Annotated in this window: 44 protein-coding genes (1 of these 44 cut by a window edge); 36 read left to right on the top strand and 8 right to left on the bottom strand. The window is 71.2% G+C overall.

Features of this window, described 5'->3' with window-relative positions; all coding sequences use genetic code 11:
* From KSO97_RS03150 to KSO97_RS03220, 15 genes are all read left to right on the top strand, one after another.
* On the top strand, positions 1-126 hold the end of the coding sequence (locus KSO97_RS03150; protein ID WP_232676436.1) for a pyridoxamine 5'-phosphate oxidase family protein. The gene continues 567 nt to the left of window position 1, outside the view; 126 of the gene's 693 nt are visible here — the last part of the coding sequence; its start codon lies beyond the left edge, outside the window; its stop codon occupies positions 124-126.
* Complete coding sequence (ndk, locus tag KSO97_RS03155; RefSeq protein WP_232676438.1) at positions 123-533, top strand: nucleoside-diphosphate kinase; 411 nt, start codon at positions 123-125, stop codon at positions 531-533. The genes KSO97_RS03150 and ndk overlap by 4 nt, the downstream gene beginning before the upstream one ends.
* A 107-nt stretch (positions 534-640) precedes the next feature.
* Positions 641-1,207: a hypothetical protein gene (locus tag KSO97_RS03160; protein ID WP_232676439.1), complete on the top strand. Its 567-nt coding sequence runs from the start codon at positions 641-643 to the stop codon at positions 1,205-1,207.
* A gap of 6 nt (positions 1,208-1,213) precedes the next feature.
* Positions 1,214-1,540: a hypothetical protein gene (locus KSO97_RS03165; protein ID WP_232676440.1), complete on the top strand. Its 327-nt coding sequence runs from the start codon at positions 1,214-1,216 to the stop codon at positions 1,538-1,540.
* Positions 1,541-1,545: 5 nt separating this feature from the next.
* Complete coding sequence (locus tag KSO97_RS18160; RefSeq protein ID WP_232676441.1) at positions 1,546-3,270, top strand: alpha/beta hydrolase; 1,725 nt, start codon at positions 1,546-1,548, stop codon at positions 3,268-3,270.
* Between the two features lie 146 nt (positions 3,271-3,416).
* Positions 3,417-3,875, top strand: a complete 459-nt coding sequence (locus tag KSO97_RS03175) for a hypothetical protein (protein WP_232676442.1) — start codon at positions 3,417-3,419, stop codon at positions 3,873-3,875.
* Positions 3,876-4,097: 222 nt separating this feature from the next.
* The gene (locus tag KSO97_RS03180) at positions 4,098-5,129 is read left to right on the top strand and encodes a rod shape-determining protein (RefSeq protein ID WP_232676443.1); all 1,032 of its coding nucleotides are present in this window, start codon (positions 4,098-4,100) and stop codon (positions 5,127-5,129) included.
* Positions 5,130-5,207: 78 nt separating this feature from the next.
* On the top strand, positions 5,208-6,056 hold the full coding sequence (gene mreC, locus KSO97_RS03185; protein WP_232676444.1) for a rod shape-determining protein MreC: 849 nt from the start codon (positions 5,208-5,210) through the stop codon (positions 6,054-6,056).
* Positions 6,053-6,598 carry a rod shape-determining protein MreD gene (gene mreD, locus KSO97_RS03190; RefSeq protein WP_232676445.1) on the top strand — a complete coding sequence of 182 codons (546 nt, stop codon included), beginning with the start codon at positions 6,053-6,055 and terminating at the stop codon, positions 6,596-6,598. Before mreC ends, mreD begins: the two co-directional genes overlap by 4 nt.
* On the top strand, positions 6,585-8,699 hold the full coding sequence (gene mrdA, locus KSO97_RS03195; RefSeq protein WP_232676447.1) for a penicillin-binding protein 2: 2,115 nt from the start codon (positions 6,585-6,587) through the stop codon (positions 8,697-8,699). Before mreD ends, mrdA begins: the two co-directional genes overlap by 14 nt.
* Entirely contained in the window at positions 8,696-9,937 is a 1,242-nt protein-coding gene (gene rodA, locus KSO97_RS03200) for a rod shape-determining protein RodA (protein ID WP_232676448.1), read from the top strand. Before mrdA ends, rodA begins: the two co-directional genes overlap by 4 nt.
* A gap of 110 nt (positions 9,938-10,047) precedes the next feature.
* Positions 10,048-10,614 (top strand): hypothetical protein, encoded by a 567-nt coding sequence (locus KSO97_RS03205; protein WP_232676449.1) that lies wholly within the window; start codon positions 10,048-10,050, stop codon positions 10,612-10,614.
* 112 nt (positions 10,615-10,726) lie between these two features.
* Positions 10,727-11,482 carry a YcnI family protein gene (locus tag KSO97_RS03210; protein ID WP_232676450.1) on the top strand — a complete coding sequence of 252 codons (756 nt, stop codon included), beginning with the start codon at positions 10,727-10,729 and terminating at the stop codon, positions 11,480-11,482.
* 47 nt (positions 11,483-11,529) lie between these two features.
* Positions 11,530-13,155, top strand: coding sequence for a copper resistance protein CopC (locus KSO97_RS03215; protein WP_232676451.1), 1,626 nt, complete (start codon positions 11,530-11,532; stop codon positions 13,153-13,155).
* Entirely contained in the window at positions 13,152-14,015 is an 864-nt protein-coding gene (locus tag KSO97_RS03220) for a hypothetical protein (RefSeq protein WP_232676452.1), read from the top strand. Before KSO97_RS03215 ends, KSO97_RS03220 begins: the two co-directional genes overlap by 4 nt.
* Before the next feature lie 98 nt (positions 14,016-14,113).
* Here the strand turns inward: KSO97_RS03220 and KSO97_RS03225 are convergent, their stop codons facing one another.
* Positions 14,114-15,238, bottom strand: coding sequence for a calcium:proton antiporter (locus KSO97_RS03225; RefSeq protein WP_232676453.1), 1,125 nt, complete (start codon positions 15,236-15,238; stop codon positions 14,114-14,116).
* Between the two features lie 55 nt (positions 15,239-15,293).
* On the opposite strand from KSO97_RS03225, the gene KSO97_RS03230 reads away from it, so the two are divergent.
* Together KSO97_RS03230 and KSO97_RS03235 are read left to right on the top strand one after the other, a co-directional pair.
* Positions 15,294-17,045: an MDR family MFS transporter gene (locus KSO97_RS03230; protein ID WP_232676454.1), complete on the top strand. Its 1,752-nt coding sequence runs from the start codon at positions 15,294-15,296 to the stop codon at positions 17,043-17,045.
* Between the two features lie 47 nt (positions 17,046-17,092).
* The gene (locus KSO97_RS03235) at positions 17,093-19,087 is read left to right on the top strand and encodes a TIGR03960 family B12-binding radical SAM protein (RefSeq protein WP_232676455.1); all 1,995 of its coding nucleotides are present in this window, start codon (positions 17,093-17,095) and stop codon (positions 19,085-19,087) included.
* A gap of 124 nt (positions 19,088-19,211) precedes the next feature.
* Here the strand turns inward: KSO97_RS03235 and KSO97_RS03240 are convergent, their stop codons facing one another.
* The gene (locus KSO97_RS03240; RefSeq protein ID WP_232676456.1) at positions 19,212-19,979 is read right to left on the bottom strand and encodes a DUF4190 domain-containing protein; all 768 of its coding nucleotides are present in this window, start codon (positions 19,977-19,979) and stop codon (positions 19,212-19,214) included.
* 100 nt (positions 19,980-20,079) lie between these two features.
* Between KSO97_RS03240 and KSO97_RS03245 the strand changes: the two genes are divergently transcribed.
* From KSO97_RS03245 to KSO97_RS03300, 12 genes are all read left to right on the top strand, one after another.
* Positions 20,080-21,249, top strand: a complete 1,170-nt coding sequence (locus KSO97_RS03245) for a winged helix DNA-binding domain-containing protein (protein WP_232676458.1) — start codon at positions 20,080-20,082, stop codon at positions 21,247-21,249.
* A complete protein-coding gene (locus tag KSO97_RS03250) occupies positions 21,239-21,976 on the top strand; it encodes a TIGR03936 family radical SAM-associated protein (protein ID WP_232676460.1) in 738 nt (245 codons plus the stop codon). Before KSO97_RS03245 ends, KSO97_RS03250 begins: the two co-directional genes overlap by 11 nt.
* A 334-nt stretch (positions 21,977-22,310) precedes the next feature.
* Complete coding sequence (locus KSO97_RS03255; protein ID WP_232676461.1) at positions 22,311-25,643, top strand: Rne/Rng family ribonuclease; 3,333 nt, start codon at positions 22,311-22,313, stop codon at positions 25,641-25,643.
* A 217-nt stretch (positions 25,644-25,860) separates the two neighbouring features.
* On the top strand, positions 25,861-26,163 hold the full coding sequence (gene rplU, locus KSO97_RS03260) for a 50S ribosomal protein L21 (RefSeq protein ID WP_232676500.1): 303 nt from the start codon (positions 25,861-25,863) through the stop codon (positions 26,161-26,163).
* Between the two features lie 60 nt (positions 26,164-26,223).
* Complete coding sequence (rpmA, locus tag KSO97_RS03265; RefSeq protein ID WP_232676462.1) at positions 26,224-26,478, top strand: 50S ribosomal protein L27; 255 nt, start codon at positions 26,224-26,226, stop codon at positions 26,476-26,478.
* Positions 26,479-26,564: 86 nt separating this feature from the next.
* Complete coding sequence (obgE, locus tag KSO97_RS03270; protein WP_232676463.1) at positions 26,565-28,124, top strand: GTPase ObgE; 1,560 nt, start codon at positions 26,565-26,567, stop codon at positions 28,122-28,124.
* Positions 28,111-29,238 carry a glutamate 5-kinase gene (proB, locus tag KSO97_RS03275; protein ID WP_232676464.1) on the top strand — a complete coding sequence of 376 codons (1,128 nt, stop codon included), beginning with the start codon at positions 28,111-28,113 and terminating at the stop codon, positions 29,236-29,238. The genes obgE and proB overlap by 14 nt, the downstream gene beginning before the upstream one ends.
* A gap of 202 nt (positions 29,239-29,440) precedes the next feature.
* The gene (locus KSO97_RS03280; RefSeq protein WP_232676465.1) at positions 29,441-30,070 is read left to right on the top strand and encodes a DUF6801 domain-containing protein; all 630 of its coding nucleotides are present in this window, start codon (positions 29,441-29,443) and stop codon (positions 30,068-30,070) included.
* Between the two features lie 244 nt (positions 30,071-30,314).
* Positions 30,315-30,887 carry a DUF6801 domain-containing protein gene (locus KSO97_RS03285; RefSeq protein ID WP_232676466.1) on the top strand — a complete coding sequence of 191 codons (573 nt, stop codon included), beginning with the start codon at positions 30,315-30,317 and terminating at the stop codon, positions 30,885-30,887.
* Positions 30,888-30,993: 106 nt separating this feature from the next.
* A complete protein-coding gene (locus KSO97_RS03290) occupies positions 30,994-32,178 on the top strand; it encodes a cysteine desulfurase family protein (protein WP_232676467.1) in 1,185 nt (394 codons plus the stop codon).
* A gap of 22 nt (positions 32,179-32,200) precedes the next feature.
* A complete protein-coding gene (mnmA, locus tag KSO97_RS03295; RefSeq protein ID WP_232676502.1) occupies positions 32,201-33,316 on the top strand; it encodes a tRNA 2-thiouridine(34) synthase MnmA in 1,116 nt (371 codons plus the stop codon).
* A complete protein-coding gene (locus tag KSO97_RS03300) occupies positions 33,313-34,314 on the top strand; it encodes a methionine synthase (RefSeq protein ID WP_232676468.1) in 1,002 nt (333 codons plus the stop codon). The genes mnmA and KSO97_RS03300 overlap by 4 nt, the downstream gene beginning before the upstream one ends.
* Positions 34,315-34,409: 95 nt before the next feature.
* On the opposite strand, the gene KSO97_RS03305 is transcribed toward KSO97_RS03300, so the two are convergent.
* The 3 genes from KSO97_RS03305 to KSO97_RS03315 form a co-directional block, all read right to left on the bottom strand.
* On the bottom strand, positions 34,410-36,065 hold the full coding sequence (locus tag KSO97_RS03305; RefSeq protein WP_232676469.1) for an MFS transporter: 1,656 nt from the start codon (positions 36,063-36,065) through the stop codon (positions 34,410-34,412).
* A gap of 45 nt (positions 36,066-36,110) precedes the next feature.
* Positions 36,111-36,716, bottom strand: a complete 606-nt coding sequence (locus tag KSO97_RS03310; RefSeq protein ID WP_232676471.1) for a TetR/AcrR family transcriptional regulator — start codon at positions 36,714-36,716, stop codon at positions 36,111-36,113.
* Between the two features lie 135 nt (positions 36,717-36,851).
* Positions 36,852-37,493: an alpha/beta hydrolase gene (locus KSO97_RS03315; protein ID WP_232676473.1), complete on the bottom strand. Its 642-nt coding sequence runs from the start codon at positions 37,491-37,493 to the stop codon at positions 36,852-36,854.
* Between the two features lie 100 nt (positions 37,494-37,593).
* Here KSO97_RS03315 and ligA point away from each other — a divergent pair, with 100 nt between their 5' ends.
* On the top strand, positions 37,594-39,792 hold the full coding sequence (gene ligA / locus KSO97_RS03320) for an NAD-dependent DNA ligase LigA (protein WP_232676474.1): 2,199 nt from the start codon (positions 37,594-37,596) through the stop codon (positions 39,790-39,792).
* Here ligA and KSO97_RS03325 read toward each other — a convergent pair.
* Positions 39,780-40,895 (bottom strand): hypothetical protein, encoded by a 1,116-nt coding sequence (locus tag KSO97_RS03325; RefSeq protein ID WP_232676475.1) that lies wholly within the window; start codon positions 40,893-40,895, stop codon positions 39,780-39,782. The two genes, ligA and KSO97_RS03325, sit on opposite strands and share 13 nt — an antisense overlap.
* Positions 40,888-41,433: a SigE family RNA polymerase sigma factor gene (locus tag KSO97_RS03330; RefSeq protein WP_232676476.1), complete on the bottom strand. Its 546-nt coding sequence runs from the start codon at positions 41,431-41,433 to the stop codon at positions 40,888-40,890. Before KSO97_RS03330 ends, KSO97_RS03325 begins: the two co-directional genes overlap by 8 nt.
* A gap of 94 nt (positions 41,434-41,527) precedes the next feature.
* On the opposite strand from KSO97_RS03330, the gene KSO97_RS18425 reads away from it, so the two are divergent.
* The 3 genes from KSO97_RS18425 to KSO97_RS03340 are packed head-to-tail and all read left to right on the top strand — an operon-like array spanning position 41,528 to position 43,884.
* Positions 41,528-42,469: a methyltransferase domain-containing protein gene (locus KSO97_RS18425; RefSeq protein ID WP_374198438.1), complete on the top strand. Its 942-nt coding sequence runs from the start codon at positions 41,528-41,530 to the stop codon at positions 42,467-42,469.
* A gap of 40 nt (positions 42,470-42,509) precedes the next feature.
* The gene (locus tag KSO97_RS17755; protein ID WP_269781944.1) at positions 42,510-42,686 is read left to right on the top strand and encodes a hypothetical protein; all 177 of its coding nucleotides are present in this window, start codon (positions 42,510-42,512) and stop codon (positions 42,684-42,686) included.
* A gap of 46 nt (positions 42,687-42,732) precedes the next feature.
* Positions 42,733-43,884 carry an alpha/beta hydrolase family protein gene (locus KSO97_RS03340; protein ID WP_232676477.1) on the top strand — a complete coding sequence of 384 codons (1,152 nt, stop codon included), beginning with the start codon at positions 42,733-42,735 and terminating at the stop codon, positions 43,882-43,884.
* Positions 43,885-43,986: 102 nt separating this feature from the next.
* Here the strand turns inward: KSO97_RS03340 and KSO97_RS18170 are convergent, their stop codons facing one another.
* Positions 43,987-45,462 (bottom strand): DUF563 domain-containing protein, encoded by a 1,476-nt coding sequence (locus KSO97_RS18170; protein WP_232676478.1) that lies wholly within the window; start codon positions 45,460-45,462, stop codon positions 43,987-43,989.
* 75 nt (positions 45,463-45,537) lie between these two features.
* On the opposite strand from KSO97_RS18170, the gene gatC reads away from it, so the two are divergent.
* From gatC to gatB, 3 genes are read left to right on the top strand one after another with little or no spacing between them, the layout of a single operon-like run.
* Positions 45,538-45,837, top strand: a complete 300-nt coding sequence (gene gatC, locus KSO97_RS03350; protein WP_232676479.1) for an Asp-tRNA(Asn)/Glu-tRNA(Gln) amidotransferase subunit GatC — start codon at positions 45,538-45,540, stop codon at positions 45,835-45,837.
* Positions 45,834-47,351 carry an Asp-tRNA(Asn)/Glu-tRNA(Gln) amidotransferase subunit GatA gene (gatA, locus tag KSO97_RS03355; RefSeq protein WP_232676480.1) on the top strand — a complete coding sequence of 506 codons (1,518 nt, stop codon included), beginning with the start codon at positions 45,834-45,836 and terminating at the stop codon, positions 47,349-47,351. The genes gatC and gatA overlap by 4 nt, the downstream gene beginning before the upstream one ends.
* Positions 47,348-48,853, top strand: a complete 1,506-nt coding sequence (gatB, locus tag KSO97_RS03360; protein WP_232676481.1) for an Asp-tRNA(Asn)/Glu-tRNA(Gln) amidotransferase subunit GatB — start codon at positions 47,348-47,350, stop codon at positions 48,851-48,853. The genes gatA and gatB overlap by 4 nt, the downstream gene beginning before the upstream one ends.
* The last annotated feature ends 52 nt before the right edge of the window (positions 48,854-48,905 follow it).

The following is a 48,905-nucleotide window of genomic DNA, read 5'->3' on the forward strand; positions in this document are numbered from 1 at the left end:
GGCGTCTGGGGTGGGGTGATCCCGATCCGTCGGGTCGCCGGAGAGCCCGTCTCCGGGGCGGACTCCCACGACCGGGTGCCCGACGACGTGCTGGCGCGGGCGGCCGCACTAGGGTCACAGGCATGACGCAGCGCACTCTGGTGCTTCTCAAGCCCGACACCGTCCGACGCGGCCTCGTGGGCGAGGTGCTCGCCCGCTTCGAGGCCAAGGGCCTGCAGATCGTGGCGATGGAGCACCGCCAGATCGACGCGAGTCAGGCCGACGCGCACTACGCCGAGCACGTCGAGCGCGACTTCTACCCGCCGTTGCGGACGTTCGTGACCAGCGGCCCGCTCGTCGCACTCGTGCTCGAGGGCGACGAGGCGATCGAGGTGGTGCGCGCGCTCAACGGCGCGACCGACGGCCGCGCGGCAGCACCGGGCACGATCCGTGGCGATCTCTCCCTGTCCAACCGGGAGAACCTGGTGCACGGCTCGGACTCGCCGGACTCCGCGGCGCGTGAGATCGCGCTGTGGTTCCCCGGTCTGGACTGACCCACCAGGACGGCCCTCGTGCGCGCACAACCGTGTCGGGCCCGTCTCGTCCACAGGCACGTCGACGGGAGCGTTTCTGGGTCGGAGCGCCCGGGCAGCCTCGTCCCATGACGTTCTCGGGCCCATTCCACGACCTGTTCCTCGGTGAGGTGCATCGACGTCACCCCGACGTCGATCTCGTCTCCCTTCCCGACGAGGATCCACCGCTCCCGGGGGGAGCGGTGGATCCTGAGCTCCTCGAGAGCCGGATGACGGCCGTCACGGGGGCGGCGGCAGCGGTGGCGGCGTCGATCGAGGAGGCCCTAGGCATCCGGCGTCCCGTCACCTCCGGCACGCCCGCCGACGGCGGGAGCCCGTCGCTGCAGGGCTCGTGGCGGTCCGCGGGGCGTCCCGGCGAGGTCTGCGCGACGGATCGACGGTCATGGCATCAGGTCGACGGCGAGCGTGTGCTGGAGGCTGCGGCGCTTCATCTCGACAGGGCGGACTGGCGCCTCGACGTTCCGGTCGGCGGGTTGAAACGTCTGGCTGCGGCGCGAGGGGGGATCCGGGTCCAGTGCGTGGTCGCGGAGCGGACCGGCCTGGTGACCCTGGTGGTGACCTCCGAGCCGCTCGTCGTGGGTGTCGAGACGGCACGCGAGCTGGTCCGCGGCCATCTGCGCGTCGTCGAGGAGTGAGGGGCGATGGAGGTCGTCCCCACGTCGGTCGGCTTCGCCGCCCGTCACTGGGATGAGCAGAATCTCGACGTCGCCGCTGCCGCGAGACAGATCGGCGAGTCCACCTCTCACGGGTTCACCGATGCCGTCGCACCGGTCGTCGACCGCTTCGCGCGGCTGTGGCGCGAACACGGCGACCGCCTGGCGCGCCGTTGTGAGGAGCAGGCGGACGGGCTACGCGCCGCTCTCGCGGACTACGTCGCGACCGATGCTGCGTCGGCGCTGGGCTTCCAGCGCCTCATCAGTGATCCCGGCCTGCTCCTGAGCCGCGGTCTCGTCGAAGAGGTCCGGTGAGCGCCGTGGCCCCACCGACGGAGGTGCCATCGTTCGACGTCGCGCCCGAACTGGTGCGCGATACCTCGACGGCCTGGCTCGCCGCGTCCGCCCAGATCGACGACCTCGGCACCTTCGCCTCCGGTGCCGCACGTGTCGGCGACTGGACCGACAGTGTCGCCTCACGTGCCTACCACCGCCGGGTGGGTGCCATCGGCGATCGTTCCGAGGCGATGTCGTTGGCGTTGCGTCGCGTCGCCCAGCGCACGGGAACGCACGCGGACGAGCTCATCGCACTGGGGTGTCGGCGAGACGACCTTCTCGCTCGCCGTCGGCGTCTCGTCGTCGACCTGGCCGCCTGGCAGATCGCGAGCGCGGAGGCGGCGACTCCCCAGCAGCGGACCGACGCCGATGCCACGGCGAACTCGCTGAGTGCAGCGATCGCCGACTTCGACTCGGAGGTCGTGCGCTGGACGCACGATCTCCGGGTCGAGGAGCAGGCGATGGTCCGGGAGCTGGAGCGGGTACTGGAGTTGGCGGCCGTCGAGCGCTTGTACGGGGGAGTGCCAGATCCGGCGGATCCGGCGCTGCACACCTTCCCGGGCGCGGGCGCGACCCCGTCGGAGATCCGCAGCTGGTGGGACGCGCTGGGCGAGGCGGAGCAGGGTGCGCTGATCGCGGCGTCGCCGGGCTCGATCGGCAACCTCGACGGGATCCCGGCGGCCGTGCGAGACGAGGCGAACCACGTCCGCCTCGTGCGGGACCTCGCCGATCTGAGGCACACGGTGGAGGCGGGTGTCGCGAGCGACGGCGAACGTCGTCGGCTGGAGAACGCCGAGGCGGCCCACGACGCCCTGATGGAGATCGAGGGTCGCGACGACCTCGTCACGGCCGAGCCGGTGCGGTCGTCGCTCTACCTCTACGACCCCGATGCCTTCGGGAGCGACGGTCGCATCGCCATCGCGGCGGGGGACCCCGACGCGGCCGACAATCTCGCCGTGCTCGTCCCCGGTCTCGGTACGGACGCGACGTCGGCGCCCGAGCAGGCAGCGCGGGCTCTCGACCTCTACGAGGCCGCCCGGATGGTCGCGCCGGACGAGTCGTCCGCGGCGATGGCCTGGATCGGTTACGACGCGCCGAGCGGCGCGGACAGCGCGGCGGTCGTCCGTGAGGACATGGCTGCCGACGGCGGACGCAGGCTCGCCGACGCCATCGATGGCCTGCGCGCCAGCCGTTCCGGCGATCCGGCTCACCTCACGGTGATCGCGCACAGCTACGGCTCGACGACGGCCGGGCACGCAGCACACGACGGCGGCCTGGCGGTCGACGATCTGGCCTTCGTCGGCAGTCCGGGTGTCGGTGGGCACAACGACGACGTCGGTGACCTGGGCCTGGAGCGCGGCCAGGTGTGGGCCGCGGCCAACAGTCGCGACCCCGTCGCCCTTCTCGGTGATCACGGCTGGATCAACCTCTCCACGCTGAACGGCGCCGGTATGGGCGACGATCCGACGGAGGACTCATTCGGTGCCCAACGCTTCCGCGCAGAGGACGCAGGGCGTGGCGATCGGCCCTCCCTGGAGCAGCACTCGCGCTACTTCGACCCCGGTTCGGAGTCGCTGCACAACCTCGCGCGCATCGTCGTCGGTGACGACGGGGACGTCCTGCGGGCGGAGCCGAAGCACGATCCGTTGTTCGGCGGGCCCCACGACCCGGAGTGGGATCGTCGGCCGACACCGGTGCCGACGCGGTGACAGGCAGAGGGAAGCCGAGTGGCCATCCGCCTGCTTCCTGGGTCTGGTCGCCCCGTGTCCTCCGCGTCCTGGTGCTGGGTGCACTGGTGGGCGTGGCAGCCTGCACGGGCGGAACCACTGGAGACCACGACGCGAGGGGAGGACCCGTGGACGACGCGACGTCGACGGCGAAGCTCGTACGGCAGCGCCACCAGGTGCAGGACGTAGCGGCCACCCTGGAGGCTGCCGTGCAACGCCGCTGGCCGGGTGAGGTGATGGCTGGAGCCGGTCGCTACCGGCCGTGCCGCTCAAGCGGGCCGAACACCTTCGAGAGCTTCCAGTTCGAGTACACCGGTCGCTTCGAGCCTGCTCCGGGCACGACGGTCTCGCTCACCGCACTCACCGGCGATGACGTTCCGGTCTTCGGTGAGGTCGTGGCGATCCCCGGAGCGCAGAGAGTGACGGGGGTGGCGCCGCCGGTCGAGGGCGGCGACGAGCAGATCGACGTCACGGTCGACCACCGCATCGACGGCCCGACGCAGTGGCTGGTGCTCGCTGTCCGGGGCGCCTGCGTCGAGGTCCCGCCCGAGCGCAGCGACTATTGGCTCACCGAGGCCGACGGCTGAGCCTGACGCCACGGACCCTCGCGCAGCAGGCGTCACCGGTGGATCCAGGCGGCTGAGCGGTGCACGGTCCTCGTCGGACGGGCGCACGACCCGGACGCGACACGCGCGGCGCGCCTCCTGCGTCACACCAGTCCCACTACTTACGCTCGCTACCGGGTGCGACGCCTCGTGCGCACGTTGTGCCTCCTTCCCCGGTTTGCGCACGAGCAGTGAGGCGCGCTCATGGCGAACAGCATCATCGGCCGTGACATGGCGGTCGATCTCGGCACCGCCAACACCCTGGTCTACGTCCGCGGACGCGGCGTCGTGCTCGACGAGCCGAGCGTCGTCGCGCGCAACGAACGCACGGGCGAGGTGCTCGCCGTGGGGCACGAGGCCAAGAGCATGGTCGGCCGGACGCCGGACAACATCACCGCACTCCGGCCGCTCAAGGACGGCGTCATCGCCGACTTCGAGGCGACCGAACAGATGCTGCGCCGCTTCATCCAGCAGGTCCACCGTCGGCGCTACATGGCCAAGCCCCGGATGGTGATCTGCGTGCCCAGCGGCATCACCGCCGTCGAACAGCGCGCGGTCAAGGAGGCCGGATACCAGGCCGGCGCCCGCCGCGTCTACATCATCGAGGAGCCGATGGCCGCCGCGATCGGCGCGGGCCTGCCCGTGCACCAGCCGACCGGCAACATGGTCGTCGACATCGGAGGCGGCACCACTGAGGTCGCGGTGATCTCCCTCGGCGGTGTCGTCACCTCCCTGAGCATCCGCACCGCTGGCGACGACCTCGACCAGGCGATCGTCGCCTGGATGAAGAAGACCTACTCGCTGCTGCTGGGCGACCGCACGGCGGAGGAGCTGAAGACGTCGATCGGCTCGGCCTTCCCCTACCGCGAGGAGCCCGTCGCCGACGTGCGTGGGCGAGACCTCGTGAGCGGGTTGCCGCGTACCGTCTCGATCTCCGCCTCCGAGATCCGTCAGGCACTGGACGAACCGATCCAGGCGATCGTCGACGCGGTGCGCGTCACCCTCGACCAGACGCCGCCCGAGCTCGCCGGAGACCTGATGGACCGGGGCATCGTGCTGACCGGCGGCGGCGCCTTGCTGCGGGGGCTCGACGACCGCATCCGTCACGAGACGGGGATGCCCGTACACATCGCGACCGACCCGTTGCAGTCGGTGGCGATGGGTGCCGGGAAGTGCGTGGAGGAGTTCGAGGCGCTGCAGGCCGTCCTCGTCGGCGACACCCGGCGGGCGAGCTGAGCGGTGATGTTCGAACGGCGCGCGTGGGGACGATCCCCGGGGGAGACGCAGCTACCCGGTACACCGTCGCGATCGCTCGTGGCTGCCCTGGTGCTGGCGTCGGTCTCGCTGATGCTGCTCGATCGCGGCGCGTCCGGGCTCGTGGATCCTGCTCGTGACGCGGTCGCGGAGGTCGTCGGTCCGGCCCAGTCGAGTGTCTCGGCCGCGGTGCGACCGGTGGTCGAGCTGCCCGAGTCGTTCCGCACCCGCGGCGACCTGCGCGCGGAACTGAGTGCCCTGCAGGAGGAGAACGCAGATCTGCGCACCCGGGTACGCACCGACGACGCCGACCGGCACCGCCTCGCCGAGTACGACCGGCTCACCACCGCGGCGGCAGACCTCGGGCGCGCCATGGTGCCGGCCCGCGTGATCGGTGTCGGACCGTCGCAGTCCTTCTCCGGCACCGTCACCATCGACGCCGGCACCGAGTCGGGGATCCGGCCCGACCTGACGGTCGTGAACGCCGACGGCCTGGTCGGACGCGTCATCCGAGCCGGTGCCACGACCGCGACCGTGCTCCTGGTCGTCGATCCCGACTCGACCGTCGGCGGCAGGATCGGTCAGTCGATGGATCTCGGCTTCCTGCGCGGCCGCGGCAGTCTCGGCTCGGACGCCCGACTGGACCTGGAACTGGTCGACCAGACGGTCGTGCCGCATCGCGAGGACACCGTGGTGACGTGGGGTAGCCGAGGCGGCAACGGCCCCTACGTCTCCGGCGTGCCCATCGGGCGCGTGATCGAGGTCTATGCCAGCCCGCGCGAGACCACGCAGCGTGCCGTGATCGAGCCGTTCGTCGACTTCGCACGGCTGGACGTCGTCGGCGTCGTGGTGCCCTCGGGCACCGCCAGCGACCGCTCCATCGTCGAGGCCGACGGGAGCCTGCGATGACGCGCGCTGCCGGGATGCGGCCGCTGGTCCTGGGGTTGCTCGTCGTCGCGGCCCTCGTGCTGCAGACCTCGCTCGTTCCCCACCTGACCTGGCGCGGCGTCGGCCCCGACCTCGTGCTGCTCGTGGTCGTCGCGTGCGGCCTGGCCTACGGCTCACGCGAGGGCATGCTCATCGGTTTCGCAGCCGGGCTCCTCGTCGATCTCGCCCCGCCCTCCGATCACGTCGCCGGGCGCTGGGCACTGGCCCTGCTCGCGGTGGGCTACGTCGCCGGGCGTGTGCGGCCCGATGGCTCGCCGAGCTGGGGCACCACGGTGGTCGCCGCAGCCGCCTGCTCCTTCTTCGGGGCATCGCTCTTCGCGCTGTCCGGCCTCATCCTTGCCGACCACGTGGGTGCTGTGCCGGCCCTCCTCGACGTCGTCCTGGCGGGGGTCGTCGCCGACGTCGTCCTGGCGGCGCTGCTCCTCGGGCGCATCACGCGCGGTCTGCGGCGGATCTCCCATCGTGATCGTCTCGAGGCGGTCCGGGTCCATGGGTACGCGTAGCCGCCTGCGCCTGGTCGTCATCCAGGTGCTGGTCTTCTCCTTGTTCGCCACGCTCGTCGCGCGGCTGTACTACCTCCAGGTCGTCAGCGGGGAGGAGTACCAGGGTCGTGCGACCTCGCAGTCGATCCGCGAGGTCGTCGTGCAGCCGACGCGCGGCCTGATCGTCGACGACCAGGGTCGACCGCTGGTCACCAACCGACTGACCTGGGTGGTCTCGGTCGACCGCACGGTGCTCGGCAAGCTGCCCGAGGCTCATCAGCGCAAGCTGCTCAAGCGTGTCGCGCGGGTCGTGGGACAGCGGCCGAACCGGCTGGCCCGCAAGCTGGTCAGCTGCGGGCAGGACGACTCGATGCCCGGCGTCTGCTGGAACGGTTCGCCCTACCAGCCCGTGCCGGTGGCGCTCGACGTCAGCCAGCCGCAGGCCCAGCGCATCCTGGAGCAGCCGGAGGACTTCCCCGGCGTCGTCGTCCGCCAACAGTCCGTTCGGGCCTACCCCCAGCCCTTCGGCATCAACGCCGCGCATCTGCTCGGCTATCTGAGCCCGATCACCGAGGACGAGCTCGACAACGCCGAGAACAGCGGTGATCGCTCGGTCAACGGCGCGTCGGTGGTGGGTCGAGCGGGCATCGAGCAGCAGTACGACCGGTGGCTGCGCGGCATGCCCGGATACGAGCGCGTCGCCGTCGACTCGATGGGCCGCACCATCGGCGACGGCGGCGTGGTGGAGGCCCAGCCCGGCGACACCCTGGTGACCTCGCTGGACGCCAAGGTCCAGTCGGTCGTGGAGCAGCAGCTCGCCACGATGATCGCGACCGCGCGGGCCACCCGCGACACGGTGACCGGGCGCAACTACGTCGCCGACTCCGGTGCCGCCATCGTGATGGAGGCCGACACCGGCCGGATCGTGGCGATGGCCAGCCAGCCGACCTACGACCCCGAGGTGTGGGTCGGTGGGATCTCGAAGAAGCAGCTGGCGCGGCTCTACTCCGAGCGCGCCGGTACTCCGCTGCTCGGTCGTGCCACGCAGGGGCAGTTCGCTCCCGGTTCGACCTGGAAGCCGTTCATGACGGCCGCCGCCCTCACCCACGGCTACAGCACCGACACCCAGTTGAACTGCTCTTCGGCCTTCCGTGTCGGCAATCGCGACTTCAAGAACTACGAGTCCGGCGCCTACGGCTACATCAGCTTCGCCAAGGCTCTCGAGGTCTCCTGCAACACCTTCTTCTACCGGATCGGCTACGACTACTGGAGTCGCTTCGGCAGCGACGTCGCCGACGTCGACGCCCAGGACCCGCTGGTCAGCGAGGCCAAGACATTCGGCTTCGGGCGCAAGACCGGGATCGACATGCCGGGCGAGGCGTCCGGTCGGATCGCCGACCGTCGCTGGAAGCAGGCCTACTACGAGTCGCAGAAGGACTATTACTGCGGCTTGGCCGACAAGCCGCAGACGGCCGACACCTCCGACTTCGTCTACAAGTTCGCCCGCGAGTTCTGCGTGGAGGGCTTCGCCTACCGCGCTGGTGACGCCGCGAACTTCGCGATCGGGCAGGGCGACACGATCGTCACGCCGCTGCAGCTCACCCGTGCCTACGCCGCGCTGGTCAACGGGGGAAAGCTCTATGCGCCGCGTATCGCGAAGGCGATCGTCGCCGCCGACGGCACGGTGCTGCGCGAGATCGCCCCGAAGGTCACCGGACGGGTCGGCGTCCCGAAGCGACTGCTGGACTACATCGACGGTGCGCTGGAGGGCGTGACCCGTCAGGGCACCATGGCCTGGAGGATGGGCGGGTTCCCGATCGACCAGGTCAACGTGCGCGCCAAGACCGGCTCGGCCGAGGTCTACGGCAAGCAGTCGACGTCGTGGGTGGCCTCCTACTCCGACGACTACGTCGTGGTGATGATGGTCAGCCAGGGCGGCACCGGGTCGGGGACGTCGGGGCCGGGCATCCGCGCGATCTGGGAGGCGCTCTACGGCGTCCAGGGTGAGCGCGTGCGCCCGAGCACCGCGGCGATCCCCGGCACCACGCCGCCCGCCGATCTCCCGGTCTTCGCCGGCAACGGTGCGATCCTCCCCCCGAAGCGGAAGGCTGCGAGCCGATGACGACGTCGATCGGAGTGGCGGGCACGGCCACGACGGCCTACTCCACCTCGTCCCAGGTGCGGGTCGACGAGGTTCGGCGCACGCCGACCGCCGGTCTGGACTGGCTGCTGCTCGGCTCGGTCCTCGTGCTGAGCCTGATCGGGTGCCTGCTGGTGTGGTCGGCGACGAGCGCGGAGGCCGAGCTCAGTGGTGGTGATCCACGGGCGTTCGTGCAGCGTCAGGTGGTCAACCTCGGCATCGGCCTGGGTCTCCTGGTCGCCGTCGTGTTGGTCGACCACCGGTGGGTGCGCATCCTGGCGCCGGTCGTCTACGTCGGTTCGATCATCGGCCTGGTGCTCGTCCTGGTGATGGGCTCGGTCGTCAACGGCTCGAAGTCCTGGCTGATGCTCGGCGGCATGTCGATCCAGCCCTCGGAGTTCGCCAAGCTCGCCGTCGTCGTCGGCATGGCGCTCGTCGTGGCCGAGCGATCGGAGGGACGCTGGCTGACCCGACTCGGCCTCGTGGACGTCGTCGCGATGCTGCTCATCGCGGGTCTGCCGGCCTCGCTGATCCTGCTGCAGCCCGACCTGGGCACGATGCTCGTGCTGACCGCGACCGTCTTCGGAGTGCTGGCCGCCGCCGGCACACCGCGGCGCTGGCTCGTCGCCCTCGGTGGAGGAGGCGTGCTCGCCGCCACCGGTGCCGTGATGGCGGGGGTGCTGGAGGATTACCAGATCGACCGCTTCATGGCCTTCACCAACCCCGAGCTGGACCCCCGAGGCGCCGGGTACAACGTCGAGCAGGCACGGATCGCGGTCGGCAACGGCGGGCTGTTCGGCCAGGGCCTCTTCGGGGGATCGCAGACTCGCTCGGGGTTCGTTCCCGAACAGCACACCGACTTCGTCTTCACCGTCGCCGGCGAGGAGCTGGGCCTGGTCGGCGCGACGGTGATCGTCGCTCTCCTCGGAGTCCTGATCTGGCGCGCCCTGCTCATCGCGGTCCGCACCGACGACGTGTTCGGTCGCGTCGCGGCTGCAGGCATTGCGTGCTGGTTCGCGTTCCAGGCCTTCCAGAACATCGGTATGTGCCTGGGCATCATGCCCGTCACGGGCGTGCCGTTGCCGTTCGTCTCCTACGGCGGCAGTTCGATGTTCGCCTCGATGCTCGCGATCGGCCTGCTGCTGAACATCGCCAGCCGAACCGCGACGGCACCGGCCGCCCGGATGCGCCCGCGGCGCTTCGCTCTCAGCCGCCCGTGAGCCGTCCCGGGGCGCTGGACAGCACCGCCGTGCCGGGTCCGACGTGACGCGAGCCCCGCTACGCCGGGGTCGATGAGGGGCGTCTACGGACGGGCGGGCAAAATGGAGGAATGCTCTCCGTCCGGGTGATCCGACGCCGCGGCGCCCTGCCGCGTGCGGCGGTCTCCGCTGTGGAGATCACGCTCGTCCTCGTCCTGGCCCATGCCTGGGCCGGGGGTCACCTGCCCGGGGCCGGCTGGATCGCCGTGATGGCGGCGTCGGTGTTCGCCGCAGGCATGGTCGTGCACCGTGGCCGGATGCCGATTCGGGTGATGGCGCCGGTGCTGGTCGGTGTGCAGGTCCTGCTGCACGCCTGGATGGCGTTGCTGACCGCCGGACCCTCCCTGGCCGACGACGCGGGCATGCACGGCACCGCGTTCTCCGGGTGGCATCAGCACGAGGTGCTGGAGCCGCGCATGCTCGCCGTCCACGCGGCCGGAGGTGTCGTCACGGCGCTGGTCTGGTCGCTGCGCGACCGCGCGATGGATGTCGTCGTCACCTGGTCCCGCCCGATCCTGCTCGAGGTGCCCCGGTGGGGCGCCGAGCTCACTGCGACGACGGACGCGGGTCCGCGCCCCGCCGTCCCGGAGACGGCGTTCGCGCGGCGTGGTCCCCCGCTCCTGTCTGCCTCTCGTTAGGCGCCGCCGCCGGGCGGCGCTCCCTCCTGGCCGTCCTCACGGGAGGCCGGTCGGAACCGCATCCGCGACGCGTGGTGCGGCCACGAACAATTTCGCAGACAGGAATCACCTCATGAAGCACACCCTCGCGCGCCTCGGCGCCGTCACCGTCACCGCCGGCATCGTGGGTCTCGCCGCGATCGCCCCCGCCTCGGCGCACGTCACCGCGACGCCGACGACCACCGCGGCGGGCGCCTACACCGTCATCACGTTCAGCAACGGCCACGGGTGCGACGGTTCTCCGACCACGTCGATCGCGATCTCGATTCCCGAGGGCATCAACACGGTCACGCCGACGCGCAACCCGCTCTACACGATCGAGAAGCAGCAGGAGCAGCTCGCCCCGCCCGTCACCGACGCCCACGGCAACGAGCTCACCGAGCGCACCGCCACCGTCGTCTATACCGCCAAGACGCCGCTGCCCGACGGCCAGCGCGACGCTTTCGAGCTCTCGCTGCAGATCCCCGAGGACGCCGAGGGGCAGACGCTGAACTTCCCGACCATCCAGACCTGCCAGCAGGGCGAGACGGCGTGGACCGAGATCCCGGCCGAGGGACAGGATGCCGAGGAGCTCGACACTCCCGCACCGTCGTTCGTGGTGACGGCGGCCGACGGCGAGGGTCACCACGGCGCGGGCGCCGACTCCGACGACGCGACCGACGGTGCCGAGGACGGTCACGGAGAGGGTGGCGCGGACAGCGACGCGGAGAGCGCCGACGCCGCGGCCGATGACAGCGGCAACGGGCTGGCGATCGCAGGCCTGGTCGCGGGAGTCCTCGGGCTTCTCGCCGGCGGGGCAGCGCTGGCGCGCAGCGGCCGGAAGGCGTGACCCTGCCTCGGCCTGATCGGACCCGGAGGCCGGGAGCGTCCACCACGGTGGTGGTGGCGCTCCTGGCACCCTGGGCGCTGGCGTTGGCTGCCCTCCTGGTGGTGATGGGCGCATCGCCGGCCTCCGCCCACGCCACTCTCGTCACGACCGATCCGGCCGAGGGCGCCGTCCTCGATGCCTCACCGGGCGTCATCACCTTCACCTTCGACGAGGCCGGCGCCCTCCCGGCCGACGGGGTCCAGGTCTTCGACGCGGAGGGGGAGCCGGTCGACTCGACCTCGCGTAGTCGGGACGCCGAGATCGCGACCCAGATCCCCGACAACCTCGACGACGGCACCTACGTCGTCGTCTGGCGAGCCACCTCGCCCGACGGCCACCCGATCGCCGGCTCGCTCAGCTTCTCGATCGGCGCGCCGAGCCTGGTCGTCGCGGCACCGCAGCTCGACGTCGACGCCGCGGGCACGAGCACCGACCTCAGCATCGCCCGGGCCGTCGCCTATCTCGGCCTGCTGGTGAGTGCGGGCCTGATCCTGTTCACGGCCTGGGCGTTGCGCGGCGTCCGGCTGGACGACGCGGTGCGGCGTCGCCTGCGCCGCCTCGCGACGATGGCGGCGGTCGTCGCGGGGGCGGGCGCGCTGCTCGTCGTCCCGCTCGCGGGTGCCTACCGGCAGGGTCTGACCCTCGCCGAGCTGGACCGCGCCTGGCAGTGGGAGTTCATCCGCGACGACGTCGCCGTCGCAGCGCTCACCGTCGTCGGCCTGACGGTCGGGCTGCTCGCGGCGGCCCGGCCGCGCATCGCCGGCGCGGGTGCGGCGCTGGCTGCGCTGTCGCCGGTCCTGGTCGGCCACTCGCGCACCATCGAGCCGGTGCTGCTCGTCGCGGTGACCGACGTGCTGCACCTGGTCGCCGGCGCCGTGTGGTTCGGCGGTCTTGTCGGCCTGGTGGTCGTGCTGCCTGCGCTGCGAGGTCGCGAGCGGGACGCCGCCAGGGTGCTCGCCCGCTTCTCCACCGTCGCCGCGACGGCCCTCGGCGTGCTCGCCGTCAGCGGCGCGCTGATGGGCTGGCGCATCCTCGAGGGCTGGCGTCCGCTCGTCGACACCGGCTACGGACGTCTGCTCCTCGTCAAGGTCGCGATCGCCGCGGTGGTGGCACTCATCGCCGGTTGGAACCGCTTCGTGGTGCTGCCGGGTGCGACCGCAGGCGTCGGCCACGACGCGCGTCGACGCGGCGTCGACCGTGTGCGGGCGGTAGTGCGGGTCGAGGCGGTGCTCCTGACGGTGCTCGTCGGGGTGACCGGATTCCTGGTCAACCAGTCCCCGCGCGAGGCGCCGGCGGTGAGGGAGACCGTGCCGTCGCGCGTGGTCGCGGCTGAGCTCGGCACGGCCCGCTCCCTCGCGACGATCGCGCCCGGCGTACGCGGCCCCAACGTCATCTCGGTGCAGATCCAGGACGAGCAGGGTGAGCCGCTCGACGGCTTCGCGGCGCCGGTGCTGTCGCTGGAGGCGGCAGACGGCTCGGTGGACCTCGGCACCCTCCCCGTCACCCCGATCGGCGCGGGCACCTACGAGGCCGACGTCGTGATCCCGACGTCCGGCACGTGGGCGTTGCAGGTGAGCCTGCGCGCCTCGGAGTTCGACAATCCGGTGACGCTGCTGACCTTGGAGGTGCGATGAGTCGCATGACGATGCCGGTGCGCCTCGGCGCCATCGTGACGGCGCTGATGCTGGCGGGATGCTCCACTGAGGCGCCGCCCGCCGATCCCGGCCGCACCGTGCTCGTGCCAGCGGCGGAGGGCGCCACCCACACCCACAACACCGTCGTCGGGGACGGTACGACCGCGGTCGCCGGTGGGTACCGGCTGGTCATCGAGGACTTCCCGACGGAGTCACGCACTCCCGGCGACGTCCGCTTCCGGATCCTCGACGGGGGCGGGCGCGTCGTGCGCGACCTGATCGAGGAGCAGACCAAGCTCGTACACGCCTACGTCGTGCGCGAGGATCTGCGCGACTTCCGGCACATCCACCCCCAGTTGGGGCCTGACGGGGTCTGGACGGCTCGCGTCGACCTCACCGACCCGGGGCGCTACCGCGTGGTCGCGGAGTTCCTCCCCGCCGCGCAGGAGGACGGCAGTCACGTCGTGCTCGGCGTCCCCGTCGTGGTGCGTGGTGCGTACCGTCCGCAACCGGTGGGCGAGGAGTCCGTCGGCTCGGACGGCGTCGTGACGGTCCAGGCGCCGCCGGCGATGCAGGCCGGCTCGGACGAGCGCATCGCCCTCACCGTCAGCGACGGCCGGCGTGGCGTCGTCAACCTGGGCACGTACCTGGGCGCCTACGCCCATGTGACGGGTTTCGACGTCGAGACCGGGGCCTTCGTGCACGTCCACCCGCTCGGCCCGCCCGAGACGACCGAGGACGGCAGTGAACTGACCTTCCACACGGCGTTCACCGAGCCGGGCCGCTACCGGTTCTTCGTGCAGGTCCGCGTCGACGGCTTCGTCCACCAGGTCGCCCTGACCTCCACCGTCGTCGAGTGAGGTTGACCCGTCTTCAGATGAAGACGGGGGAACGGCGCTCCCGTGGGGGGGGCCCCTTTACCTGGAGACGGGTCAACGCCGGGTGGGAGCGGGGACGGCTACGGGTTGGCGGCGAGGAAGAGGTAGGACGCCAGCAGCACCAGGTGCACGCCGCCGTTGACCGGCTTCGCGCGGCCGGGGACGACGGTCAGGAGGCTGACGGCCACGGTGATCGCCAGCAGCACCATCTGTGTCGGTTCAAGGCCGAGGTCGAGCGGCCCGTCCAGCCAGATCGAGGCGATCGCGATGGTGGGGATCGTCAGGCCGATGGAGGCCATCGCGGAGCCATAGGCGAGGTTCAGGCTGATCTGCGCACGGTTGCGGGCGGCGGCGCGGGCGGCGGCGATCGATTCCGGCAGCAGCACGAGCAGGGCGATCACGACGCCCACGAAGGAGTGCGGGAAGCCGAAGGAGGCGATGGCGTCCTCGATGGACGGCGATGCCACCTTCGCCAGGCCGACCACGCCGACCAGGGCGACGACGAGCATCGCCAGGCTCAGCCAGGCCTCCGTCGAGGACGGCGGGTCGGCGTGCCCGTCGCCGTCCTCGTCGAGCGGGCCGTCGACTGCGGGCTTGCCGTCGAAGCTGACCGCCACCGGGAGGAAGAAGTCGCGGTGGCGCACGGTCTGGGTGAAGACGAACATGCCGTAGAGCACGAGCGAGGCGACGGCGGCGAAGGCGAGCTGCCCCCCGGAGAACTCCGGACCGGCCTCGGCCTCGGTGAAACGCGGAAGCACCATCGTCACGCCGGCGAGCGCGATCACCGTCGCCAGCGCGGATCCGGTGCCCTCGGGGTTGAACCGCGCGAGGTGATGACGCAGCGCGCCGATGACCAGCGCCAGGCCGACGATGCCGTTGAGGGTGATCATCACGGCGGCGAACACGGTGTCGCGGGCAAGCGTGGAGGTGTCGCTCCCGCCACTGATCATCAGCGTCACGATCAGGGCCACCTCGATCACCGTGACCGCGACGGCGAGCACCAGGGAGCCGAAGGGTTCGCCGACCTTGTGGGCCACGACCTCGGCGTGGTGCACGGCGGCCAGCACCGAGGCGGCCAGGGCGATCCCGACCAGCACCACGACGGGCATCGGGAGGTCCCGGCCCCAGGTGGCCACCAGGAGTACCAGCGCGGCCGGAGGGGCGATGATGGTCCAGTTGAATCTGCCCCGGGTGCTCGCGCTCACGACCTCACCCTATCGAGCGCGCCCATCCCTCATCGGGGGGTAGATTCCGTTGTCGATGACAACCAGTACCGGAGCCGGCCCGATCCAGCCCGAGCGCGCTGCGGGTGCCGAGACCCCCGCGACCCCCGACACCCCCGTGCCCGCCGCCGTCGCCCCGTCCGGTGGCGCCTCGTCCGGTGGCGCCTCGTCCGGTGGCGGCGGCCCCGTCGGCGACTTCACGCACGCGCAGGTCCTGACGATCCTCTCCGGGCTGCTGCTCGGCATGTTCCTGGCAGCGTTGGACCAGACGATCGTGAGCACCTCGATCCGAACGATCGCCGACGACCTCCAGGGGCTCTCCCAACAGGCCTGGGTGACCACCGCCTACCTGATCACCGGCACCATCACGACGCCGATCTTCGGCAAGCTCGGCGACATCTACGGCCGCAAGCGGCTCTTCATGTTCGCGATCACGATCTTCGTCGCCGGATCGGCGCTCTGCTCGTTCGCGACGTCGATGACGAGCCTGGCGGCCTTCCGCGCGATCCAGGGTCTGGGAGCCGGCGGCCTGATCCCGTTGGTGCTCGCGATCATCGGCGACATCGTCTCGCCGCGCGAACGCGCCAAGTACACCGGGTACTTCATGGCCACGTTCGGTGCCTCGAGTGTCCTCGGACCGCTCGTCGGCGGCTTCCTTGCGGGTCGCGACGAGATCGCCGGGATCGCCGGGTGGCGCTGGGTGTTCCTGGTCAACGTGCCCGTCGGACTGGTCGCGTTCGTCGTCGTGTCACGCACCTTGCGGCTGCCGGCCACCCGACGTCGCGGGGTACGGATCGACTGGTGGGGGGCGGCCTTCCTGGCGATCACGCTGGTGCCGTTGCTCACGGTCGCCGAGCAGGGTCGGAGCTGGGGGTGGCTCTCGGGTCGCTCCGCGACGGCGTACGCCATCGGCGCGCTGGGTCTGCTCGGCTTCGTCCTCATCGAGCGCAGGCTGGGCGACGCCGCGCTCATCCCACCGCGCCTCTTCCGGATCCGTGCGGCGGCGGTGACCATCGCGGCCAGCATGGCCGTCGGCGTGGCGATGTTCGGCGGCATCATGCTGCTCCCGCTCTACCTGCAGATCGTGCACGGCGCTTCGCCGACCGAGTCCGGTCTGCTGATGCTGCCGATGGTGGTCGGCATGATGCTGGCGTCGATCACCTCCGGGCGGATGATCGCGCGCACAGGACACGTCCGGATGTTCCCGATCGTGGGCTCGGCCATGGCGACGGTCGCGTTGCTGTTGCTCTCGCTGGTCTCGGCCGACACCGACCTGCGGGTCGTGATGGTGCCGATGTTCCTGCTCGGACTCGGGTTGGGGCAGTGCATGCAGCCGCTGCTGCTCACCGTGCAGAGCGCGGTGCCTCCCAGCGAGATCGGGATGGCGACGTCGTCGGCGACGTTCTTCCGGCAGATCGGCGGCACGATCGGCGTCGCCGCGCTGCTCTCGGTGCTCTTCGGCACCCTGGGGGGCAACATCACCACGGCGTTCTCCGACGCCGCCGCCAAGGATCCCGACGTCGCCGCCGCGATGGCGAGCCCGGAGGTCGAGCGTGCGCTCGACACCGTGGCCGACGACTCCTCGGTGATCGAGCGGCTCGATCCGGAGATCGCGCACCCGATCAAGGTCGGCTTCTCGGAGTCGATGGACCGGGTGTTCCTGATCGCTGCAGGCGCCGGCCTCGTGGCATTCCTGATCCTGCTCCTGATGCCGGCGGTGCGGTTGCGCGACACCTCTGCGATGGCGGCCGCGCGTGCCGCGGTTCCCGCGGAGGAACGCGAGGGGTAGCGATCGGCGAGTCGGCCGATCGCCGGTCGCTCTCTAGACTCGGCCCCATGGCAACCACGACCACGCAGCTGCCCGGCGCCAGCGTCTTCCCACGCCTGGAGCCGCGGCTCTCCTCGGTCGCCAAGCCGATCCAGTACGTCGGCGGCGAGCTGAACTCGACGCTGAAGGAGTGGGACTGCGCGCCCGAGGGCGCGACCGTCCGATGGGCCCTGATGTACCCCGACGCCTACGAGGTCGGCCTGCCCAACCAGGGTGTCCAGATCCTCTACGAGGTGCTCAACGAGCGCGACTGGATCGTGGCCGAGCGGACCTATGCCGTCTGGCCCGACCTCGAGTCCGTGATGCGCGCCGGGGACGAGCACGGCCCGATCCCGCAGTTCACCGTCGACCAGCATCGAGCGGTGCGCGACTTCGACCTCTTCGGGCTGAGCTTCTCCACCGAGCTCGGGTACACCAACATGCTCAACGCCCTCGATCTCGCCGGCATCCCGATCCACTCCGCCGACCGCACCGACCTCGACCCCATCGTGCTCGCGGGCGGTCACGCGGCGTTCAACCCTGAGCCGATCGCCGACTTCATCGACGCCGCGGTGCTCGGCGATGGCGAGGAGGTCGTGCTCGCAATCTCCGAGGTCGTGCGGGAGTGGAAGGGCGAGGGCAGCCCGGGTGGGCGCGAGGAGGTGCTGCGACGGCTCGCCGTCTCCGGCGGCGTGTACGTGCCGGCCTTCTACGACGTCAGCTACGGCACCGCGAGCGACGCCGGCGCCATCGCCGCCGTCGTGCCGAACCGCGACGGAATCCCGCACCGGGTGCGCAAGCACACGCTGATGGATCTCGATGCCTGGCCCTACCCGGCCAAGCCCCTGGTGCCGCTCGCCGAGACCGTGCACGAGCGGTTCAGCGTGGAGATCTTCCGTGGCTGCACGCGTGGCTGCAGGTTCTGCCAGGCCGGCATGATCACGCGACCGGTGCGCGAGCGCTCGATCGAGACCATCGGGGCGATGGTCGAGAACGGCATCCGCAAGTCGGGCTTCGAGGAGGTCGGCCTGCTCAGCCTCTCCAGCGCCGACCACACCGAGATCGCCGACGTCGCGACCGGACTGGCCGACCGCTACGAGGGGTCCAACGTCTCGCTCTCGCTGCCCTCGACCCGCGTGGACGCCTTCAACATCAGCCTGGCCAACGAGTTCTCCCGCAACGGACGTCGTTCTGGGCTGACCTTCGCCCCCGAGGGGGGCAGCGAGCGGATGCGCAAGGTGATCAACAAGATGGTCACCGAGGACGACCTGATCCGCACGGTGGCGGCTGCCTACTCCCACGGCTGGCGTCAGGTGAAGCTCTACTTCATGTGCGGCCTGCCGACCGAGACCGACGAGGACGTCCTGCAGATCGCCGAGCTCGCCAAGCGCGTGATCGCGACCGGCCGCGAGGTCTCCGGACGCAACGACGTCCGGTGCACGGTCTCGATCGGTGGCTTCGTGCCGAAGCCGCACACCCCGTTCCAGTGGGCCGCGCAGCTCGACCACGAGACGACCGACGAGCGTCTGCGCAAACTGCGCGACCTCGTGCGCGAGGACCGCAAGTTCGGACGAGCCATCGGCTTCCGCTATCACGACGGCAAGCCCGGCATCGTCGAGGGACTGCTCTCCCGGGGCGACCGCCGCGTCGGCCGCGTCATCGAGGCGGTCTGGCGAGACGGCGGTCGTTTCGACGGCTGGAGCGAGCACTTCTCCTACGAACGCTGGATGACGGCTGCGCAGACCGCGCTCCAGGGCACCGGCGTCGACCTCGACTGGTTCACCACCCGTGAGCGCACCTACGACGAGGTGCTCCCGTGGGACCACCTCGACTCCGGCCTGGACAAGGACTGGCTCTGGTCGGACTGGGAGGACGCGCTCGCCGTGGCCGACGGGTCCTCCGACGTCGAGGTCGAGGACTGCCGCTGGACGCCCTGCTACGACTGCGGCGTCTGCCCGGAGATGAACACCGAGATCCAGATCGGCCCCACCGGGCAGAAGCTGCTGCCCCTCAGCGTGATGTGAGCGGCGACGCCGAGTCGGCGTCGCACCCGTGACATGCGACTGGCCCGCCGTGCGAGCACGACGGGCCAGTGCGGTGCCGTGGCCGAGGGGCCGGCGGCGTGAGTCAGCGGGGCTGACGACTCGTTCAGTCGAGCAGCGAGCCCTTGAGGTTGCCGCCGCCGGACTTCTCGACATAGCAGAAGAAGACGTCGTCGCCGTCCGGGTCCTCCCCGTCGGTGACGAAGCCGTACTCGACGTCTTCGGCGTCGAGCTTGGCGACATCGGCCTGGTCCATCAGGCCGGTGCAGATGCCGTAGGAGATGCCGGCGTCGGTCAGGTCGTCGGGGTTCGACGGCATGAACTGTGACTCCTCGACCTCGCTGTACTTGCCGACGTAGACGATCTCCACGTCGTGGTTGCCCTCGCAGTCCTTCTTGAACAGCGAGATCGAGTCCTTGTCCTCGCTCGAGATGTCCGCGCACTGGCCGACCTCGGCGCTGTCGGGCGTGATCACGTTGTTGGCGATGAACACGCCGAAGATGATCGCGCCGACCAGGGCCAGGGTGCCGACGATGCCGATCGGGATCGCGGCGATCGCCGCCCAGCGGCCCTTGCGCTGATTGTTCTTGGTGCGCTTGAGGCCGATGATGCCGAGGATCAGGCCGACCACCGAGAGGCAGCAGGTCAGGCTCAGCACGAATCCGGTGATGGAGACGGCGTCGTTGCCGGCCGGCTGCTGCGGTGCGCCGTAGGGGTTCGACCCGTACGGCGGCACGCCGCCATCTCCGGGCGGCGGGAAGCCACCGCCGGCGGGCGGATAGGGGCCCGGGTTGTTGGTGTAGCCGCCGGGCGGGGTGCCGTAGGGAGGCTGACCGTCCGACGGCGGATTCGGCGGGTCGTAGGGGTTGCTCATCGCGGATCCTCACGTGGTGGTCGACGCCGCCTCGGGCGCGCGGCGGCTGCAGTCGGGCGCCAGTCTGTCAGTGCGGGGGCCACTGCGACAGGATGGTCCGGTGCGGCATGTCACCGACGACGAGCGCCGGCGCCGGCTCGCGCGGCGCCATGCCCTGACGCCGGGCGCGCGCCTGGCGGCGCCCGAACAGATCACCGAGGCGCTGGTGGTCCTGCACGCGACCGAGCCGGCGACCGTCTACCTCTCCTGCTGGTCTCGCAGCGACGCGGTCACGATCGTCGACGTCGACCGCGCCCTCTACCGCGACCGCACGCTGGTCAAGCAGCTCAGCATGCGGCGCACGCTGTTCGTCTACCCGCGCGACCTGCTTCCGGCCGCCTGGGGAAGCGCTGCTGCCCGGACGGCGGGCACCGAGGGGGCGCGCCTGGCCAAGGAGATCGCCGCCCTCGGTATCACCGACGACGCTGCGGAATGGGTTGATCGCGCACGCGCGGAGGTCCTCGGCCTTCTCGCCGACGAGCCCGACGGGCTGGCCGCACTCGCGATCCGTCGCCTGCTGCCGCAGTTCGACGTCGCACTGGTAAGCGGCGCCGGTTCGTCGATCTCCCGTCTCCTGACCCACCTCGGCGCCACCGCCGACGTCGTGCGCGCGGCGAACGACGGCCACTGGCGAGTCTCCCGACCGCGGTGGATCCCGACGTCGCGATGGCTGGGGGAGGTGCCGCAACCCTGGTCGGTGGGAGACGGGTATCGCGAGCTGGTGCGACGGTGGCTCGCGCAGTTCGGGCCGGGCACGGAGGACGACCTCGTGTGGTGGCTCGGTGCCACCAAGTCGGTCGTGCGTGCCGCGCTCGCGGAGCTGGACGTCGTCGAGGTCGGCCTGGACGACGGCGCACGTGGATGGGTGCTGCCCGACGACGTCGACCCCGAACCACCGGTCGAGGAGCCCTGGGTCGCTCTGCTGCCCGTGCTCGACCCGACGATGATGGGCTGGCGAGGTCGAGACTTCTACCTCGGCGCTCACGGCCCGGCACTCTTCGATCGCAACGGCAATGCGGGTACGACGGCGTGGGTCGACGGTCGCGCTGTGGGGTGCTGGGTGCAGGACACCGACGCCGTCGTGCGGGTGCACCTCCTCGAGGACGTCGGAGCCGAGGCGGTCGCGGCGCTGGAAGGCGAAGCGGCCAGGCTGACCGCCTGGCTGGACGGCGAGCGGGTCGGCACGGTCTACCCTTCACCGGCGATGAAGGAGGCCCGAGATGGCACGTGAACAACCCGAGCAGCAGGCGCCGCCGGTGCAGCGGCTCCGGATCCGCTACGCCAAGCGCGGTCGACTCCGGTTCACCAGCCATCGCGACTTCTCCCGCGCCTTCGAGCGCGCCGTCTTCCGGGCGCGGATCCCGATGGCCTACTCCTCCGGGTTCAACCCGCACCCGCGAATCTCCTACGCCGGCGCGGCGCCGACCGGCTCGGCGAGCGAGGCGGAGTACCTGGAGATCGCGCTCGCGCAGGTCGTGGATCCCGCCGACGTCGCCGCCCAGCTCGAGGAGGCGCTTCCTCCGGGGCTGGACGTCGTCGCGGTCGTCGAATCGCCCGGTGGCGCCTTGGCCGACCTCCTCCAGGCCAGCCGTTGGCGGCTGGATCTCACGGCGCCTCCGGAACCCACAGGCGCGGCGCTCGCGAGGTTCTGGGCCACCGACGAGGTGATCGTGGAGCGGATGACCAAGAAGGGACTGCGCGCCTTCGACTGCCGAGCAGCGGTCGTGCGGGCCGAGGTCGTCGAGACTCGCGCGGACGGCGGGGCCGGCTGCGCGATCGACCTGGTGCTGCGCCACACCGTGCCCGCCGTCAGGCCCGACGACGTGCTGAGCGGCATCAGCGCCGTCTCCTCGGAGTGGGCGCCGGGCGGTCCGCCCCTGTTGACCCGAGTCGCCCAGGGGCCGCTCGACGAGGCCTCGGAGCAGATCGGCGACCCGCTCGCGCGTGTCGGTGAGTGAGGTCTGTCGCACCCTGTGTGCGATACTGACTTCGGACGTGGGTAGGTCGTACTTCTGCTGAAGTCGCGGCGCCGCCTCCGTCCCGACGACGTTCTCGCCGCTCCGCACCTGCGGGTCGGCACGATGGGGGCAGGGTCGTCACCAGACCGCGACGCGGTCCGGGTCGGTGACAGCGAACCGGGCACGTGCGACCGCGGACGGCGACGGTCAGGCCACCAGCGACGCACCGCGGAGGGTGTCGTTCGAACCCACCAGACTTCGCGTCGTCCGCGCTCACGTGTCGACGACGCCATACCAGGCCGGCCCGTGAGGCTCGGCCGAGGAGCAGCACCTGATGGCTGACGACAACCTGCAGGGCACCTTCGAGATCGACGCCGCATCACCCGCCGACGTGCCGGTGAGTGACCCGGACGGCAGCGCCGAGCAGGCGCCGGCGAAGAAGGCCCCCGCCAAGAAGACCACCGCCAAGAAGGCGGCGGCGAAGAAGACCACTGCGAAGAAGGCGGCCAGCAAGAGCGCCGCGAAGAAGTCGGCTGGGGCCCCTGTCGCCGACGCCGCGTCGGCTGCCGCGGACGACGCCGATGCCGAGGCGCCGGGCAAGCCGGCGAAGAAGGCCGCGGCCAAGAAGGCGACGACCAAGAAGACCGCCGCCAAGAAGACCGCCGCGAAGAAGACGGCGAAGCCGGCGAGCGCAGCCACGGACGCCGATGCTCCTGTCGACGTCGCTGTCGAGAGCTCCGGCGAGAGCTCGGAGGAGAGCCCGGCCGCCGCCGGTGCTGCTGGCGGCCTGGTCTTCCAGGCGCCGAAGAAGACCACGCGCACCCGGTCGCGTGCGACCGCCGCTCGGGCGCCGCAGGCAGAAGAGCCGACGACCGACGCGACGGCGTCCGACGCGGCGTCGGCCGCGACGACGAGCACCGCCGGTGACGAGTCCGCGGAGGCCGCGGGCACCACGACCCGGACCACGACCCGCACCCGTCGCCGTCCCGCGCCGGTGGTCGTCGAGGAGACCGACGAGAACACCGACGAGACCGACCAGGCGAGCGGGACCGAGGAGTCCGACGTCGAGGCGGTCGACGTGGACGACGCCTCTGCCGACACCGACGGCGAGTCCGGCGACGAGGACGAGGGCGACCAGGACGGCGAGTCCGGTGCGGGCGGTGCCCGCCGGCGCCGTCGTCGCGGCGGTCGCCGTCGTCGCAAGGGCGGCGGGGGCGGCGAGTCCGACACCGAGGACTCCGAGAGCTCCTCCGACGCCGAGTCCGCCGAAGGCCAGGACGAGACCGAGGGCACCGACGGATCGACGGACGCCGGCGAGCCGGGGGAGAGCACCTCCTCCCGCCGACGCCGTCGCCGCCGTCGCGAAGGCGACGACTCCCACGGCACCGACGACGACCCGAGCAACACCACCACGCGGGTGCGCAAGGCGCGCAACCCCGAGGACGAGATCACCGCCGTCTCCGGCTCCACCCGCCTGGAGGCCAAGAAGCAGCGTCGTCGCGAGGGTCGCGAGGCTGGACGGCGTCGCGCCCCGATCGTGAGCGAGGCCGAGTTCCTGGCCCGCCGCGAGGCGGTCGAGCGGGTCATGGTGGTGCGTCAGCGCGACGACCTGACCCAGCTCGCCGTCCTCGAGGACCGCGTGCTGGTCGAGCACTATGTCGCCCGGGAGTCCCAGGCCTCGATGATCGGCAACATCTACCTGGGGCGTGTGCAGAACGTGCTGCCCTCGATGGAGGCCGCGTTCATCGACATCGGCAAGGGCCGCAACGCGGTGCTCTACGCCGGCGAGGTCAACTGGTCGGCGCTGGGCCACAAGGAGGGGGCGCCGCGCAAGATCGAGTCGGTGCTCTCCTCGGGGCAGACCGTGCTCGTGCAGGTCACCAAGGACCCGGTCGGTCACAAGGGCGCTCGCCTGACCAGCCAGATCAGCCTGGCAGGCCGCTACCTGGTCTACGTCCCCGACGGCACCAACAGCGGCATCTCGCGCAAGCTGCCCGACACCGAACGCGCGCGCCTGAAGGCCCTCCTCAAGGAGATCGTCCCCGCCAGCGCCGGCGTCATCGTGCGCACGGCGGCCGAGGGCGCCACCGAGGACCAGCTCACCCGCGACGTCGAGCGTCTCAAGGCTCGCTGGGAGGACGTCGAGGCCAAGACCAAGGCCGGAGCCCCCCAGTTGCTCTACTCCGAGCCCGACGTGATGCTCAAGGTGGTGCGCGACCTCTTCACCGAGGACTTCACCAAGCTCGTGGTGCAGGGCGACGAGGCCTGGGACACCGTGCACGGCTACGTCTCCCACGTCGCGCCCGACCTGGAGTCGCGCCTGGAGAAGTACGACGTCGGCCAGCACAGCGGCGTGGACCTGTTCGCCGCCTACCGCGTCGACGAGCAGATCTCCAAGGCACTGGACCGCAAGGTCTGGCTGCCCTCGGGTGGATCGCTCATCATCGACCGCACCGAGGCGATGACCGTCGTCGACGTCAACACCGGCAAGTTCACCGGCTCCGGGGGCAACCTGGAGGAGACGGTCACCAAGAACAACCTGGAGGCGGCGGAGGAGGTCGTCCGTCAGCTCCGACTGCGCGACATCGGCGGCATCATCGTCGTCGACTTCATCGACATGGTGCTCGAGTCCAACCGCGACCTCGTGCTGCGGCGTCTGGTCGAGTGCCTGGGCCGCGACCGCACCCGCCACCAGGTCGCCGAGGTGACCTCGCTGGGCCTGGTGCAGATGACGCGCAAGCGGATCGGCACGGGACTGGTCGAGGCCTTCAGCGAGAACTGTGAGCACTGCAAGGGCCGTGGCGTGATCGTGCACGACCTGCCCCTCGAGCCGAAGCGGCAGTCCGGGCAGGGTGGCGCGTCGGGTTCGGGCCAGTCGGGCTCGGGCGAGGACGAGCCCCGCCGCGGTCGCCGTCGTGGTGGTCGCGGGCGTGGCGACCAGGACGGCGGCTCGGGTCAGAACGGCCAGCCGAACCAGTCAGGCCGGTCGGGACAGCAGTCGGGTGCCCCGGCGTCGGAGGCGTCGGCCGAGGCCGCTCCGCAGAAGCCGACGCCGGCCCAGTTCGCGGCTATGGCGAAGGCCGAGACGCACAAGGACGAGCTCGAGCTCGGTGAGGGCCCGGTCGAGGAGATCTCGAGCGACGAGTCGTCCCGCGGGTCCGTCCCGGAGTCCGTCGACGCGCCGGTCACCGAACCCGAGGCAGAGGGGCAGGACTCCGCTGCCGACGTCGAGGGCGATGCTCCCCAGGAGGCTCCGGCCGTGTCAGGGGATGAGGCCGAGGTCGTCGGTGCGGATGCCGCGCGCGATGCCACCTCGGCAGACGACGCCGAGACCGTCGCCTCCGCCGAGCCGGCCGCCCCCGCCGAGCCGGCTGAGCCGGCAGCACCCAAGGTGGTGACCCGGTCGCGCGGTGGCGCCCGCCGCACGGCGACGATCACGCCGTCGTCCGAGCCGGTCGCGATGACCGTCTCCGCCAGCGCCCCGACGGTGACGCCGAGCGTCGCCGCCGAGCCGCCGAAGGTGGTCACCCGCACCCGTACGCGTCGTCCGGCGACCCCCGCCGCCGCGCCGGAGACGGCCGCGGCGGGGACCGACTCCCAGACGACGCCGGGCGCGGAGGAGATCGAGCACGTGCCGGTGAAGAAGAAGGGCACCCGCAAGCGGTAGCCGAGGGGAGTAGACGGCGCCCGTTTTGCCGTGAGTCCGAGCAGTCCGTACGATGGATCCCTGGTGCGTTCAGGCGTGCCTCTCTGCTCGGCACCCACCCAGTGGGCCGCGGCTTCTGAGTCGCGTTCCAGGCTCGGTCGCAGCGTGCCGCAGAGGCCGCTCGACCATGACAGACATGCAGAAACCACAGTTCGTGGACCAGACGAAGGAGACCGCGGTGTACGCGATCGTGCGCGCAGGCGCGAAGCAGCAGAAGGTCGCTGTCGGCGACGTCATCGAGATCGACCTGGTCACGACCCCCGTCGGTGACACCCTCACCCTGCCTGTCGTGATGGCGGTCGACGGCGAGACCGTCACCACCGGTGGCCTGGACAAGGCCGCGGTCACCGTCGAGGTCCTCGGCGGCGCCAAGGGTCCCAAGATCGTGATCCAGAAGTACAAGAACAAGACCGGTTACAAGAAGCGCCAGGGTCACCGCCAGAAGTACACCCAGGTCAAGGTCACCGACATCAAGCTCTGAGTCTCGACAGGCTCGACCACCGGGCCGATGTCTGCTCGACACACTTCGAAGGACTGAAACATGGCACACAAGAAGGGCGCGGCGTCCACCAAGAACGGCCGCGATTCCAACGCACAGCGTCTGGGCGTCAAGCGCTTCGGCGGCCAGGTCGTCAACGCCGGCGAGATCATCGTCCGCCAGCGTGGAACCCACTTCCACCCCGGTGACGGCGTCGGCCGCGGTGGCGACGACACCCTGTTCGCCCTGGTGCCCGGTGCGGTGCAGTTCGGCACCAAGCGCGGCCGCAAGGTCGTCAACATCCTTCCGGGCGAGTGAGCGACGCTCACCTCCGCTTCATGTGACAGGGCGTCCCTTCGGGGGCGCCCTGTCGCTTTCTCTCTACCCTCCGCAGGAGTTGCCCCATGGCCGTGCCCACATTCGTCGACCGGGTGACCCTGCACGTCGCCGCCGGACGCGGCGGCAACGGCGTCGCGTCGGTGCACCGCGAGAAGTTCAAGCCGCTGGGCGGTCCCGACGGCGGTAACGGCGGCCCCGGCGGCTCGGTGATCCTGCGGGTCGAGCCCGATGTCACCACGCTGCTCGACTACCACCACCGGCCGACCCGCAAGGCCGAGCACGGCGGTCACGGTGCCGGCTCCCATCGCAACGGTGCTCACGGCGCCGACCTGGTGCTGCCTGTGCCCTCGGGCACCGTCGTCACCCTCGACGGCGAGCCCGTCGCCGACCTCGTCGGAGCCGGCACCGAACTGGTGATCGCCCAGGGCGGCCGTGGAGGTCTGGGCAATGCGGCGCTGGCGAGCGCCAAGCGCAAGGCTCCCGGCTTCGCCCTGCTCGGCGAGCCGGGCGACGAGCTCGACGTCGTGCTCGAGCTCAAGGTCGTCGCCGACATCGGTCTGGTCGGCTTCCCCAGCGCCGGCAAGTCCAGTCTGATCGCGGCGATCTCGCGCGCTCGGCCCAAGATCGCCGACTACCCGTTCACCACGCTGGTTCCCAACCTCGGAGTCGTCACCGCAGGCGAGACGATCTTCACCGTCGCCGACGTGCCGGGTCTCATCGAGGGAGCGAGCGACGGTCGTGGCCTGGGACACGACTTCCTGCGCCACATCGAGCGCTGTGCCGCGCTCGTCCACGTGCTCGACACGGCCACGATGGAGCCCGGTCGCAACCCGGTCGACGACCTCGACGTCATCGAGAACGAGTTGAGCCGTTACGGCGGGCTCGAGGACCGACCTCGGTTGGTGGCCCTGAACAAGGTCGACGTGCCTGACGGTCGTGAGATCGGCGAGATGGTGGTCGAGGAGCTCCGCGAGCGCGGGCTCCGGGTCTTCCCGATCTCCGCCGCCTCGGGGGAGGGCACCCGTGAGCTGGTCTTCGCGATGGCCGAGATCGTGCTCGCCGCGCGCGTCGCGGAGGAGACGGCCGTGGTCGAGCGGATCGTGCTGCGTCCGCTCGGGGTGGGGGCCGACGACTTCACCGTCACCCGCGACGGCGACCCCTCGGCAGGTTCGGGACACCGCGCGTGGCGCGTCATCGGCACCAAGCCGGAGCGTTGGGTGCGGCAGACCGACTTCAGCAACGACGAGGCGGTCGGCTTCCTCGCCGACCGGCTCAACCGGCTCGGCGTCGAGAAGCGCCTGGCTGAGATGGGCGCGGTCGAGGGTGACGCCGTCATCATCGGGCACCAGGACAACGCCGTGGTGTTCGACTTCAAGCCGGGCATGGACGCAGGTGCGGAGAACCTGTCGCGCCGTGGTGAGGACGACCGGTTCCACGACCAGCGCCCCGCATCGCAGCGTCGACGCGCGATCGAGGAGGCCATGGACGACCGTGGCGAGAACGAGACCCGCGCCGACGTCGCCCGTCGCTTCGACCAGCCGGACACCTACGGTCCGGTCGCCTACGAGATCGGCACCGAGGCCGACCCCGACTGGGCCGAGGACGATCCCGATGTCGAGCGGTGAGGTCGCCCGCGCGGAAGTCGGCGCCGCCCGGAGGGTCGTCGTCAAGGTCGGCTCGTCGAGCCTGACGGCGCTCGAGGGCGGCATCGACGACGCCCGGCTCGCGGCGCTCGTCGACGCGTTGGTCGCCACCCGCGCGCGAGGCGTCGAGGTGGTCCTCGTCTCCTCCGGGGCGATCGCAGCAGGCCTGGCGCCGCTGGGGCTCAAGCGACGTCCGCGCGGTCTCGCTGCCCAGCAGGCGGCTGCCGCGGTGGGCCAGGGCCTGCTCGTGCACCGCTACACCGAAGAGCTGGCCCGGCACGGCATCGTGGCCGGTCAGGTCCTCCTCACGGTCGACGACGTCACGCGCCGGGCGCACTACCGCAACGCGCACCAGACGTTCGCGACGCTGCTGGATCTCGGCGTCCTGCCGATCGTGAACGAGAACGACACCGTCGCGACCACCGAGATCCGATTCGGCGACAACGATCGGCTCGCCGCGCTCGTAGCGCACCTGGTGCACGCCGATCTGCTCGTCCTGCTCTCCGACGTCGACGGTCTCTACGACGGCGACCCCTCGCGCGTGGGAACCCGGCTGATCCACGAGGTCGACGGCGCCGACGACCTCGACGGGGTGCGGATCGGCCGGGCCGGCTCGGCCGGTGTCGGTACGGGAGGGATGCAGACCAAGGTGCAGGCGGCTCAGATCGCCACCGGCGCGGGTATCCCGGTCGTCCTGGCCTCTGCTGCCAACGCCGGTGCGGCGCTGGCGGGCGAGCAGGTCGGCACGCTGTTCCGGCCCACCGGTCGCCGCCGGCCGACGAGACTGCTCTGGCTCGCCCACGCGACCGAGCCCCGGGGCCGGCTGGTGCTGGACGACGGCGCCGTGGCGGCCGTGGTCGAGCGGCGTGCCTCACTGCTCGCAGCGGGCATCACGGCCGTCAGCGGCCGGTTCGTCGCCGGAGACCCCGTCGACCTCGTCGACGGGACCGGCGTCGTGCGCGCCCGCGGGCTGGTGAACTTCGACGCCGAGGAGCTGCCGGCGCTTCTCGGCCGCTCGTCGCACGACCTCAAGCGCGAGCTCGGCGCCGCCTACGAGCGCGAGGTCGTGCATCGTGACGATCTCGTCCTCATCTGAGAGTGGATCGTCGGAGCACCCACGTAGGAGATCGCGCGGAGAGGGCAGATGTCGGCCGGGCGCCGCCCCCGCACGTACCTGAGCACCAACTCCGGCGTCGCCGTGCCTCCGGCACGGCTCCCTCCTCGGCGGCACTCATGCACGCACCGGGACGACGCCCACCACGACAGCCCCTCTCCGCGCGACCTCTAGGCTGGCCGGCATGAGCAACCTCCAGGCAGTCCGATCGTCGATGCCTGCACGCCGCGAACTCGCGCTCGGTGCGGCGGTGCTGTGCGTCCTCGTCCTGGCAGTGAGCCTGCTCGCGGTGGCCGGTGCTCCGGCGCACGCGCGCTCGGATCGGGCCGCGCGACTCACGACGACCTACTCGTGCAGCAACCCGCAGTTCGGCGGCGGCTCGAGCGCGGTCACGATCGGCACCACGTTGCCGTCCTCGGTACGCACGGGCGCCCGGCTGCCTGCGCGCACGGTCCGGGCGACCATCACCGTGCCCGATCGGATGGTCCGGCTGATGCGGCAGTACGGCGTGCGCTCGGTCACCGGCAAGGCATCGGGCGCGACGTACCGGGTCGGGGCGAAGAAGGTCGCCATCAGCGACATGCGGATCCCGCGCACGAACGTGCCCGCGTCGGGCGCCATGAGGATCACCGGCACCGGCCGTGCCGGCGCCGTGACGCTCACCCGGGCAGGTCGCTACGTCGTGCGGATCCCGGCCTCGTTCCAGGCTCGCGTCACCGCCACCTTCTCGGGCGGGCAGACGATCGCCATCTCGATGAACTGTTCGGTCGCCTCCGGCGCACCGACCCGGCTCGGGACCATCCGCGTCACGTGACCTGAGGCCGACCGGCGCGACGGGCCCGCCGAAGGCCCGGTGCCCGGCCGGCACCCTCGCCTCCGGCGAGTCGCGATCGGCCACCGCCTCAGCGGTAACCGAGGGATGACCCAGGGGTGATGACGGGTGAAGCGCGCGTGACGTGCGTGGAAGGGGCGCGAAGGCGGTGTCTGAGGTCATCATCCTGCGCGGTTCGGAGACATCTCTACGATTCTGCGGGTACGGTGCCCTCATGGTTGCTCCCATGCGTATCGCTGTGCTCTCGATCGTCTCGCTCCTCTGGCTGGTGCTCGTCGCCCCCGCGCCGACGCAGGCGGCGGCCAGCGGTGACCGCAGGGTCGTCGGCTCCGAGTCGATGAGTTGCCGTGGCCAGTTCGCCTCGGGCGACGCCACGATCGGGTTCCGCAGCTCGATGCCGCGGGAGGTGGCGGTCGGCAAGACCACTCCGGCTGCGGACGCGACGGTCACCTTCGCGGTGCCGCAGGCGCTGCTCGCCCGCATGCGCGAGTCCGGCGTCACCTCGGTGAGGGGGGTCATCGCCGGCACCGCGATCCACCTGACGGCGAAGATCGACCGGATCCCGTTCCGCAAGGTGCGCATCCCCGCAACCCGCGTGCCTGACTCGGGCCCGATGGTGCTGGTCGGCACTGGACGTCGCTCGGCTTTCAAGGTCGCCGAGAAGGGCAACTTCGCCCTGACGCTCACCGAGAGCGCCATCGTGCGTCTGCAGACCACCCTGCAGGGCCGCACGATCCGGGAGTCGCTGAGCTGCGACGCCCAGCCGATCAAGCGCGCGGGCTCGCTGCGGGTCCGCTGACCCTCGCGGTGTCGCCGCCGATCCTGCGTGATCGGTGCAGGATCGGTGGTCTCGGCGTCGACGGCGAAGCGGCGGTCTGCTGAGCGGCGGATAGGCTGAGACGGCTATGAGTGACGCCGTCCACTATCTCGACCACGCGGCCACCACGCCGGTGGTCGACGCGGCCGTCGAGGCGATCACCGCAGAGCTCACCCGCGGGGGCAATCCGAGTTCGCTGCACGCCTCGGGCCGCCGCGCCCGCCGCGTGGTCGAGGAGTCGCGCGAGACCATCGCCCAGGCATTGGACTGTCGTCCCGGCGAGGTCGTCTTCACCTCCGGTGGCACGGAGGCCGACAACCTGGCGCTCAAGGGCGGCTACTGGGCGCGACGGCGTGCGGACGACCGCCGTCGCCGGGTCCTGGTCTCGGCGGTGGAGCATCACGCAGTCCTCGACGCCGTGCACTGGCTCGCCGACCACGAGGGTGCCGAGGTCGAACTGATCGGTGTCGACCAGCACGGCGTGCTCGATCTCGAACTGCTGAGCGCCAGCATCGAGCGCTCACCCGAGACGGTCGCTCTCGTCTCGACGATGTGGGCGAACAACGAGGTCGGCAGCGTGCAACCGGTCGGCGGCGTGGTCGCCGCTGCCGCGCCGCATCGCATCCCGGTCCACACCGACGCGGTGCAGGCCGTCGGCGCACTGCCCGTCGGCTTCGCCGCGTCCGGAGTGGACGCCCTGACCGTCTCGGCGCACAAGCTCGGCGGCCCCGTGGGGGTCGGCGCGTTGGTCGTGCGTCGTGATCTCGAACTGACGGCGATCGCCCACGGTGGCGGGCAGGAGCGCGACGTCCGCTCGGGCACGCTGGACGTCGCCGCGATCGCCGGGTTCGCCGTCGCCGTCGAACTCGCCGTCAAGCAGCAGGCCGAGCACGCCCAGCGCATGCGCGAGTTGCGCGACGACCTGGTGCGGCGAGTCCTGGACTGCGTCGAGGACGCACACCTTCACGGGCCCTCTCTCGACTCGCCCGATCGCCTGCCCGGGATCGCCCACCTCGGATTCGCCGGGTGTGAGGGCGACTCCCTGCTGATGCTGCTGGACGCCCGTGGCATCGAGTGCTCGACGGGCGCCGCCTGTTCGGCGGGCGTGGCCCAGCCCTCGCACGTCCTCCTCGCCATGGGGTGCAGCGAGGAGCAGGCCCGACACTCGCTGCGGTTCAGCCTCGGCCACACCTCGACGGCCGACGACGTCGATGCCGTGGTCGCCGCGATCGGGCCGGTCGTGGAGCGGGCGCGCGCCGCGCGCCGCGCGTGAGGTGCGGGCAGACATGACGCGGATGCGGGTGCTGGCCGCCATGTCGGGCGGAGTCGATTCGGCGGTCGCCGCCGCGCGAGTGGCCGAGGCCGGCCACGACGTCACCGGGATCCACCTGGCGCTCTCGCGCAACCCGGCGTCCTACCGCTCGGGAGCGCGCGGCTGCTGCACGATCGAGGACGCCAACGACGCCCGTCGCGCAGCAGACGTGATCGGCATCCCGTTCTACGTCTGGGACCTCTCCGAGCAGTTCCACGCCGAGGTCGTCGAGGACTTCATGGACGAGTACGCAGCCGGCCGGACGCCGAATCCGTGCCTGCGGTGCAACGAGAAGATCAAGTTCGCCGCGGTGCTCGAGCGAGGTCTGGCCTTGGGCTACGACGCCGTCGCGACGGGTCACTACGCGCAGGTGCGCACCGGCGTCGACGGGCTGGTCGAGATGCACCGCGCGGTCGACCACGGCAAGGATCAGTCCTACGTGCTCGGAGTGCTCGATCAACGCCAGCTCGCGCACTCCCTCTTCCCGCTCGGCGGTTCGACCAAGACCGAGGTGCGCGCTGAGGCGGCTGCACGCGGACTGCTGGTGGCCGACAAGCCGGACAGTCACGACATCTGCTTCGTGGCCGACGGCGACAACGCGGGCTGGCTGCGGGAGAAGCTGGGGGAGCGTGCGCCGAACCACGGCGGCCCGATCGTCGACGACGCCACCGGCGAGGTGCTCGGGAAGCACGAGGGCACCTACGGTTTCACCATCGGGCAGCGCAAGGGTCTGCGGATCGGTCGGCCGGCCGCCGACGGGCGTCCACGTTTCGTGCTCGACATCGAACCGGTCTCGGCCACCGTGCGGGTAGGTCCTCGAGAGCGGCTCGCGGTCCACCGGCTGCGCGGCGTCGACCCGCGGTGGTGCGGCACCGTGCCCGGTCGGCTCGACGGCGCCGAGGTCACGGTGCAGCTGCGGGCCCATGGCGCGGAGCACCGTGCGATCGTCGTCGCCGTCGCGGGTCCCACCGGCACCGAGGTCGACGTCGAGCTGCTCGAGCCCGCCTCGGGCATCGCGCCCGGACAGGCGGTCGTGATCTACGACTCCACCCGCGTCGTGGGCTCGGCGACCATCAGCGCGACGGAGCGGGTCTCGTGAGATTCACCGGCGTCGGGTCGATGCCGGGTGAGGACTACGCCGAGGCGCTGAGGCTGATCGTCGGGGAGGTCGCCGAGGAGCCGGGTCTGCCCTTCGTCCCCGAGCTACCCGCTCGCGGCGTCGCAGCCGGGATGGTCGGTCGCGCGCTGGCCCTCGTGCCGGACCTCGGCGTCGACCTGCAACCGGCCGGATGGCGACTGACGGGGTCAACGGCGACGTCGGGTGTGGACCACCGACGCGCGCGGTCGCTGCTCGCCCAGGACCTCGACGGCGTCGAGGAGGCTTTCGGTGCCTACGCCGGCCCGCTCAAGACCCAGGTCGCCGGCCCGTGGACGCTCGCGGCCACCGTCGAGCGCCCGCGGGGGGACAAGCTGCTCGCCGATCACGGCGCGCGCCGCGACCTGGCCCAGGCTCTCGCGGAGGGGGTGACCCAGCACGTGCGGGACCTGCGGCGTCGGATCGCCGGTCTCACCACACTGATCGTGCAGATCGACGAGCCGGTGCTCGCCGCAGTGCTCGGTGCGCGAGTGCCCACCGCGTCGGGCTTCGGGCGGCACCGGTCGATCGATCGGCCCGAGCTGACCGAGGCACTGGGCTGGGTGCTGGCCGCCGTGGCCGGCGCTGGAGCCGAACCCTGGGTGCACAGCTGCGAGGGCGACGCGCCGCTCGACCTGGTGCGGATGGCGGGGTCCCGCGGACTCGTCGTCGACCTCGCGCGGGTCGGCGCCCCCGGGTACGACGTCCTGGCGGAGGCGCTGGAGGCCGGGGAGAGCGTGGGTCTCGGCGTCGTCCCGTCGACCGACCCGGGTGTCGCCGCCCCCACCGCCACGGCGCTCGCCGAGCGTGTGCTGCGGTGGCTCGACATGATGGGTCTGGACCCCGAGTCGGTCGGCGACCGCGTGGTGATCACGGGGTCGTGCGGATTCGCCGGCGCCTCGCCGTCCTGGATGCGCCAGGCGCTCGCCCTGGCCCGCGACGGTGCGCGCAATCTGCAGTGATCGGGGTTGACCCGTCTTGAACTGAAGACGGGTCAACCCCGATCGGCGCGTTGACCCGTCTTTGCTTCAAGACGGGTCAACGCGGCGACGGGCGATCAGTGGACGCCGGCGGGCGCCTCCTCGGTCGCGAGCTCGGTGTGCTTGACCCGGAGCAGGGTCCAGATGATCAACGACGCCGTCCAGATCATGAAGGCACCGACGAGGAAGGCCTCGGTGGCGCCGTCGGCGAAGGCGGCGTGCTGGATCAGCTCGAGTGCCTTGGGGTCGGCGGCGAGTTGCTCGGGCGGGAGGCCGAGGCTCCCGACCAGGTCGTCGGCGCGGCCTGATGTCACGTGGAAGGCGATGGTGGAGAGCGTGGCCAGGCCGAGCGCTCCGCCCACCTGCTGCATCGTGTTGAGCACGCCCGAGCCGATGCCGGAGTCCTCGTGGCGGATGCCGTGGACGGCGATCAGGGTCAGCGGTACGAAGCTCAGCCCCATGCCCAACGCCATCACGAGGATCCAGGGCGCGATCGCGGTCCAGTAGTTGATGCTGTCGCCCAGTTCGGCGCCGCTGCCGTAGGCCGAGACCAGTCCGGCGGTGGAGGCGTCGATCGAGAGCCGGTGGAACATGAAGAGCGCGAGCCCGGCCAGGATCGTGCCGGTGCCGACGATGTAGCGCGGGTCGACCTTCGCGATGAGCCGGGAGCTCGCCGTCGCACCGCCGACCATGCCGACCGTGAACGGAAGGAAGGCCAGACCGGTGTGCAGCGGGCTGTAGCCCATGACGTCCTGCACGTAGAGGGAGAGGAAGAAGAACATCGAGAACATCGCCGCGGGCGTGATCATCATCGTCACGAAGGCGACGCCGCGCGTGCGGTTGGCCAGGATCGAGAGCGGCATGAGCGGCACCGAGACTCGCCGCTCGGCCATGATGAAAGCCACCAGCAGGGTGACGCCGAGACCGATGAAGAACAGCGTGACCGGGTCGCCGAAGCCGTGCGGCTGTCCTGTGGAGGAGTCCTCGAGGCTGATGTAGCTGATGCCGTACACCAGCGAGACGAGGCCGAGCGTGCCGAGCAGGGCGCCGACGACGTCGAGCTGGCCGGCGTGCGCCTCGGTGTCGGGAAGCAGCCGCGGAGCCAGGTAGGCCGCGACGAGTCCGATCGGCACGTTGATCAGGAAGGTCAGGCGCCAGCCGAACTCCGGGTCGATCCCGGTGAGCCAGCCGCCCAGCACGAGACCGACGGCGGCACCGACGCCCGACATCGCCGCGTAGACCGAGAACGCGCGATTGCGCAGCGGACCGGCAGGGAAGGTCGTCGTGATCAACGCGAGCGCGGTGGGTGCGGCGAGGGCGGCGCCGAGGCCCTGCAGACCGCGAGAGGACAGCAGCATGGCCTCGTTCTGTGCGACGCCGCCCAAGGCGGACGCGATCGCGAAGATGACCAGGCCGATCATGAAGATGCGGCGGCGACCGAAGATGTCGCCGAGGCGACCGCCGAGCAGCAGCAGGCCGCCGAAGGCCAGGGCGTACCCGGTGACGATCCACTGCAGCGTGGACTCCATGTCGAGGTCCTTGCCGATGTAGGGCAAGGCGATGTTGGCGATGGTGCTGTCGAGCACGACCATGAGCTGCGCGATGCAGATCAGGATCAGGGCGCCTGCGGCGTGTGCGGGCGCGCGTGTGGCCTCGGCGTCGTCGGGGACGACGTCGGCCGCGGCGGCGAGGTCGGCTGCCTCGCCGTCCTGGGCCAGGGTGTTGTCGGTCATGGGATTCCTCAGGAGCTCGGTGATGGGGCGGTTGGTTTCGGTGGGTCAGGGGCTGCCGTCGGCCGTGGCCGGGCGGACGGCGGGAAGGATGATCTGGTCGATGACGCCGGTGATGGTGACGTCGTCGGGGGCGTCCCCGAGCAGGAAGCGGCGATGCAGCACGATGCCGGCCAGCGCCGGCACGACGAGGTCGAGGTCGACGTCCTCACGCACCTCGCCGCGCTCGCGAGCCCGGGTGAAGATCGAGCGCGAGATCTGCTCTTTGGGCCCGATGAAGTCGCGCCGGAACGCGGTGGCGAAGGCGGCGTCGCGCCCGATGGCGGTGATGACGCTCGCGAGGATCGACATCATCCGGTCGTCGGTCAGGCCGCCCATGCCGCAGAAGGCGGCGAGCAGGTCGCCGCGCAGGGTGCCGGTGTCGGGCGCCGCCGCCGGAGCCTTGAGCGAGACGAGCGCGTCGATGACGAGTTCGGCCTTGCCCTCCCAGCGACGGTAGAGGGTGGCCTTCGAGGCCCGAGCTGCCGACGCGACGGCGTCCATGGTGAGCCGGTCGTAGCCGACCTCGGCGAGCACGTCGAGGGTCGCGTCGAGGACCTCCTGCTCGCGGTCGCCTTCGACGCGCGGCCGGCTGGTCTCCCGGGCGGGGGACATGACACCTCCTGGATGGAACGGAACGGTTTCGTTCTATCCGATGGTGCGGCTTGCGCACGCCGCGCGTCAACTCCGATCCGGAACCGGCTCAGACCAGCGCGGCGAGCGGGAATAGACCCGCCCGACGTCGACGGTTCAGGACGCGGCGTCGATGCCGTCGAGGCTGGTCAACGCGTCGAGCGTGAGCTCGCGGGCCGCTGCGTTCCAATCCGCCACGCGCCGCAGCATGTAGTGACCGACGCGGCCCATGTCCACGAAGCGGGTCTCCTCGGCGACGCGCTCCGCGCGGGTCAGATAGGCGCGGGTCATCCGGGCCGAGGTGATCTTGTCGGTGCGACCGTGCGCCGCGGCGATCGAGCGCCCGACCAGGGTGTGGACCGGGTCGTCGGGCTGCCACCACGGCGCGAGGCCGACGACGGCGCGCACGGCGGCCTCGTCCGCGACGTAGATCGCGGTCCGAGCCCCCATCGAGTGGCCGAGCAGCACCACGGGCACATCGCCGTGGGCGGCGCGTACCTGGCCCAGGGCCCATCGCGCGTCCGCCGCTGGAGCGCCGTCGTTCCAGCCGCGCTCGCTGTAGCGCAGCAGCCAGCTGGCGGCCCCGACGGCATGCAGGTCGGCGACCACCGCCTGCTGCATCGCGGCCATCCGACGCCAGGACGCGCTGCGGCCGTCGACCGCCTGTGCGCTCCGCGGCTTGCCGCCGTGCAGCACGAGGACGACGGCGCGCGGGGTGGCGCCGTCCGGCAGATCGAGGCGGAGGAGATCGCGAGGCACGTCGGGTCGTTCGGAGTCGGTCCGGCCACCGGATGGGTGGCGCCGGACGGTGTCGAGGGCGGTCAGCGCCGTTGTCGGTGCCTACGGGCAAGATTGCCTCATGAGCACGTCCGAGCCTGCGCCGGCGCCCGAGGAGGCGCGGGAAGAGCACCGCGCGCTGGCCGAGGAGATCGAGGACGCGCGGTGGCGCTACTACGTACTCGACGCACCCACGCTCTCCGACGCCGACTTCGACCGGCGGATGCGGCGTCTGGAGGAGTTGGAGGAGGAGTTCGCCGAGCTCCGCACGCCCGACTCGCCGACGCAGAAGGTGGGGGGCGCGGTCTCCACCGACTTCACGCCCGTCGACCACCTGCAGCGGATGGAGAGCCTGGACAACGCGTTCTCTCTCGACGAGCTGGCGAGCTGGCACGCGCGGCTCGCGCGCGACGGCATCGAGGCTCCCGCACTGCTGTGCGAGCTCAAGGTCGACGGGCTGGCCATCAACCTCCTCTATGAGAACGGTCGTCTCGTCCGCGCGCTGACCCGCGGCGACGGCACCACGGGGGAGGACGTCACCCCGAACGTCAAGACCATCGACTCCATCCCGCACCGGCTCACCGTCTCCGCGGAGTTCCCGGTGCCGCAGCGGCTCGAGGTGCGCGGCGAGGTCTTCCTGCCTGTCGCCGCGTTCGAGCGCCTCAACGAGCAGATGACCGAGGCCGGCAAGCCGGTCTTCGCGAACCCCCGCAATGCGGCCGCGGGGTCCCTGCGGCAGAAGAACCCACGGGTGACGGCGTCGCGGGCACTCGGCATGGTCTGCCACGGTGTGGGCGCCCGCGAGGGCTTCGAGCCGGCGAGTCAGTCGCAGGCCTACGACGCGTTGAAGGCCTGGGGGCTGCCCACGTCGACGCGCTTCGAGGTCGTGAGCGACCTGGCCGGAGCCGAGGCGTTCATCGAGCGGTACGGCGAGCACCGGCACGACGTCGAGCACGAGATCGACGGTGTGGTGGTCAAGGTCGACGACGTCGCGCTGCAGCGACGTCTCGGCTCGACCAGTCGCGCCCCGCGCTGGGCGATCGCCTTCAAGTACCCGCCGGAGGAGGTCAACACCCTCCTGCTCGACATCCGCGTCAACGTCGGCCGCACCGGGCGTGTGACGCCCTACGGGGTGATGGAGCCGACCCGGGTCGCGGGCTCGACGGTCGAGAACGCGACCCTGCACAACGCCCACGAGGTGCGCCGCAAGGACGTCCGCCCCGGCGACACGGTCATCCTGCGCAAGGCCGGTGACGTGATCCCCGAGATCGTCGGGCCGGTCCTGCCGCTGCGGCCCGAGGGGCTGCCCGAGTGGGCCATGCCCACCGAGTGCCCCTCCTGCGGCACCGGGCTCGCGGAGCAGAAGGAGGGCGACAAGGACCTGCGCTGCCCCAATCACGCGGAGTGCCCGGGTCAGGTGCGCGAGCGGGTCTTCTTCGTCTCCAGCCGCAACGCCTTCGACATCGAGGGCCTGGGCTACGAGGCCGCGGTCGCGCTGCTGGATGCCGGCGCGATCATCAATGAGGGCGACGTGTTCGACCTCGACCGCGAGAAGCTGCTCCGCACCGAGCTCTTCACCCGCGCCCCGAAGAAGGGCGCCCTTCGGGACGGCGCTGGCGCGCCGCCTCAGGAACCGGCGCGGGAGCTGAGCGCCAACGGCGAGAAGCTGTTGGCCAATCTCGACGCCGCCAAGGACGTCCCACTGTGGCGGGTGGTGGTCTCGCTCTCGATCCGACACGTCGGGCCGACGGCGGCCCGGGCCTTGGCCACCGAGTTCGGCTCGATGGCGCGGATCATGGAGGCCTCGGTCGAGGAGCTCAGTGCTGCGGAGGGCGTCGGGCCCACCATCGCCGACGCCGTCCGGGAGTGGTTCGACGGCGCCGAGAGCGGCTGGCACCGCGAGATCGTCGAGAAGTGGGCGGACGCCGGCGTGCGGATGGAGGACGAGCGCGACGACTCGATCCCGCGCACCCTCGAGGGGCTGACCATCGTGGTGACCGGCTCGCTGGAGCGGTTCAGCCGCGACTCGGCCAAGGAGGCGATCCTCTCCCGCGGGGGGAAAGCGGCCGGCTCGGTGTCGAAGAAGACCGACTTCGTGGTCGTGGGCGAGAGCGCAGGCTCCAAGGCCGACAAGGCCGAGCAGTTGGGCGTCCCGATCCTCGACGAGGAGGGCTTCGAGCGCCTCCTCGCCGAGGGACCGCCGCCGCGAGCCGACGACGAACAGGTCGACGACCAAGAGCCTGATGGGGAGCCAATCGCCGCGGAGGGTCAGGACTCGTAGGACTGACCTGCCAGGTTGAGCACGTCGTCGAAGTCGGCGTCGGACTGCACCGAGTTGGGCAGCACCGGGAGGTCCAGCCGTTCCCTGACGCACTCGCCGCTGCCGGTGTCGCAGGCGCGCAACGTGCCGTCGTCGGTGACCGTGAAGATGTCGCCGTCGGCGGTCCACCAGAAGGTGGCATCGGCGTCGGTGATCGGCGTCGACGTGCCAGAGGCGACGTCGTAGGCGCTCGTCGGCCCGCCGGCGGTGAGCAGGAGAGCAGTGGAGCCGTCGGGGGAGAGGCGGAGCGCCGCGCTGGGGTCGGGTACCTCGAACAGGCGCTCGCCGCTGTCGAGCACCACCAGCGACTCGTCGCGGTAGTCGATGGCCACATCGCCGGCGATCGCGGTGGAGTCACCGACCAGATCGCTGATCCGTGCACTGATGTCGCTGCGCTGGGTCGCGCTCGGCAGGTCGACGACGGCGACACCCTCGCCGTCCTGGATGTAGGCGTTCTCGCCGTCCAGGGCGATCGCGCGGAAACGGAGGTCGCCGTCCAGGTCGAGGCTCATGCTGCTGCCGGAGCCGTCCGCGAGGTCGACCACGGCCAGGCCCGGGCCCTGCGGAGTCTCCTCGACGTAGGCGAGCAGCGGCTTGCCGGGATCGGTGGCGTACTCGACGTCGGTCGTCGACAGACCGAGATCGCGGACTCGCCCGTCCCAGGTCACCAGCGAGTAGCGCTGCGCACCGCCGCCGAAGCGGTACGGGTTGTCGCCGTGCTGCACCACGACGCCGAGGGAGGTGTACTTCAGCGACTTGATCGCGGCGTCGTCGATCGGCGCGGCGACCGAACCGCCGTCGAGATAGACCGTGGTGCCGACGCTGAAGACGGCTCGGCTGACGTCGACGGGCGTAGCCGGCTCGATGGCGCGGGTGTCGTCGTGCTGGGACGCCACCAGCCCGACGCCGGTCAGCATGGCCACCACCCCGACCACGCCTCCGGCGACGGCCACGCGACGGTGACGGCGGATCCGCCGTCCGAGCGCGACGACGGAGGTCGAGGCGGGTGGCACCGCGATGTCGGTCGCCTCGCGGTGGATCAGGTCGGAGAGTCGATCAGTCATGGTGGGCTCCGGTGGTCGCGTCGGAATCGATGAGGAGGTCGTCGCCGAGCAGCCCGCGCAGCGTGGTGAGCGCCGCCGATGTCTGGCTCTTGACGGTGCCGTCGGTGACGCCGAGGAGGTGGGCGGTCTCCGCGACGGAGTGGTCCTCGTAGAACCGCAGCACGACGACGGCGCGCTGTCGCGGTGGCAAGGCAGCGAGAGCGGCGAGGAGGGTCGGCCGCAGGCTGGGGTCGATGTCGTCGCTCGCCGACGTCGGCTCGGGCAGCGCCTCGGTGGGCCGCTCGTTGCGCCAGCGCTTGGTGCGGAACCACGACCGTGCGGTGTTGACCAGCGTCGTGTGCGCATAGCCCGGCGCGGCGTCGACGCTGCGCACGCGCCCCCAGGATGCGTAGGTCTTCGCCAGGGCGGTCTGCACCAGATCCTCGGCCTCGCCGGCGTCACCGATGAGCAGGTAGGCGGTGCGGTACAGGCGTGGCCACACGGCCTCGACGAGGGAGGCGAACTCCGCATCGGAGGGTGGTCGGGACGCTCGGATCATGGCGCTCTCTCCCGGATGAGACGACTCGGTCACCCTGACAGACGCCGCGACCCTGCGATCCGGTTGGTTCGCGACGGCGCACTAGATTGATCCGGTGCGGTGCGGGTACTTCGAGGCGGGTCGCTGCGGCTCGTGCACCGAGCTGCCGACGCCGTACGCGGCGCAGGTGGGTGCGAAGGAGCAGCACTGTCGCGAGCTGCTCGCCGCCCACCCCGACCTGCAGTGGCTGCCGACGGTGACGAGCGCGGAGCAGGGGTTCCGCAACAAGGCGAAGCTCGTGGTGGCGGGGTCGGTCGAGGAGCCGACGCTCGGCATCCTCGCCCCCGACGGCGACGGCGTGGACCTGCGCGCGTGCCCCCTGTACTCGCCGGCGATGCATGCGTTGCTGCCCATGCTTGCTCGCTTCGTCACCCTCGCCCGGCTGACGCCGTACGACGTCGGGGCGCGCCGTGGCGAGCTCAAGCACCTGCTCGTGACCGAGTCACCCGACGGCGAGTTCGCCGTCCGATTCGTGCTGCGCTCGACCGAGGCCCTTCCGCGGCTGCGCAAGCACCTGCCGGGCCTGATGGAGCAGCTGCCGCGCGTGGTCGCCGTCAGCGCGAACCTGCAGCCCGAGCACAAGGCGGTGCTCGAGGGCGCCGAGGAGATCGCCCTGACCGAGCAGCAGACCCTGCCGATGCGCGTGGCCGGCGTCGTGCTCCACCTCGGTCCGCTCAGCTTCTTCCAGACCAACACGGCCGTGGCGAGCGCGCTGTACGGCCAGGCATCGGCATGGGCCGACGCGCTCGCGCCGACGTCGGTGCTCGACCTCTACTGCGGTGTGGGTGGCTTCGCGCTCCATCTCGCGGCTCCTGGACGGCGAGTCCACGGCGTCGAGGTCAGCGCCGACGCGGTCGCGAGCGCGCGCCGCTCGGCCCCCGCGGCGGGCCTCGGCGCCACGTTCGNGGGTACGGCGCGCACCCTGCCCGCCCGCGGGGGCGGGCCTCGACGCCACGTTCGCGGCCGGCGACGCCGGCACCGCCGACGTCGACGCTGACCTGGTTGTCGTCAACCCGCCGCGGCGCGGCATCGGCGACCTGGCGTCTCGCCTCGAGCAGTCCTCGGCGCGATCGCTGATCTACTCCAGCTGCAATGCCGTCACGCTCGCTCGCGACCTGGCCGCGATGCCGAGCTGGACGCCGTCGCAGGCCCGGGTGCTGGACATGTTCCCCCACACCGCGCACTACGAGGTCGCGGTGCTGCTGATCCGGTGATCGGCAACTGTCGGACGGATGCGCCGCCGTGAGGCACACTCTGCGCGTGACTGTGACGCCTTCCACGCGCCCGGCCCGTGCTCTCGCCCGGCCCCTTCCCGCCCTCGTGCTGACGACGCTGGTCGGCCTGGCGGCGACCCTGATGGCGACGCTCGGTCCGGTCGACGCCGCTGCCGCGCGTGCGGCGCAGGACGGCCCGCCGCCGACCACGGTGCAGGTGCGACCGGCTGCCGACCCGGTCTCGGCCTTGACGAGCTACCTGCGGCTGATGGCGATCCCGTCGCTCGACCAGGCGCCGACGCCGGTGAGCAAGGCGCCGCGGGAGACCGGTCGCACCGACTGCCCGCCGGTGCGATGCGAGGACCATCGGCTCAAGGTCCCGTCGTCGGTGAAGGTGACGTCGAGCAAGGTGCGCGTTCTCCTGCCTCGCGGGTACCACCGGCCGGCGAACCGCACCAAGCGCTACCCGGTGATCTTCCTCTGGAACGGCGCGCGCTCCTCCTACGAGGGGTGGGCGTGGAAGACCGAGCTGATCGCGATGTCGCGACCCTGGCAGGCGATCTTCGTGATGCCCTCGGGTGGCCAGGGCAACGACGCGGGGATGATGAGCGACTGGGCCAACGGTCGCTACGACTGGGAGACCTTCCACACCCGCTACGTCGTGCCGTGGGTCGACCGGACCTACCGCACCACCGGTCGGCGAGGTTCCGTCGGCGCCTCGATGGGCGCGTTGGGCGTCTTCAACTACGCCGCGCACAACCCCGGCATGTTCCAGGCCGGGTTGAGCATCTCGGGATCGGTCGACACCACCTCGATGCGGCTCAACACCCTGGGCGACGACCTCGGTCCGCTGTTGGGATTCGCCCCGCCGGACCTGCGCAAGGTGTGGGGCGACCCCGTGCTCGACACCGCCAACTGGGATGCCCACAACCCCACGATGCTGGCCGACCGCCTGCACGGGATGAAGATCTTCATCGCCTCCGGCACCGGCTTTGCCGGTCAGGGGGAGACGGAGGTGCACAGCGGCACCTTCGAACAGACCATGTGGACGATGCACCGCACCTTCCTGCTCGCCCTGAATGCAGCGAAGGTGCCCTACACCGCACGCGTCACCGTCGGAGGCGTCCACGACTGGCCCTACTTCAACACCCCGATGCGCTGGGGCCTCCCGAAGATGATCGCGGCCCTGACGAGCTGAGTCGGGGATAGCAAACGGGTTTCGGTAGGTGGAGGAGACCTGTCACCCCTGAGATCCCTGCGGGAACACGTTTGCTATCCGCCGAATGCGGCGCGAGCAAGGTCAGTCGAGGTCGGCGAGCACGGAGTCGACGTCGGCGAGGTCGATCTCGTAGTCGGAGTGGAAGGCCTCCAGATCGATGCCCGACGCCGAGCTCGGTTCCGTGAGGGCTCTCCCGCGGAGGAGGCTCAACGGCACTCCGTGCAGCCGAGTGAGGAACGGCTCGTTGTCGGCCGGATAGGTGGTCGAGGCCAGAGCGATGACCTGCCGCAGTTGCGGGGCGAAGGCGACGTGGAACATGTTGCTGCCGGAGAAGCCCGCGACGACGTCCGCGCTGCGAACAGCGGCGATCTGCTCGGCGATGTCGAGCGACTCGGGTGCAAGGACGTCGAACCCAGCGGCGGCGAACCTCGCTTCGACCTCCGCGCGGTTGCGGCAGGCCCGCTTGGGGCTGTCGCGGGTCCAGAAGATCCGTCGCCCCGTGGGCGAGGAAGCGTTCTGGGCGAGCCGGTCGCCGACGGCCGGGTAGAGCTCGCGCAGCAGCGGGTGGGCGTACTGCCCGACGGCGTAGCCCGGGGTGGCCGCGAGGAGGTGTTCGACCGCTACCGGCCCCTCGGTCACCACACGCGCGGTCACCCGGTCGAGATCGACCCCGGCAGCCGCGAGCATCCTCTGATGCCACCTCGGGAACTCTCCGGTGCGGGTGTACAGGAGGAAGCGCAGGTCGGGATGGGCAGCCGCGGCGGCCTCGATCGCCCATGTGGTGGCGAGCTGCTCGGTGACCACGTGACCGAAGTGCGACGGAACGGCGTTGTCGAGGTAGTACCAGGCGCCAGGCAGGTGCTCCTGCGCGCGCAGGCCAGGATCGCGGGCTCGGCCCGGCGCGACGACGTCCAGTGCCTTGTTGACCGGGCGCTGCTGCAACGGGCGGCGGAACGACGGTGAGAGCACACGGGCACCCTGCACACAGAGCATCCGCGGGGCGCAGATCACGTCGGCCAGCTCGCGCAGCACCAGGTCGGGGGACCGGAACGAGCCGATCGTGGTGGCCGGATCGCTCTCGCCCGCGACGCGATGGATCTCGCGGCCCGTCTCGGGCACGCTCGCCAGAAGCCGATCCATCTGCTGCTCCCGCACCAGCGCGAGCGTTCCCGTGAGTGCACGGAGCTCGACGCGCATCGACGCCGGAACGGATGGATCCGCGGCTACGACCTCGGCCCAGCCGAGTTCGACGCACTCGGCCACCGCGACGTCGACCCGTGCGCGGGCGGATCCGGCGCCGGGCAGCACGACGCTCAGCACGCCGCCGCGGCGCAGTGCCAGGAGGAGCTCCGGGAGCCGCTTGGCCGTCGCCGCCCCGCCGGCATGGTCCTCGATCCGGTCGAAGGGGCCGGCGAGCATCAGCTCGGTGCGCAGTGGCCCGAGTCTCCCGTCGAAGACCACGAGGTGGCCCGCGGACGTGGATGAGAACGTCGCAACGTCGTCCGCTCGGACGACGGTCGCCACCCGACCTTCGTCGCCGACGCAACCTCTGGACACGCACGCACCGTACGCGCCGGGCCACAGTCCCTGCCGCTCGCAGCGCCGCGCAGCGCGATCCCTAGGATGAACGCCATGCCAGCCATCAGCCGCGAAGAGGTCGCCCACCTGGCGACCCTCGCCCGCATCGACCTGGACGACACCGATCTCGATCACCTCGCGCCGCAGCTGTCGGTCATCTTGGAGTCGGTCGCCTCGATCAGCGGTGTGGCCGGGGACGACGTCCCCGCGACCTCGCACCCGATCCCGATGACCAACGTCTTCCGTGAGGACGTCGTGACGCCCGGCCTGACGCCGGAGCAGGCGCTCTCGGGCGCGCCGGAGGTCGAGCAACAGCGTTTCTCGGTTCCGCGGATCCTGGGGGACGAGCAGTGAGCTGGGTACACAAGTCCGCGGCCGAGTTGGCCGATGCCCTCGCTGCGGGCGAGGTCACCAGCGTCGAGCTGACCCAGGCCCACCTGGACCGGATCGCCGCCGTCGACGGCGACGTCCACGCGTTCCTGCACATCGACGCCGAGGGCGCGCTCGCAGCGGCGGCCGCCTCCGACGCCCGCCGGGCGGCCGGCACGCCCGCGTCGGGCCCGGACGGCGTGCCGATCGCCGTCAAGGACGTCCTCGCCACCATCGGGCAGCCCACCACGTGCGGATCGAAGATGCTCGAGGGCTGGCACCCGCCCTACGACGCGACGGTGGTCGCGAAGGTGCGCGCCGCCGGCATGCCGATCCTCGGCAAGACCAACATGGACGAGTTCGCGATGGGCTCCTCCACCGAGAACAGCGCATACGGCCCGACTCGCAATCCGTGGGACCTCGACCGCATCCCCGGTGGCTCCGGTGGCGGCTCGGCCGCGGCCGTCGCCGCCTTCGAGGCGCCGCTGGCACTCGGCACCGACACCGGTGGCTCGATCCGTCAGCCCGGTGCCGTCACCGGCACCGTCGGGGTCAAGCCCACCTACGGCAGCGTGAGCCGCTACGGGCTCGTGGCGTTGGCCAACAGCCTCGACCAGGTCGGTCCGGTCACGCGGACCGTGCTGGACTCTGCACTGCTGCACGAGGTGATCGGTGGGCACGACCCGCTGGACTCGACGTCGATCCCGGGCGCTCCGGCGGGCCTGGTCGACGCAGCGCGCCAAGGCGCGAGCGGCGACCTGTCGGGCCTGAAGGTGGGGGTGATCACCGAACTGGCCGGCGACGGTTGGCAGGACGGCGTGATGACCCGCGTCCAGGAGTCGGTCGAGCTGCTCGAGCGCCTCGGCGCGGAGGTGGTGGAGGTCTCCTGCCCCCACTTCGTGCACGCGATGGCCGCCTACTACCTGATCCTGCCGGCGGAGTGCTCCTCCAACCTCGCGAAGTTCGACGCGATGCGGTACGGGATGCGAGTGCTGCCCGACGGCGTCGCCAGCCCGAGCGCCGAGGAGGTCATGAAGGCCACCCGCGACGCCGGCTTCGGCGCGGAGGTCAAGCGCCGCATCATCTTGGGCACCTACGCGCTCTCCAGCGGCTACTACGACGCGTTCTACGGCCAGGCGCAGAAGATCCGCACGCTCATCATCCGCGACTTCGACGCCGCGTTCGAGCAGGTCGACGTGCTGGTCTCGCCGACGGCGCCCACGACGGCGTTCCCGATCGGGGAGAAGGCCGACGACCCGCTCGCGATGTACCTCAACGACCTGGCCACCATCCCGGCCAACCTGGCCGGCGTCCCGGGCATCAGTGTCCCCGCGGGGCTGGCCGCCGAGGATGGCCTGCCCGTCGGATTGCAGGTGCTGGCTCCGGTGAAGGCCGACGACCGGCTCTACCGGGTCGGCGCCGCGATCGAGGCCGCACTGGAGAAGGAGTGGGGCGGTCCGCTGCTCGCGCAGGCGCCGGCCCTGGAGGAGACGCGATGACCGAGACGCTGATGGCCTTCGACGACGTGCTGGCCTCCTTCGACCCCGCCCTGGGGCTGGAGGTCCACGTCGAGCTGAACACCAACACCAAGATGTTCTGCGGCTGCGGCCAGGATTTCGGGGCCGAGCCGAACACCCTGGTGTGCCCGACGTGCCTGGGCCTTCCCGGCGCGATGCCGGTCGTCAACGGCAAGGCCGTCGAGAGCGCGATCCGCATCGGTCTGGCGCTCAACTGCTCGATCGCCGAGTGGTGCCGCTTCGCCCGGAAGAACTACTTCTATCCGGACATGCCGAAGAACTTCCAGACCTCCCAGTACGACGAGCCGATCGCGTTCGAGGGCTGGATGGATGTCACGCTTCCCGGCGACGACGGGGATGAGACCTTCCGTGTCGAGATCGAGCGGGCGCACATGGAGGAGGACACCGGCAAGTCGTTGCACGTCGGCGGCGCGACCGGTCGCATCCACGGCGCCGACTACTCCCTCGTCGACTACAACCGCGCCGGCATCCCGCTGATCGAGATCGTCACCAAGCCGATCCGCGGCGCAGGAGAGCGGGCGCCCGAGGTGGCGCGCGCCTACGTCCAGCAGTTGCGCGAGCTGATCGTGGCGCTCGGCGTCTCCGAGGCCCGGATGGACCGCGGCAACCTGCGGGCCGACGTCAACCTCTCGCTCGCGCCCAAGGGCAGCGACGCGCTCGGCACCCGCAGCGAGACCAAAAACGTCAACTCCTTCCGCTCCGTCGAGCGGGCGGTGCGCTTCGAGATGCAGCGTCACGCCGCGATCCTCGCCGCAGGCGGGTCGATCCTGCAGGAGACCCGTCACTGGCACGAGGACACCGGCATCACCACCTCGGGTCGGGAGAAGTCCGACGCCGAGGACTACCGCTACTTCCCCGAGCCCGACCTGGTGCCCGTCGCCCCCTCGCGCGAGTGGGTGGAGGAGCTGCGCGGAACACTGCCGGAGAACCCGACCGTCAAGCGCGCCCGCCTGCAGGCGGACTGGGGCTTCACCGACCTCGAGATGCGCGACACCGTCGCCGCCGGGGTCGTCGGCCTGGTCGAGGAGACGGTCGTCGCGGGCGCCGCGCCGCAGGCCGCACGCAAGTGGTGGCTCTCCGAGCTCGCCCGTCGTGCCAACGACAACGGTGTGGAGATCTCCGATCTCGGTGTCAGCCCGGCCCAGGTGGCCGCCGTCCAAGCACTCGTCGAGGCCGGCACCATCAACGACAAGCTGGCCCGTCAGGTCTTCGACGGCTTGCTCGCCGGCGAGGGCGAGCCAGCCGAGATCGTGGAGAAGCGCGGCCTGGCCGTGGTCTCCGACGACGGTGCCCTCTCGGCAGCGATCGACACCGCAATCGCCGCCAACCCCGACGTCGCCGACAAGATCCGCGACGGCAAGGTGGCGGCGGCCGGCGCGCTCATCGGCGCGGTGATGAAGGAGATGCGCGGCCAGGCCGACGCCGGCCGTGTGCGCGAGCTCATCCTGGAGAAGCTCACCTGAGGCTGGTCGCTCGTCGTGCCGGGGTTTCGTGGCGGGCCTCGTCCCCCCGGCC

Origin of the sequence: Nocardioides sp. R-C-SC26, assembly GCF_021246465.1 — a bacterium.
In the GTDB taxonomy this organism is placed as follows: domain Bacteria; phylum Actinomycetota; class Actinomycetes; order Propionibacteriales; family Nocardioidaceae; genus Nocardioides.

Bases quoted from the DNA above. Each gene is read 5' to 3' on its own strand.
- obgE (WP_232676463.1), top strand. From the start codon at position 26,565: ATGGCCGTGCCCACATTCGTCGACCGGGTGACCCTGCACGTCGCCGCC.
- KSO97_RS03290 (WP_232676467.1), top strand. From the start codon at position 30,994: ATGAGTGACGCCGTCCACTATCTCGACCACGCGGCCACCACGCCGGTG.
- proB (WP_232676464.1), top strand. From the start codon at position 28,111: ATGTCGAGCGGTGAGGTCGCCCGCGCGGAAGTCGGCGCCGCCCGGAGG.
- rpmA (WP_232676462.1), top strand. From the start codon at position 26,224: ATGGCACACAAGAAGGGCGCGGCGTCCACCAAGAACGGCCGCGATTCC.
- mrdA (WP_232676447.1), top strand. From the start codon at position 6,585: ATGGGTACGCGTAGCCGCCTGCGCCTGGTCGTCATCCAGGTGCTGGTC.
- KSO97_RS03280 (WP_232676465.1), top strand. From the start codon at position 29,441: ATGAGCAACCTCCAGGCAGTCCGATCGTCGATGCCTGCACGCCGCGAA.
- ligA (WP_232676474.1), top strand. From the start codon at position 37,594: ATGAGCACGTCCGAGCCTGCGCCGGCGCCCGAGGAGGCGCGGGAAGAG.
- KSO97_RS03180 (WP_232676443.1), top strand. From the start codon at position 4,098: ATGGCGAACAGCATCATCGGCCGTGACATGGCGGTCGATCTCGGCACC.
- KSO97_RS03330 (WP_232676476.1), bottom strand. From the start codon at position 41,433: ATGATCCGAGCGTCCCGACCACCCTCCGATGCGGAGTTCGCCTCCCTC.
- KSO97_RS03210 (WP_232676450.1), top strand. From the start codon at position 10,727: ATGAAGCACACCCTCGCGCGCCTCGGCGCCGTCACCGTCACCGCCGGC.
- gatB (WP_232676481.1), top strand. From the start codon at position 47,348: ATGACCGAGACGCTGATGGCCTTCGACGACGTGCTGGCCTCCTTCGAC.
- KSO97_RS03240 (WP_232676456.1), bottom strand. From the start codon at position 19,979: ATGAGCAACCCCTACGACCCGCCGAATCCGCCGTCGGACGGTCAGCCT.
- KSO97_RS03230 (WP_232676454.1), top strand. From the start codon at position 15,294: ATGACAACCAGTACCGGAGCCGGCCCGATCCAGCCCGAGCGCGCTGCG.
- mnmA (WP_232676502.1), top strand. From the start codon at position 32,201: ATGCGGGTGCTGGCCGCCATGTCGGGCGGAGTCGATTCGGCGGTCGCC.
- KSO97_RS03160 (WP_232676439.1), top strand. From the start codon at position 641: ATGACGTTCTCGGGCCCATTCCACGACCTGTTCCTCGGTGAGGTGCAT.
- mreD (WP_232676445.1), top strand. From the start codon at position 6,053: ATGACGCGCGCTGCCGGGATGCGGCCGCTGGTCCTGGGGTTGCTCGTC.
- KSO97_RS03235 (WP_232676455.1), top strand. From the start codon at position 17,093: ATGGCAACCACGACCACGCAGCTGCCCGGCGCCAGCGTCTTCCCACGC.
- KSO97_RS03250 (WP_232676460.1), top strand. From the start codon at position 21,239: ATGGCACGTGAACAACCCGAGCAGCAGGCGCCGCCGGTGCAGCGGCTC.
- KSO97_RS03205 (WP_232676449.1), top strand. From the start codon at position 10,048: ATGCTCTCCGTCCGGGTGATCCGACGCCGCGGCGCCCTGCCGCGTGCG.
- KSO97_RS03285 (WP_232676466.1), top strand. From the start codon at position 30,315: ATGCGTATCGCTGTGCTCTCGATCGTCTCGCTCCTCTGGCTGGTGCTC.
- gatC (WP_232676479.1), top strand. From the start codon at position 45,538: ATGCCAGCCATCAGCCGCGAAGAGGTCGCCCACCTGGCGACCCTCGCC.
- KSO97_RS03220 (WP_232676452.1), top strand. From the start codon at position 13,152: ATGAGTCGCATGACGATGCCGGTGCGCCTCGGCGCCATCGTGACGGCG.
- KSO97_RS03310 (WP_232676471.1), bottom strand. From the start codon at position 36,716: ATGTCCCCCGCCCGGGAGACCAGCCGGCCGCGCGTCGAAGGCGACCGC.
- ndk (WP_232676438.1), top strand. From the start codon at position 123: ATGACGCAGCGCACTCTGGTGCTTCTCAAGCCCGACACCGTCCGACGC.
- KSO97_RS03325 (WP_232676475.1), bottom strand. From the start codon at position 40,895: ATGACTGATCGACTCTCCGACCTGATCCACCGCGAGGCGACCGACATC.
- KSO97_RS03305 (WP_232676469.1), bottom strand. From the start codon at position 36,065: ATGACCGACAACACCCTGGCCCAGGACGGCGAGGCAGCCGACCTCGCC.
- rodA (WP_232676448.1), top strand. From the start codon at position 8,696: ATGACGACGTCGATCGGAGTGGCGGGCACGGCCACGACGGCCTACTCC.
- KSO97_RS03255 (WP_232676461.1), top strand. From the start codon at position 22,311: ATGGCTGACGACAACCTGCAGGGCACCTTCGAGATCGACGCCGCATCA.
- KSO97_RS03165 (WP_232676440.1), top strand. From the start codon at position 1,214: ATGGAGGTCGTCCCCACGTCGGTCGGCTTCGCCGCCCGTCACTGGGAT.